Source organism: Ensifer sp. PDNC004 (assembly GCF_016919405.1).
Lineage (GTDB): Bacteria > Pseudomonadota > Alphaproteobacteria > Rhizobiales > Rhizobiaceae > Ensifer.
In genome coordinates this window covers 839,898-896,225 of the sequence record NZ_CP070353.1, presented here as the reverse complement: position 1 = coordinate 896,225, position 56,328 = coordinate 839,898, and the positions used below count along the sequence as shown (strand labels likewise).

At 63.3% G+C, this 56,328-nt stretch carries 54 protein-coding genes and 2 pseudogenes (2 of these 56 running past the window's edge); 32 read left to right on the top strand and 24 right to left on the bottom strand.

From position 1 onward, the window contains the following. Positions 1-690, bottom strand: partial view of a cysteine desulfurase family protein gene (locus JVX98_RS12295; protein WP_205238754.1) — the 5' portion only. 477 nt of this gene lie to the left of the window's left edge; 690 of the gene's 1,167 nt are visible here — the first part of the coding sequence; the start codon lies at positions 688-690; its stop codon lies off the left edge, out of view. 224 nt (positions 691-914) lie between these two features. On the opposite strand from JVX98_RS12295, the gene JVX98_RS12290 reads away from it, so the two are divergent. Both JVX98_RS12290 and JVX98_RS12285 read left to right on the top strand, forming a co-directional pair. Beyond that, positions 915-1,592 carry an alpha/beta hydrolase gene (locus JVX98_RS12290; protein WP_205238753.1) on the top strand — a complete coding sequence of 226 codons (678 nt, stop codon included), beginning with the start codon at positions 915-917 and terminating at the stop codon, positions 1,590-1,592. Positions 1,593-1,799: 207 nt separating this feature from the next. Next, positions 1,800-2,618 carry an alpha/beta fold hydrolase gene (locus tag JVX98_RS12285; protein WP_192446190.1) on the top strand — a complete coding sequence of 273 codons (819 nt, stop codon included), beginning with the start codon at positions 1,800-1,802 and terminating at the stop codon, positions 2,616-2,618. Between the two features lie 11 nt (positions 2,619-2,629). Here the strand turns inward: JVX98_RS12285 and JVX98_RS12280 are convergent, their stop codons facing one another. Then, entirely contained in the window at positions 2,630-3,829 is a 1,200-nt protein-coding gene (locus tag JVX98_RS12280; protein WP_205238752.1) for a diguanylate cyclase, read from the bottom strand. Between the two features lie 140 nt (positions 3,830-3,969). Beyond that, a complete protein-coding gene (locus JVX98_RS12275) occupies positions 3,970-5,091 on the bottom strand; it encodes an anhydro-N-acetylmuramic acid kinase (protein ID WP_205238751.1) in 1,122 nt (373 codons plus the stop codon). Between the two features lie 100 nt (positions 5,092-5,191). Here JVX98_RS12275 and tyrS point away from each other — a divergent pair, with 100 nt between their 5' ends. Then, complete coding sequence (gene tyrS / locus JVX98_RS12270; RefSeq protein ID WP_192446193.1) at positions 5,192-6,445, top strand: tyrosine--tRNA ligase; 1,254 nt, start codon at positions 5,192-5,194, stop codon at positions 6,443-6,445. 151 nt (positions 6,446-6,596) lie between these two features. Here tyrS and JVX98_RS12265 read toward each other — a convergent pair whose 3' ends face one another. After that, a complete protein-coding gene (locus JVX98_RS12265; protein ID WP_205238750.1) occupies positions 6,597-9,989 on the bottom strand; it encodes a DUF3971 domain-containing protein in 3,393 nt (1,130 codons plus the stop codon). A 127-nt stretch (positions 9,990-10,116) separates the two neighbouring features. Between JVX98_RS12265 and JVX98_RS12260 the strand changes: the two genes are divergently transcribed. The 6 genes and pseudogenes from JVX98_RS12260 to JVX98_RS32305 all read left to right on the top strand — a co-directional run. After that, complete coding sequence (locus tag JVX98_RS12260) at positions 10,117-10,344, top strand: hypothetical protein (protein WP_205238749.1); 228 nt, start codon at positions 10,117-10,119, stop codon at positions 10,342-10,344. Between the two features lie 55 nt (positions 10,345-10,399). Beyond that, complete coding sequence (locus JVX98_RS12255) at positions 10,400-10,867, top strand: peroxiredoxin (protein WP_205238748.1); 468 nt, start codon at positions 10,400-10,402, stop codon at positions 10,865-10,867. Positions 10,868-10,875: 8 nt separating this feature from the next. Further along, positions 10,876-11,703 carry a ferritin-like domain-containing protein gene (locus tag JVX98_RS12250; RefSeq protein WP_043614454.1) on the top strand — a complete coding sequence of 276 codons (828 nt, stop codon included), beginning with the start codon at positions 10,876-10,878 and terminating at the stop codon, positions 11,701-11,703. A 190-nt stretch (positions 11,704-11,893) separates the two neighbouring features. Beyond that, entirely contained in the window at positions 11,894-13,141 is a 1,248-nt protein-coding gene (locus JVX98_RS12245; protein WP_371826542.1) for a M23 family metallopeptidase, read from the top strand. Positions 13,142-13,326: 185 nt separating this feature from the next. Further along, positions 13,327-14,835, top strand: a complete 1,509-nt coding sequence (locus JVX98_RS12240) for a DEAD/DEAH box helicase (protein WP_192446198.1) — start codon at positions 13,327-13,329, stop codon at positions 14,833-14,835. A gap of 9 nt (positions 14,836-14,844) precedes the next feature. Further along, a pseudogene (locus JVX98_RS32305) lies at positions 14,845-15,246 on the top strand (NUDIX domain-containing protein); the annotation flags it as partial. Positions 15,247-15,324: 78 nt separating this feature from the next. Here JVX98_RS32305 and JVX98_RS12235 read toward each other — a convergent pair. The 8 genes and pseudogenes from JVX98_RS12235 to JVX98_RS12200 form a co-directional block, all read right to left on the bottom strand. Beyond that, positions 15,325-16,122 carry a S9 family peptidase gene (locus JVX98_RS12235; RefSeq protein ID WP_246765008.1) on the bottom strand — a complete coding sequence of 266 codons (798 nt, stop codon included), beginning with the start codon at positions 16,120-16,122 and terminating at the stop codon, positions 15,325-15,327. Between the two features lie 108 nt (positions 16,123-16,230). Then, the gene (locus JVX98_RS12230; RefSeq protein WP_192446200.1) at positions 16,231-16,548 is read right to left on the bottom strand and encodes a TfoX/Sxy family protein; all 318 of its coding nucleotides are present in this window, start codon (positions 16,546-16,548) and stop codon (positions 16,231-16,233) included. Further along, complete coding sequence (locus tag JVX98_RS12225) at positions 16,541-18,169, bottom strand: NTP transferase domain-containing protein (RefSeq protein ID WP_205238745.1); 1,629 nt, start codon at positions 18,167-18,169, stop codon at positions 16,541-16,543. Before JVX98_RS12225 ends, JVX98_RS12230 begins: the two co-directional genes overlap by 8 nt. Beyond that, positions 18,166-18,867 (bottom strand): XdhC family protein, encoded by a 702-nt coding sequence (locus JVX98_RS12220; RefSeq protein ID WP_205238744.1) that lies wholly within the window; start codon positions 18,865-18,867, stop codon positions 18,166-18,168. The genes JVX98_RS12225 and JVX98_RS12220 overlap by 4 nt, the downstream gene beginning before the upstream one ends. A 2-nt stretch (positions 18,868-18,869) precedes the next feature. Continuing rightward, positions 18,870-19,202: an XdhC family protein gene (locus JVX98_RS12215; protein WP_205238743.1), complete on the bottom strand. Its 333-nt coding sequence runs from the start codon at positions 19,200-19,202 to the stop codon at positions 18,870-18,872. Between the two features lie 25 nt (positions 19,203-19,227). Beyond that, on the bottom strand, positions 19,228-20,481 hold the full coding sequence (locus JVX98_RS12210; RefSeq protein WP_205238742.1) for a VWA domain-containing protein: 1,254 nt from the start codon (positions 20,479-20,481) through the stop codon (positions 19,228-19,230). Continuing rightward, positions 20,481-21,410, bottom strand: coding sequence for a MoxR family ATPase (locus JVX98_RS12205; RefSeq protein ID WP_192446205.1), 930 nt, complete (start codon positions 21,408-21,410; stop codon positions 20,481-20,483). The genes JVX98_RS12210 and JVX98_RS12205 overlap by 1 nt, the downstream gene beginning before the upstream one ends. 124 nt (positions 21,411-21,534) lie before the next feature. Next, positions 21,535-22,061: pseudogene (locus tag JVX98_RS12200) on the bottom strand (flavin reductase family protein). Positions 22,062-22,322: 261 nt separating this feature from the next. Here JVX98_RS12200 and JVX98_RS12195 point away from each other — a divergent pair. From JVX98_RS12195 to JVX98_RS12165, 7 genes are all read left to right on the top strand, one after another. Further along, positions 22,323-23,414 carry a branched-chain amino acid ABC transporter substrate-binding protein gene (locus tag JVX98_RS12195; protein ID WP_192446206.1) on the top strand — a complete coding sequence of 364 codons (1,092 nt, stop codon included), beginning with the start codon at positions 22,323-22,325 and terminating at the stop codon, positions 23,412-23,414. Further along, positions 23,411-24,418: a P1 family peptidase gene (locus tag JVX98_RS12190; RefSeq protein ID WP_205238741.1), complete on the top strand. Its 1,008-nt coding sequence runs from the start codon at positions 23,411-23,413 to the stop codon at positions 24,416-24,418. Before JVX98_RS12195 ends, JVX98_RS12190 begins: the two co-directional genes overlap by 4 nt. 76 nt (positions 24,419-24,494) lie before the next feature. Continuing rightward, the gene (gene rpe / locus JVX98_RS12185) at positions 24,495-25,172 is read left to right on the top strand and encodes a ribulose-phosphate 3-epimerase (RefSeq protein WP_205238740.1); all 678 of its coding nucleotides are present in this window, start codon (positions 24,495-24,497) and stop codon (positions 25,170-25,172) included. Beyond that, complete coding sequence (locus JVX98_RS12180; protein WP_192446208.1) at positions 25,169-25,912, top strand: DUF2259 domain-containing protein; 744 nt, start codon at positions 25,169-25,171, stop codon at positions 25,910-25,912. The genes rpe and JVX98_RS12180 overlap by 4 nt, the downstream gene beginning before the upstream one ends. Further along, complete coding sequence (locus tag JVX98_RS12175; RefSeq protein WP_205238739.1) at positions 25,909-26,469, top strand: hypothetical protein; 561 nt, start codon at positions 25,909-25,911, stop codon at positions 26,467-26,469. Before JVX98_RS12180 ends, JVX98_RS12175 begins: the two co-directional genes overlap by 4 nt. Before the next feature lie 63 nt (positions 26,470-26,532). Beyond that, positions 26,533-27,834 carry an adenylosuccinate lyase gene (purB, locus tag JVX98_RS12170; RefSeq protein WP_060585098.1) on the top strand — a complete coding sequence of 434 codons (1,302 nt, stop codon included), beginning with the start codon at positions 26,533-26,535 and terminating at the stop codon, positions 27,832-27,834. Between the two features lie 153 nt (positions 27,835-27,987). Next, complete coding sequence (locus JVX98_RS12165; protein WP_034794416.1) at positions 27,988-28,293, top strand: PilZ domain-containing protein; 306 nt, start codon at positions 27,988-27,990, stop codon at positions 28,291-28,293. Between the two features lie 97 nt (positions 28,294-28,390). Here the strand turns inward: JVX98_RS12165 and JVX98_RS12160 are convergent, their stop codons facing one another. Continuing rightward, positions 28,391-29,206, bottom strand: coding sequence for a DUF2189 domain-containing protein (locus JVX98_RS12160; RefSeq protein WP_205238738.1), 816 nt, complete (start codon positions 29,204-29,206; stop codon positions 28,391-28,393). 261 nt (positions 29,207-29,467) lie between these two features. Between JVX98_RS12160 and JVX98_RS12155 the strand changes: the two genes are divergently transcribed. After that, positions 29,468-30,022 carry an alpha/beta hydrolase gene (locus JVX98_RS12155; RefSeq protein ID WP_043614501.1) on the top strand — a complete coding sequence of 185 codons (555 nt, stop codon included), beginning with the start codon at positions 29,468-29,470 and terminating at the stop codon, positions 30,020-30,022. A gap of 178 nt (positions 30,023-30,200) precedes the next feature. Then, on the top strand, positions 30,201-32,723 hold the full coding sequence (locus tag JVX98_RS12150; RefSeq protein ID WP_205238737.1) for an EAL domain-containing protein: 2,523 nt from the start codon (positions 30,201-30,203) through the stop codon (positions 32,721-32,723). 59 nt (positions 32,724-32,782) lie between these two features. On the opposite strand, the gene JVX98_RS12145 is transcribed toward JVX98_RS12150, so the two are convergent. After that, the gene (locus JVX98_RS12145) at positions 32,783-33,097 is read right to left on the bottom strand and encodes an ATPase inhibitor subunit zeta (protein WP_043614504.1); all 315 of its coding nucleotides are present in this window, start codon (positions 33,095-33,097) and stop codon (positions 32,783-32,785) included. 332 nt (positions 33,098-33,429) lie between these two features. Between JVX98_RS12145 and purC the strand changes: the two genes are divergently transcribed. The 4 genes from purC to JVX98_RS12125 all read left to right on the top strand — a co-directional run bounded on the left by purC (position 33,430) and on the right by JVX98_RS12125 (position 35,757). Then, the gene (gene purC, locus JVX98_RS12140) at positions 33,430-34,194 is read left to right on the top strand and encodes a phosphoribosylaminoimidazolesuccinocarboxamide synthase (protein ID WP_043614507.1); all 765 of its coding nucleotides are present in this window, start codon (positions 33,430-33,432) and stop codon (positions 34,192-34,194) included. A 17-nt stretch (positions 34,195-34,211) separates the two neighbouring features. Then, positions 34,212-34,454, top strand: a complete 243-nt coding sequence (gene purS / locus JVX98_RS12135) for a phosphoribosylformylglycinamidine synthase subunit PurS (protein ID WP_034794427.1) — start codon at positions 34,212-34,214, stop codon at positions 34,452-34,454. 168 nt (positions 34,455-34,622) lie between these two features. Further along, positions 34,623-35,294, top strand: coding sequence for a phosphoribosylformylglycinamidine synthase subunit PurQ (gene purQ / locus JVX98_RS12130; RefSeq protein WP_043614510.1), 672 nt, complete (start codon positions 34,623-34,625; stop codon positions 35,292-35,294). Between the two features lie 55 nt (positions 35,295-35,349). Continuing rightward, positions 35,350-35,757: a hypothetical protein gene (locus JVX98_RS12125; protein WP_205238736.1), complete on the top strand. Its 408-nt coding sequence runs from the start codon at positions 35,350-35,352 to the stop codon at positions 35,755-35,757. Between the two features lie 93 nt (positions 35,758-35,850). On the opposite strand, the gene JVX98_RS32300 is transcribed toward JVX98_RS12125, so the two are convergent. Further along, complete coding sequence (locus JVX98_RS32300) at positions 35,851-36,105, bottom strand: DUF1127 domain-containing protein (protein WP_246765007.1); 255 nt, start codon at positions 36,103-36,105, stop codon at positions 35,851-35,853. Between the two features lie 82 nt (positions 36,106-36,187). On the opposite strand from JVX98_RS32300, the gene JVX98_RS12115 reads away from it, so the two are divergent. From JVX98_RS12115 to JVX98_RS12080, 8 genes are all read left to right on the top strand, one after another. Further along, entirely contained in the window at positions 36,188-37,606 is a 1,419-nt protein-coding gene (locus JVX98_RS12115) for a PLP-dependent aminotransferase family protein (protein WP_205238735.1), read from the top strand. A 93-nt stretch (positions 37,607-37,699) separates the two neighbouring features. Continuing rightward, on the top strand, positions 37,700-38,281 hold the full coding sequence (locus JVX98_RS12110; RefSeq protein WP_043614521.1) for an acyloxyacyl hydrolase: 582 nt from the start codon (positions 37,700-37,702) through the stop codon (positions 38,279-38,281). A 196-nt stretch (positions 38,282-38,477) separates the two neighbouring features. Next, complete coding sequence (gene purL / locus JVX98_RS12105) at positions 38,478-40,709, top strand: phosphoribosylformylglycinamidine synthase subunit PurL (protein WP_205238734.1); 2,232 nt, start codon at positions 38,478-38,480, stop codon at positions 40,707-40,709. Positions 40,710-40,934: 225 nt separating this feature from the next. Continuing rightward, positions 40,935-41,168, top strand: a complete 234-nt coding sequence (locus JVX98_RS12100; protein ID WP_034794447.1) for a BolA family protein — start codon at positions 40,935-40,937, stop codon at positions 41,166-41,168. A gap of 6 nt (positions 41,169-41,174) precedes the next feature. Further along, positions 41,175-41,423, top strand: coding sequence for a hypothetical protein (locus JVX98_RS12095; protein ID WP_192446216.1), 249 nt, complete (start codon positions 41,175-41,177; stop codon positions 41,421-41,423). 131 nt (positions 41,424-41,554) lie between these two features. Next, positions 41,555-41,893, top strand: coding sequence for a Grx4 family monothiol glutaredoxin (grxD, locus tag JVX98_RS12090; RefSeq protein WP_043614534.1), 339 nt, complete (start codon positions 41,555-41,557; stop codon positions 41,891-41,893). Positions 41,894-42,366: 473 nt separating this feature from the next. Continuing rightward, entirely contained in the window at positions 42,367-43,605 is a 1,239-nt protein-coding gene (locus JVX98_RS12085) for a multidrug effflux MFS transporter (protein ID WP_192446217.1), read from the top strand. A 101-nt stretch (positions 43,606-43,706) separates the two neighbouring features. Further along, complete coding sequence (locus JVX98_RS12080; protein ID WP_205238733.1) at positions 43,707-44,999, top strand: multidrug effflux MFS transporter; 1,293 nt, start codon at positions 43,707-43,709, stop codon at positions 44,997-44,999. 79 nt (positions 45,000-45,078) lie between these two features. On the opposite strand, the gene JVX98_RS12075 is transcribed toward JVX98_RS12080, so the two are convergent. From JVX98_RS12075 to JVX98_RS12055, 5 genes are all read right to left on the bottom strand, one after another. Further along, on the bottom strand, positions 45,079-45,903 hold the full coding sequence (locus tag JVX98_RS12075) for an inositol monophosphatase family protein (RefSeq protein WP_205238732.1): 825 nt from the start codon (positions 45,901-45,903) through the stop codon (positions 45,079-45,081). Next, positions 45,900-46,784 (bottom strand): tRNA 2-thiocytidine(32) synthetase TtcA, encoded by an 885-nt coding sequence (gene ttcA, locus JVX98_RS12070; RefSeq protein WP_043614545.1) that lies wholly within the window; start codon positions 46,782-46,784, stop codon positions 45,900-45,902. Before ttcA ends, JVX98_RS12075 begins: the two co-directional genes overlap by 4 nt. A 128-nt stretch (positions 46,785-46,912) precedes the next feature. Further along, complete coding sequence (locus tag JVX98_RS12065) at positions 46,913-47,860, bottom strand: glutaminase (protein WP_205238731.1); 948 nt, start codon at positions 47,858-47,860, stop codon at positions 46,913-46,915. A gap of 153 nt (positions 47,861-48,013) precedes the next feature. Next, positions 48,014-48,631, bottom strand: a complete 618-nt coding sequence (gene rpsD / locus JVX98_RS12060) for a 30S ribosomal protein S4 (protein WP_034794529.1) — start codon at positions 48,629-48,631, stop codon at positions 48,014-48,016. 227 nt (positions 48,632-48,858) lie between these two features. Next, positions 48,859-49,386, bottom strand: a complete 528-nt coding sequence (locus JVX98_RS12055; RefSeq protein WP_205238730.1) for a MarR family winged helix-turn-helix transcriptional regulator — start codon at positions 49,384-49,386, stop codon at positions 48,859-48,861. A gap of 109 nt (positions 49,387-49,495) precedes the next feature. Between JVX98_RS12055 and JVX98_RS12050 the strand changes: the two genes are divergently transcribed. Further along, positions 49,496-49,831, top strand: a complete 336-nt coding sequence (locus JVX98_RS12050; RefSeq protein ID WP_192447155.1) for a cupin domain-containing protein — start codon at positions 49,496-49,498, stop codon at positions 49,829-49,831. 72 nt (positions 49,832-49,903) lie between these two features. On the opposite strand, the gene JVX98_RS12045 is transcribed toward JVX98_RS12050, so the two are convergent. The 4 genes from JVX98_RS12045 to JVX98_RS12030 all read right to left on the bottom strand — a co-directional run bounded on the left by JVX98_RS12045 (position 49,904) and on the right by JVX98_RS12030 (position 55,640). Continuing rightward, positions 49,904-51,421 (bottom strand): ATP-binding protein, encoded by a 1,518-nt coding sequence (locus tag JVX98_RS12045; protein WP_205238729.1) that lies wholly within the window; start codon positions 51,419-51,421, stop codon positions 49,904-49,906. Positions 51,422-51,934: 513 nt separating this feature from the next. After that, positions 51,935-52,783, bottom strand: a complete 849-nt coding sequence (gene murI, locus JVX98_RS12040) for a glutamate racemase (protein WP_205238728.1) — start codon at positions 52,781-52,783, stop codon at positions 51,935-51,937. Then, complete coding sequence (locus JVX98_RS12035; protein ID WP_043614559.1) at positions 52,770-53,600, bottom strand: RNA methyltransferase; 831 nt, start codon at positions 53,598-53,600, stop codon at positions 52,770-52,772. Before JVX98_RS12035 ends, murI begins: the two co-directional genes overlap by 14 nt. A gap of 63 nt (positions 53,601-53,663) precedes the next feature. Further along, the gene (locus tag JVX98_RS12030) at positions 53,664-55,640 is read right to left on the bottom strand and encodes an FUSC family protein (RefSeq protein WP_205238727.1); all 1,977 of its coding nucleotides are present in this window, start codon (positions 55,638-55,640) and stop codon (positions 53,664-53,666) included. 278 nt (positions 55,641-55,918) lie between these two features. Here JVX98_RS12030 and JVX98_RS12025 point away from each other — a divergent pair, with 278 nt between their 5' ends. Beyond that, positions 55,919-56,328, top strand: the start of a protein-coding gene (locus JVX98_RS12025; RefSeq protein WP_043614565.1) for an NADP-dependent isocitrate dehydrogenase. The gene runs 805 nt beyond the window's last position; 410 of the gene's 1,215 nt are visible here — the first part of the coding sequence; it begins with the start codon at positions 55,919-55,921; its stop codon lies off the right edge, out of view.

Sequence of the window (56,328 nt, the reverse complement as noted above, 5' to 3'; positions counted from 1 at the left end):
GATCAGCGGCGCGGGCATCATGACCTCGCCGCGCGCCACCAGAGCGCCGGCGCCCTTTGGGCCACCGATCTTGTGCGAGGAGATGATCAGGAAATCGGCGCCGAGGTCTTCGATGGAAAGCGGCAGTCTGCCGGCAGCCTGCACCGCATCGACGACGAGAATGCCGCCATGAGGGCGGACGATCTCGGCGATCTCGGCGACCGGCTGGATGATGCCCGTCTCGTTGTTGACCAGCATGACCGCAACCATCGGTAAGCCGAGCTGGCGGTCATGCGCCGTCAACAGGTCCCGCAACGCCTCGAGATCGACGACGCCATTCGATGTCACCGGGATTTCGCCGAGCGCTTCACGCGGGAAGCGCCCGCCTTCGCGCACCGCCGGATGTTCGATCGACGAGGCATAGAGCCGGCCGATCTTCAGCGGCGTGCGGCCCATGCGAAAATCGGGCGTCAGCACCAGGTTGGCCGCTTCCGTGGCGCCGCTGGTAAAGATGACGCTGCCGGGCTTGGCGCCGCAGAGCAACGCCACGTCGCGACGGGCATTTTCGACGAGCGTGCGCAACGCGCGGCCCTCGCCATGAACGGAAGAAGGGTTGCCGAGAAGGTCGAGCGCCGACAGGCAAGCCTCGCGCGCTTCCGGTAGAAGCGGCGCCGTGGCGTTCCAGTCCATATAGATGCGCGAACTCGACATGATTTCCTTCGCTAGATCAACAGGTCACAAGCCCGCAACCTCTGGCGATGCATTTTCCTTGAATTTTCCGCGCCGCTTGCCTTATGAGACGAAGCACAAGGCGGAATGCCCGCACAGAAGTTTTGAACGGTTCTAAACTAGGTTTTAGAAAAGCTGACTGCTTTCGTCAAGACTCATCGCGATCTGAACCCAAGATTCGAACCAGGAACACTCCCGGAGAGCCAATGCCCGAAATCATCTTCAACGGACCCGCCGGCCGCCTCGAAGGCCGTTATCAGCCTTCGAAGCAGAAGAGCGCGCCGATCGCCATCATCCTGCACCCGCACCCGCAGTTCGGTGGCACGATGAACAACCAGATCGTCTACCAGCTCTTCTACATGTTCCAGAAGCGCGGCTTCACCACGCTCCGGTTCAATTTCCGCGGCATCGGCCGGAGCCAGGGCGAATTCGACCATGGCGCCGGCGAGCTTTCCGACGCAGCCTCGGCGCTCGACTGGGTGCAGAGCCTGCATCCCGATTCCAAGAGCTGCTGGGTCGCCGGCTACTCCTTCGGCGCCTGGATCGGCATGCAGCTCCTGATGCGCCGCCCGGAGATCGAAGGCTTCATGGCCGTCGCGCCGCAGCCGAACATCTACGACTTCTCGTTCCTGGCGCCCTGCCCGTCCTCTGGCCTGATCATCAACGGCGATTCCGACAAGGTCGCGCCGGAAAAGGACGTCAACGGTCTCGTCGAGAAGCTGAAGGCCCAGAAGGGCATTCTCATCACCCACAAGACCGTGGCCGGCGCCAATCACTTCTTCAACGGCCAGGTCGAGAGCCTGATGGGTGAATGCGAGGATTATCTCGACCGTCGCCTCAACGGCGAACTGACGCCTGAGCCGGCCGCAAAGCGCATCCGCTAAAGACCCTGACCAAAGTACAGAAACGCCGCGTATCCCTTCGGGTGCGCGGCATTTTTTATGGACAAATGCGCCCAGTGGTCGTGCGCCTGAGGGCCACGATAGCGCTCACCCGACAGGGTGAGTTTCAGCGCCGTGCGATCGGCGTATAGTGCAAGTCTAGGCTGTTTGGGTGGGGCAGAGCCGAGCAGTGTTCGCAGGAGGGGAGCCATGTCGCAGGTGTCGAATGGGTCGGCGTCCTCACCGAGGTGGCTAACCTTGCCCGCCACGCCAAAGCTTCCGGCCGGCGGTCAAGAGGGTGTTGTCGAGGTCGCGGACGCCAGGATCTGGTATGCGGTCTACGGTTCGGGCGCTCCCGTCATTCTGCTCCATGGCGGGCTCGGCAACTCCGACTATTGGGGGCTTCAGGTCGCCGAGCTTGCCAAGAGCTATCAGGTCATCGTGATGGACAGCCGCGGCCACGGACGCAGCTCCCGGGGTAGCGGGAGCATGAGCTATGATCTGATGGCAGGTGATGTCATGGCACTAATGGCGCACCTGACCTTGCCGAAGGCGTGCATTGTCGGCTGGAGTGACGGCGCGATTATCGGGCTCCTGCTGGCGATTCGACACCCGGACCTCATAGCCGGTGTCTTTTCCTTCGGGGCGAACAGCAATCCGTCCGGAACACACGATCTGTCCAAGAGTGCAGTCTTCAACGCCTATATCGCGCGAACGGGCGAAGAGTATGCTCTGCGGTCGTCGACCCCAGCGGGATTTGAGTGCTTCTTCCGCGAGATGAATGCGATGTGGACTTCGCAGCCGAACATCACCGCCATCGATCTTCAGAAAATCCGGATCCCTGTCTGGGTGGTGGACGGGGACCATGAGGAAGCCATCAAACGCGACGACACGCTGTTCATCGCCGACAACATTCCGGGTGCCGGCCTGTTGATCCAGCCTGAGGTCAGCCATTTTTCGATACTACAGAACCCGCACCAGTTCACCGAAGATATCCTCCGGTTTCTCCGAGAAAAATGCATCGCCTAGACGCCAGTGGCCTATGATCGCCCGATCCAGTGCGGAACGCTGGGATTGACGACCGTGGTCGGTGCTTCGGCGCATTCGACGCGGTTGCGACCGTTGGCTTTCGCCGTGTAGAGCGCCTCGTCAGCGCGCTGTATCACGGGCTCCAGCGCCTCACCGGTACCGACGGCCGTGACGCCGAAGCTTGCCGTCACCCGTGCGGCTTCCGGAAGACCGCCGATCTGCTGGGACATGATCGCTGCACGCATGCCATGGGCGACGACGCGCGCTTCCGACAGATCCGTGCAGGGCAGATACACCGCGAACTCTTCACCGCCGAGACGGCCGGCAACGGCGCGATTCGGCATGACGTCCATCAGCACCCGGGCGAACCGGCGAATGACTTCGTCGCCCGTGAGGTGGCCGTAGGTGTCGTTGACCAGCTTGAAGCGGTCGAGATCGGCAAGGATGAGCGTGCCCGGCGTCTGGGTGGCGCGGGCGTGCAGCAGCGGCATGACCCGCTCGATGAAGCCACGGCGGTTGTAGAGGCCGGAGAGCAGGTCGATTTCCGAGCGCGCCTGCGCGTCGTCGACGATCTCCTTGACCATCACGCCGAGCATGGCAAGGCCGGCGCCGACAATGAGGATCGCGCCGAACGCCTGCGAGATGAGCGCGAAGGGGCTGGAAACGTAGTCCTGGGCCGTCGCGCCAGAACCGGCGACGACCGCAGCATAGATCTTCACGAAGTAATAGGCGGCCGAGAGCGCCAGCAGGCCGAACAGCAGCCAGTCAAAGAAGGTGCGGCGGCCGGAACGCAGGACGACCGATGCCGTCCAGGCCTGGATCACGACAAAAGGCGCCTGGTACGGGATGGCATGCTGCCAGGTGCCTCTCGGCAGGTCGTAGATCGCCAGGTCCAGGCAAACGCCGGCAACGAAGAAGGCGCCGAGCAACGGCAGGCGCACCGGCACCTGATAGAAAAGGCCGAGGCCAAACCGCAGGAGACAGAAGCCGCCGAGCACGCAGGCAAAGGCGCTGATGGCAAAGAGCCGCGGGGTCGAGGAAAAAGGAACGATGGCTTCGCAGACGGCTGCAAGCGAGGCGACGGCAAATCCGGCGGCGCACCAGAGCGCTGTACGCCGCTGCCGGCTCTTTGCAGCAATGATGAGAAATGCGGCTGTGAAGATCTGCGCGATGATGAAATTCACGGCCAGCAGAGAAATCGCACCACCCATCGAAGAACCCGAAACCCTCGTGCGGCACCAAGCCGCTCCTCGCCACCTCCTGTGGCAGCGGCTGAGATCCTAATTCGCTGTTGCGAAAATTTGATTAATCCGTCCGGGTGACGAACTCATGGCGAAACGCGAGATCAACTTTAAGTTTTCGCCGCGCGCCGGCCGCCGCTGACTGGCTGCCGCACGCCCGTCGTTCCCGGATAGGTGAGCGGCAAACCGCGCAAGGAGCGAACGGCGAGATACGCCCAGGCCTCGGCCTCCATTGAATCGCCGTTGAAGCCCACGGTTTCCGCCGCAAGCACCGTCGCGGCCTCTTCCTCGGCAAGCAAAGCAAGGTCGCGCATGATCACCGGATTGAGCCGCCCGCCGCCGCAGACGACATAGGTGGCCGGCCGCTGCGGCAGGTGCCCGGCCGACTTGATGATCGCTGCCGCCGTGACATGGGCTAGCGTGCGGGCACCGTCGGCGAGGCCAGCGTCGCTTCCAGCCGGCGGTGCAAAATCGTTCCGGTCCAGCGAGCGGCGCGTGGTCGCGGTGAAGAAGGCATTGGAGAGATAGCGCTCGGCAAGCGCCGGCAGCACCGTTCCCTCGCTGGCGATCATGCCGCCCTGGTCGAAGGGAATGCCCGCATGCGCCTCGACCCACTGGTCGATCAGCGTGTTGCCGGGGCCGCTGTCATAGGCGATGACCGTCTCGCCTTCGCCAATGAAGGTCAGGTTGGAAATGCCCCCGATGTTGACGAAGACAACCGGGGCTGCAAGGCCGGCCGCGCCACGCGCCAGTGCCGCGTGGTAGGCGGGGATCAGCGGCGCGCCTTGCCCGCCATGTTCCATGTCGTTGGCGCGCATGTCGTAGACGACATCGATGCCCGTTTCTCCGGCAAGCAGCACACCGTCGCCGATCTGTACCGTCAGAGCCTCGTCGGGGCGATGCAGCACGGTCTGCCCGTGAAAGCCGAGCACGTCGATATCCGCCGCAGACAGCCTGTTCTGCTTGAGGAAGGTCTTGACCGCTTCTGCGTGTCGCAGCGTCAGGTCGCGCTCAAGCTCGTCAAGGGCGCCCGGCCTTTGGTCACGTTGCGTAATCGCCTTCGCGTCGACAAGTCCCTGTTTCAAGCGATCCCGAAAACGCGCATCGTAGGGAAAGCCGGCGGATGGGCCGCGCTCGACGACGGTCTCCCCATCGGTTCGAAGCAGGGCGACGTCGATGCCGTCCATGCTTGTGCCACTCATCAGGCCCATCGCGGTTCTTGTCTGTGTCATGCGGGTCAATATTTCCAGAATCACTTTTGAAGTGATTATGCGCAAAAACAGTGCTAAACGCCCGTTCGTTCAAAAACTCCCCCCGCAAGAGAGACAGATCATGTCCGGTTTCAAGTCCGATTTCCTTCACACCCTCAGCGAGCGTGGCTTCATCCACCAGATCTCCGACGAGACTGGCCTGGACGAACTGTTCCGCAAGGAAACCGTGACGGCCTATATCGGCTTCGACCCGACGGCGCCGAGCCTGCATGCCGGCGGCCTGATCCAGATCATGATGCTGCACTGGATGCAGGCGACCGGTCACCGGCCGATCTCGCTGATGGGCGGCGGCACCGGCATGGTCGGCGACCCGTCCTTCAAGGACGAGGCGCGCCAGTTGATGACGCCGGCGACGATCGACGCCAACATTGCCAGCATCAAGACGGTGTTCTCCAATTACCTCAACTACGGCGAGGGCCCGAAGGACGCGTTGATGATCAACAACGCCGACTGGCTGCTCGGTATCAACTACCTCGAATTCCTGCGCGACGTCGGCCGTCACTTCTCGGTCAACCGCATGCTGTCCTTCGACAGCGTCAAGACGCGGCTTGATCGCGAGCAGTCGCTGTCGTTCCTCGAATTCAACTACATGATCCTGCAGGCCTACGACTTCGTCGAGCTGCATAAGCGTACCGGCTGCCGTCTGCAGATGGGCGGCTCGGACCAGTGGGGCAACATCATCAACGGCATCGACCTCGGCCACCGTATGGGCACCGAGCAGCTTTACGCGCTGACCTCGCCGCTTCTGACGACTTCGTCGGGCGCCAAGATGGGCAAGTCGGTCAACGGCGCCATCTGGCTGAACCCGGATATGCTGTCGGCCTACGACTTCTGGCAGTACTGGCGTAACACCGAGGATGCCGACGTCACCCGCTTCATGAAGCTCTACACGACCCTGCCGATGGCCGAAATCGACCGCCTCTCCAAGCTTGGCGGATCGGAGATCAACGAGGTCAAGAAGATCCTGGCGACGGAAATCACCGCCATGCTGCACGGCCGCCCGGCCGCCGAGCAGGCGGCGGAGACCGCCCGCAAGACCTTCGAGGAAGGCGCGCTTGCCGCCGACCTGCCGTCGGTCGAAATCCCGACCGCCGAACTCGAAGCCGGCCTCGGCCTGCTGACGCTGATCGTGCGCGCAGGCCTTGCCGCCTCCAACGGCGAAGCCCGTCGTCATGTCCAGGGCGGTGCCGTCAGGATCAACGACGATGCGGTCAGTGACGAGCGCCGGGTCATCGGCACCGGCGACGTGACCGCCGACAATGTCGTCAAGCTGTCGCTCGGCAAGAAGAAGCACATTCTGGTGCGCCCGGCCTGAAGCGGAGCACCACTCAAGGATTAGAAAGGCCGGCCCGACAGCGCCGCGCGTCTGTTAAGACGCGCAAAGGTCGCTGTAGAACTTTGAAGTGCTGCATGTTTTGTCCTTAAATCGGCGACGATTTAAGGAACATGCAGTGCGCCGGCTTTTTTTATTGGAATTCGAAGATGCTGCGGAAGACGCCCGGCGCGATGATCGACAAGGGGTTGATCGTCAGCTTCGGCTGGTTGAACGGGCCGTTGAGCTTGAAGGTGATGCCGAGCAGGCCGCGGTCGCGGCCGTTGCCGAGCAGCACGCCGATCAGCGGCAGTTCGCCGAAGATGCGGTTGAGCCCGTAGGCCGGCATGAAGGTGCCGGTCATGTCCATGATGCCGTTGTTGTCGCGCACCGTTCCCTGGAAGGTCGCGCCGACATCCGTCCCGCGCAGCACGCCGCCATCGACGCGGATCGCGCCGCGGTCGAGCGCCAGTTGCGCGAAGCCGCGTTCGAAGCGGGCCGAGCTCACGTCGATGTCGCGCCGCACGGCCTGGTTGAGGCTTCGGCCGTCGGCACCGGTTGGCGTCGACACCATCGATTGCAGGCGCTGCTCGCCGACAAGCTGGAACTTGCGGATATCGACGCTGCCGCGCCACGAACGGCCGCCGCGATCGCGTAGCTTGAGATTGAGCAGGCCGCCGCGCATGTTCTGGTAGATGTCGGCAAACCGCGCCAGCGCGCCGGCATCGCCCGTGGTCAGTTCCAGCGTGTTGTCGGCGCCGGCCTTGGCGAGCCGGGCAACCAGCGCCTGGCCGCTGCTTGTGACAGCCGACAGGTTGACGTCCTCGATCTGGCGTCCGCGTTCGCCGTAGACGAGATTGACGTTAGACAGCGATTCGCCGTTGAAGCCGGTGACACGGCCAAGCAGAGCCTTGACGGTGATGTCGTCGCCACCGCCCTGGCCCTGGTCGCTTCCCGATTTCAATTGCGCAAGGATCGGCCTTATGTCGGCCGCAGCGCCGCTCAGTGACGCCGTGTAACCGCTCTTGGTGCGATCGATGGCAACCTTGAAGTCGTCACCTTGCGCGAGGCGGACATTGTCCAGGTCGGCAGAGACGAGGCCGCGATCGTCGACCTGAAAAGTGCCACGCGCGCCGAAACCGTCGCCGGCAAGCGCAAAGTCGCTGATTGTCGACAAGTCGTCGTCCGTGCTCGACGTGAATTGTGCTTCAGCCGGTATGCCGACACCCTTGCTCCACCCAATCCAGGGAAGCGACAGCGCCGCCTTGGCAAGTCCGATCTTCACCTTTTGCTTGCGGTTCTCGTCGATGGTGACATCAATCGTAATCGGACCGGAGATTATGCTCGAAGGGCCCGATGCGATCTTCTGCCAGACGCCGTCTTCAAGCGTGCCCGAAATATGGCGCGAACGCTTCACCGTCGAATTCACATCCACCGGCTCAGTGAGCTTGACCTTGACCTTGGCGCCTTCAATCCTTGCATCAGCCTCCAGAACCGCCTGCTGATTGTCGACGCGGAACGTCCCGACGAGGTCCGTCACGGGGCGCTCTTCGAGGGCCTTATTCACGCTGACCTTATCGAGCTGCATTTCCACCTGATAGAGCGGCTTCGGCGGCTTCTGATCCGAGATGAGGCCGAATCGGGCACCGACGACAGCCGTCAGGGGGCCGCTGAAATCTTCCGGTAGCAGGGGGGTCTTTTGCAGCGCCTGGATCGGCTTGTAGCTGACGAGCTCGGCGATCGCATCGGCATTGCCGCCAACCTCGATCTTCATCTCCGCCATCAGCGGTTTCGTATAGACGTCGGGAAGGATGAAGTCGCCGCCGTTGAGCGCGACCGAGCGTCCCGACGGGAAGAAGGCGGTCCCTTTCTCGATCTCCGCCGTCATGCGCTGGCCGCTCAGCTTGAACTTGCCGGATGTGTCGCGCAGCGGCGGTATCTCGCCGGTAATGTTGATGCGGGTGTCGTCGATGTCGAAATTGATATTGAGTTCCTGCTCGTCGAGCTTGAGCTCGCCTTCATTGGTGGCGATCCGGCCCTCTGCGACCGACACCTCGATACGAGCATTGGTAACCGTGCCGCCGAAGAGGTTGGCGATCGCCCAGCGGCGCGCGCCCTTGGCGAGCCACCACGGCCACAATTGTTTGACGGCGGTCGCCTCCATGCGATCGCTGACAGAAGCGAAGCTGATCTGTGGCGAGGTCTTGCCGAAGGCGACGGAAAGCGAGCCAAACATCGAACCGAGCGGGGTCGACACCGCAAGCTGGTCGAAGATCAGTTGGCGCTTGTCCGACACGAAGCGGCCATTTGCCTTGGCATCGAAGATCAGCGGCGCATCAGCGACGTCTTCCGGGGCGGAGCTTGCATTCTTGAGCAGGAGGTCAATGGCAAACCCGGTCTCCGTTGCGCCGGCAATCTTGTCGAGGTCGATGATCGCCCCGGTGAACGGAAAGGTCGAACGGCCGATCTTGACCGACGACGGCAGGATCTCGACGGACGAGCGCTCGAAGTCATAGGCGACGTCCATTTGCGAGGCATTGAGGGTCGAGATGAGGTTGCCTGCGTGGAACTCGCCCTTGGACGTGCGCACCGTCACGCGCAGATCCGGTTTCGCGTTGCTGGCGGCCCGCGTCGCCTTCAGCGACAGCCCGGCCGACGCGACGACTCCGAAGGGCGGCTCCGAACCAACCTTGCCATGGTAGAAGAAGGGCGCGAGCGGCAGATTGGTGATCGACGCTTCGAAGCCGGTCATGTGTCCCTTGTCGCCGAGGGCGTCGGCGCTGAGATCGACCTCCACCCCATCCACGGTGACGCTGCCCTTGACGCTCATAGACCCGCCAGAATTGCGGTTGAACTCGAGCGCCTTGGCGACGACGGGCACGACGCGATCGCGGGAGCCGATGACGGAGAAACTGAAATCCGAGAGCGTGACCTTCTGGCTGCCGCGGCCGGCTGCCATCTGCGACATGCGATCGACGTGCGAGAAGATTGCTTCGAGCGCATCGCCGACGTCGGCAATGCGGATCTTGGTCAGATCGAGCGGCTCGCCGCGCGGCAGCAACCCTGTATCGAAGTCGCCGCCTTCCGCCTCGAGATTGGAGACGGCGATGCGGCCGGTCATCAGCGCCAGCGGGTCGAGCGCGATCGAGATCGCGCGTAGCTTGGCAACCGGCTGGCCGGAGGAGGCTTCGCTGAGCGCCACTTCGCGGGCCCTGAGCGCAATCGCGCCGCCTGCGGTCATGCGCACGACGGTGCTGCCGACCTCGGCGCGATAGGTGTCGCCGAGTGCTGCATTGAGTGCGGTGCGAGCGCGCGCATTGAGCGTGCTGTCCATCATTCCGCTTTCGATGACGACGATGAGGATTGCCGCGATGGAAAGCGCGAGCAGCGATATCAGCAGTGCGATCTTGGCGCAGAAGCGCGCGGCTCTGTTCTTGCGCGGCGCGTGCACGATCATGGGTTCGTGCGCCTGCGCTGAAGGCAACGCATGCAACGCGACGATGTCTTTCTTGCGAAAGCCGACTTTTTCGCCGCGGATCTCACTCATCAGCGCGGACGTCCTCCGTTCGATACGAGCTTCGTCGCCGCCCTTCGTCTCTCACGGTACGGGGCGACTACTTCTCGCTTCTGTAGACCACATGTCATCGTGCCGAGTCACCAAGGGACGCGGGACCATGCTGTGGAAAGCGACCACCTGCGATGGAATTCGCGCGCGCAGGCGATTGCAACGTTTCGTAGCGGCCCATGCCGTCCGAAACCTGTCGAATCTAGCACAAATGCGCTGGACGGCGGTCGACGATTTTCGCTATGCCCAAGAGCATCGCGTGCCCTGTGGCGCGCAAATATCGCTCGACTACCTTGAGCACTGCACGTTTTGCCCTTTGGTCGGCAAAGACCAATGAAAACATGCAGTAGTGCGTGATTGTCTGCAAAACTTGGCGGAAGGAAGGTTTAATCATGGCAAGACCCGCTCCCGGAGATGTCGCTCCCGACTTCACCCTGCCGCGTGACGGCGGCGGTACGGTTTCGCTCTCGGCCCTGCGCGGCCGTCCGGTCGTTCTGTTCTTCTATCCGAAGGACGACACGCAGGCCTGCACGCTCGAGGCGATCTCGTTTTCGGAGCTGGCCGACGAATTCGCCGCAGCCGGTATCGCCCTGATCGGGCTTTCGCCCGATTCGGTGAAGAAGCACGACCGTTTCGCCAAGAAGCACAACCTGACGGTGCCGCTTGCCGCCGACGAGGAGAAGGCAGTGGTCGAGGCCTATGGCGTCTGGGTCGAGAAGATGATGTACGGGCGCAAATATATGGGCGTCGAGCGCAGCACCTTCCTGATCGGCGCAGACGGTGTCGTCGTCAAGGTCTGGGAGAAGGTGAAGGTGGACGGCCACGCCCGCGAGGTCCTCGACGCCGCAAAGGCGATCTGAGGACGCCGATGAGCGAGTTGCCCGTGTTTCACAGCCTGCGGGGCGGCGCCGTCGAAGCGATCCGCGCCGCGGACCTCGAGGTCAAGACGGCGCTTGCGCAGGAAGCGGCGCGTCGCTGGCAGCGCCGCACGCTGTCGCTGCGCTCGCCGCTCGACCGGCCGGTGCCGGTACGCCCGGGCCGGCCCGACAAGCCGGTGCTGACACCACCGACCCAGGTCAAGCGACGGTCTCTCGGCTCGCTGAAGGGCCGAATCGCCCTCCTCCATTCGATCGCCCATATCGAGTTGAACGCCGTCGATCTCGCCCTTGATATCGTTGCCCGCTTTGCGACCGAGCCGGTGCCCAATTCCTTCTTCGACGGCTGGATGCGTGTCGCCTTCGAAGAGGCGAAACACTTCCGCATGGTCCGCCAGAGGCTGAACGACCTCGGCGCAGACTATGGCGACTTGCCCGCCCATGACGGCCTCTGGCAGGCGGCGCATGATACGCGCAACGACCTGACGGCGCGGCTCGCCGTGGTGCCGCTCATTCTCGAAGCGCGCGGTCTCGATGTGACGCCGGCGCTGCAGGCCAAGATGCGCGAAACCGGCGACTTCGAGAGCGCTGCCGTGCTCGACGTCATCTATGAGGACGAGAAGGGCCACGTCGCCGTTGGCGCCAAATGGTTCCGTTTTCTCTGCGCCCGCGAGAAGAAGGACCCGGCGGCGACCTTCCAGGCGCTGGTGCGCGCCAATTTCCGCGGTCCCCTGAAGGCGCCGTTCAACGATATCGCCCGCGCCGAGGCCGGCCTGACGCCGTCCTTCTACCGCTCGATGACCGCATCGACCAATCGTTAGCGGCCATCACCCTCCCGCAATCTTGCTTACCGATTGTTAACCCTAACAAAGTGTAATGACCCCAGGTGATGCGAGGCAACGCGCACATGGCGGGAGAGAACGGGTGTCTGGACATCAGGCAAATCGTACCTTTGGAAAACGCAGACAGAATCACGTCCTGATCCTGGCCAGCGGCGACAAGGTCCGGCACATGACCGTGCGTCCGTGGATGGCGGCGATCGCCGTCTCCTTCGCCGGCGTCTGCAGCATCGGCTATCTCGCGGCCACTTCCTATCTGGTTTTGCGCGACGACCTGATCGGCGGCACGATTGCCCGCCAGGCCCGCATGCAGCACGAATACGAGGATCGGATCACCGCGCTGCGGGCGCAGGTCGATCGGGTCACCAGCCGGCAACTGCTCGACCAGCAAGTGGTCGAGGAAAAGGTCGAGAAGCTGCTGCGCCAGCAGATGGCGCTGACCTCGCGCAACGGAAAGCTCGGCGCCCTTGTCGAAAGGGCCGAAAATTCCGGCGTCACGACCGCAACCGACGCGCCCGCGACCGTCGAGCCGCTTGCCTATGACAAACGCGCCGACGCGAGCGGCAGCGGTAGTGTCAAGGCAATCGAGAAGCTGATGGGACTGAACGTTGCGCCGGTCAGTGCTGCGGCTGTCCCCGCCCTCGCCTATGCAGCACCCGATGCCGGCGAATCAAGTTCCGACCGCGCCGACCGGATTTTCTCAAAAGTGACGCTCTCGCTGAAGGATGTCGAGCGCGAGCAGATGACGCGGGTCCAGCAGCTGACGGACGGCGCGGCGAAAACGTCGGGTGCGATTCGCTCGATCGTCGGGCGCACCGGTGTCGACCTGCCCGTCGACGATGTTGCCGAGTTGATTCCGGCCAACGACATATCCGGCTCCGCCGAGGCAGCGATCGGCGGCCCCTTCGTCGAGCCTGTGAACGATGACGATTTCGGCCGTTCGCTTGCCGCACTCGATACCGCACTCCTGGAGCTCGACCGCACGCGCGCCGAGGTCCGCAAGCTGCCCTTCGGCAACCCCTCGCCGGCCAGCGACATCACCAGCGACTTCGGCAACCGGCTTGATCCGTTTCTCGGGCGTCTGGCGCTGCATGCCGGCATCGACTTTCGCGCAACGGTCGGCACCCGCATCCGCTCGGCGGCCCCTGGAACGGTGACCAATGCAGGGTTGACCGGCGGCTATGGAAACATGGTCGAGATCGACCACGGCAATGGTGTCGCGACGCGCTACGCCCACCTTTCCACCGTGCTGGTGAAAGCCGGCGACCGGGTGAAGGCTGGCGAAGTCATTGCCAAGTCCGGCAACACCGGGCGCTCCACCGGACCGCACCTGCACTATGAAATCCGGCTGAATGGCAATGCCGTGGATCCCATGCGGTTTCTGGATGCGAGCACCAAGCTTGCAAGCTATATGAACTGACGCTACCGCGCGGTTCCGCTTGACAAGAAATGCGACAGATTCGCCACTATTTACCTTTTACTGCTTCAACGTGCTGGATTTCTTGACTTTCGGCGGCGTTCAGCTTAAGAGCGCGGCCACGTGCTCGTGCGTTTTCCATCGATCGATCAGTGTTCTATTGAACCGGAACGGAAACAGATTTCCCTTTGACCAATTTTGCTGACCTTGGCCTGAGCCAAAAAGTTCTCTCCGCTGTCACCGATGCGGGCTACACAATCCCGACCCCGATCCAGACAGGCGCTATCCCGCCGGCGCTGCAGCGTCGTGATATTCTGGGCATCGCCCAGACGGGCACGGGCAAGACCGCTTCGTTCGTGCTGCCGATGCTGACGCTGCTCGAAAAGGGCCGCGCCCGCGCGCGCATGCCGCGTACGCTCATTCTGGAGCCGACGCGCGAACTCGCCGCACAGGTCGCAGAGAACTTCGACAAGTACGGCAAGAACCACAAACTCAACATCGCGCTTCTGATCGGCGGCGTGTCCTTCGACGAGCAGGACCGCAAGCTTGAGCGTGGCGCTGACGTGCTGATCTGCACGCCCGGCCGCCTGCTCGACCACTTCGAGCGCGGCAAGCTCTTGATGAGCGGCGTGGAAATCCTGGTCATCGACGAAGCCGACCGTATGCTCGACATGGGCTTCATTCCCGATATCGAACGCATCGCCAAGCTGATCCCGTTCACGCGCCAGACGTTGTTCTTCTCGGCGACGATGCCGCCGGAAATCCAGAAGCTTGCCGACCGCTTCCTGCAGAACCCGGAGCGCGTCGAAGTCGCCCGCCCGGCTTCCACGGCTCAGACGGTGACGCAGCGCTTCGTTGCGGCGCATGCCAAGGATTACGAGAAGCGCGCGGTACTGCGTGATCTGATTCGCGCCCAGGACGAACTGAAGAACGCGATCATCTTCTGCAATCGCAAGAAGGATGTCGCCGACCTCTTCCGTTCGCTCGACCGCCACGGCTTCTCCGTCGGTGCGCTGCATGGCGACATGGACCAGCGGTCGCGCATGACGATGCTGGCCAACTTCAAGGACGGCAACATCAAGCTGCTCGTCGCCTCCGACGTTGCGGCCCGCGGCCTCGATATCCCTGATGTCAGCCACGTCTTCAACTTCGACGTTCCGATCCATGCGGAAGACTACGTCCACCGCATCGGACGCACCGGCCGTGCCGGCCGCTCGGGCGCCTCCTTCACGCTGGTCACCAAGCGCGACACGAAATTCTCCGACGCCATTGAAAAGCTGATCGGCCAGAACGTCGAATGGCTGAACGGCGACCTTTCCAATCTGCCTGAGCCGATGGAAAGCCACGATACCGGCCGCCGTGAACGCGGTCGTGATGGCCGCAAGGACCGGAAAAAAGATGGGGATCGTGGCTCGAGGGGCCGTTCCGATCATAAATCCGATACCGTGCGTGCCGATAGTGAGGCCGAAATTGAAACAGTCGTGGAAAGGGCGGAATCGGTGAAACCGGCACGCAGCGCAGAGAACAAGCAGGCACAGAACAATCGTGGCGATCGTCCGGTGCGTGCATCGAACCCTGCCAACGACGACAATCGCGACCGCCGCAACCGCCACCGCCGCGACTATGACGACGGCCCGACGCCGGTCGGTTTCGGCGACGAAATCCCCGCATTCATGCTGATCGCCGGCAAGGCCTGATCCAAGCGGATGGGCCAGCCAGGCGTCGATTTTCCGGGCTTCGGCTGCGGACTTGTCATCGTGCGCGATGGCAAGATCCTGCTTTACAGGCGCTTGAAGGCGCCTGAGGCCGGTTACTGGAACATCGTCGGCGGCAAGGTCGACCATATGGAACGCTCGGAAGCTGCGGCCCGACGCGAGGCCGAAGAAGAAAGCGGCCTCAAGATCCGGTCGAGCGAATTCCTCTGCCTGAGCGAACAGGTGATCGAAGCTGATCGCCAGCACTGGATCTCGATGATCTATGTGACCCGGGATTTCTCCGGCGAGCCGCGACTCGTCGAGCCGGACAAGCTTTCCGAATTCGGCTGGTTCAGCCTCGACGCCCTGCCCCAACCGCTGTCCCGTTTTACCGCCGACGCTGCTGAAGCCTTGCGCAAGCCAGGAACACGGTGTCGCCGCATAGCTTGGCGGCGATTGGTCAAATCGATGCCGGCGTTCATCGGGCGCGTTTCATTCCGCAATTTTTCGGGTACCGCTGTTGGAGGAACAACCGTCTTCCGAGCGCAATGCCTGGTGGCGTGTGACGCCGGAAGCGAAAATCCTCTCCAGAAACTCGCCGAGCACCCGTTGTGATTCGTCACGCGGGATACGGTGCCCGCAGTCGAATACCTTTAGGTCGACGGGCACGCCGGCGTCGGACAAGGCTTCGTAAAACGCCTCTGCCTGGGAAGCGGGCGCGCGGTCATCATGCCGTCCGTGCAAAAGCAGGATCTCCGACCTGATATTACCAACATGATGCAAGGCGGAGCGAGCCTTGAAGGCTTCACTGAAAAGCCCGGCCTCAAGTTCTATCGCCTTCCGGATGCCCATAGGAGCGTTGTCGAAAACGCTATCGAGATCATAGACGCCACTTGCCAGAACGACGGCACGAAGGTCGGATAGCTGAGCTGCGACCATAGCCGCAGCGACCGCGCCGCGGCTGTTTCCATAGAGAACAATCCGGTCCGGATCGATTGCGGGGTGCTCTCTCAGAAAGGCGACGGCAGCAATTACGGCTTGCTGCGTTCGGGGGCCACAGAAATCCGCGGGCCCGTCCGAGGCGCCGAAGCCTGGCTGGGAAACCGCCGCCGTCACAATGTTCAGTCGGGACGAAAGCCGCGTGAGAGCGCCGCTGTCGACAAATTCGCTTGCGCCGAGACGACGTCCGCCCTGGTTGCCGTGGATAAGCAGAATTGCACCCGTTGGCGCGGTTCCGATGGCAGACGCCTGGAACAGCTCAACGGCCGTTCCGTCACCTTGCGGGATCATGTGTCGTGTGACTGGCATCCCTGAACCCACTCGACGTCACCTGGACGCGCGGATAGGCGGCGCGGTGATCTATATTTCATCTGAGGCGCCGCGCATATGTTGGGCGGCCTACTTCCGGGAGCGCCGCGCTGCCTCATAGGCAAGCCGCACCCAGCGCGCCATCTCGTCCGGATCGTCGAATGCGTCGTCCGGAATGCTCCAATAGGGCATCTTCACCGGCTTGCCCTTGCCGTCGTAGGCCCATTGCCGCGAACCGGCCGCCTCAAGCGCCGGCGCTGTTTGCTCGTCGCCCTTGAGCAGGATTTCGCCGTCGACCTCAAGCGCGAAGATCACGCCCTGGCAATAGATGCCCTTTCCGCCGAACATCCGCTTGATGGTCACCGGCCCGAGGACTTCGAACATCTCTTCGATTGCGGCATTATCCACGCGTCTGTTCCTCCAAGATACCGCCAGCGGCGACGATCTGTTCCGGCGTATCGAGATCGAGGCGCGCCGCGGCGCCGAGTTCGACATCGATGACCGGCAGGCCGCTCTTTTCGATGATGTGCCTTGCGCCAACGTCTCCGAGCAACTGCCGGATCGCCGAAAATGTCTGGCGCGGCAGGATCACCGGATTGCCGCGCTGCCCGCCGGCGGTCGCCCGGATGATCGAGCGGCCGCCCTCGGCGACGAAACGCTCGATGAGCCGCCGCAGGTCGTCGCCGGTAATCCCGGGCATGTCCGCCAACATGACCAGCATGCCGGCCGCCCGCGTCCCAATTGCTGAAAGCCCCGCTGTTAGCGAGGAGGCCATGCCCGAGATGTAGTCGGGGTTGGAGACGAATGTCACCGGCAGCCCTTGCAGCGCGTGGCGGATGTCGGCCTCGCGGTGGCCGGTCACAACGCTGACCCTGCCCGGCGCGGCCCTGAGCGCGGCTTCGACGCTGCGGCGCACGAGCGGCACGCCGTCGAAGGTGGCGAGAAGTTTGTGTCCGCCGTCCGCGCCCATCCGGCTGGCCCGGCCGGCGGCCAGAACGACGACAGAAACCAAGGGCAAAGACAACTCCGTTGCAGTATCGCGCGGCTGCGGCCGGGTCGGGATTTCGCTCAGGAGACCGCCGACCCCAAGGCCGGTAATATCATCGAAGCTCGGCCACTCGCCGGCAAGGATACGGTCGAGGATCCAGTCGAAGCCGTTCTCGCGCGGACTGCGGGCGCAGCCGGGCGCACCGATCACCGGTGTCTCGCCGACCCGGCCGAGAACGAGAAGATTGCCGGGATCAACAGGCATTCCGACGTGATCAACCGCGCCGCCGGCTCGCCGGATTGCCGCGGGAACGACGTCGTCGGGATCGGCAACCGCTGACGCGCCGAAGACGACAATCAGGTCGTGCGTTTCTCGCATTTCGGCGATCGCCGTCGCAACGGCGTCCTCTCTGTGCGCGACGCGCCGTTCTGTGAGGAGTTCGCTTCCGGCCTGTCGCAACCGCGCCGCCAGGATGGCATGTGTCTTGTCCATCACCTGCGGCTTGAGGTTTGGCAACTCCGTTGCTATCAACGCCGTGCGCCGCGCCACGAACGGCTTGACCTCGAAGGGGCGATGGTCGCGCAGCAGCCTTTCCGCCTGCTCGACGAAGGCACCGGCGACCGCAAGCGGGATGATCTTGATCGTCGCGACCATATCGCCGGGCTGCACCGGCACATGGTCGGCGAGACAGGCGAAAGTGATGGACGGATCTATGCGGTTCAACCGATCGACGATTTCGCGGCTCGCAACGAAGAGACCGGCGACCTCGGAATAGACATTGACGCGGCCGGTCGCAGCCCGCGAGAACCGGAGATGATCGGGGGCGATGGCCGTGGCAATGCGCGTGGCCGCCTCGTCTTCCGGGAAATCGCCGGCATCAAGCCGCGCAACCACAACCGCATCGACGCCGGCGGCGATCAAAGCGGCGATGTCGGCGGACGTGAGCCGATGCCCCTTCGGAAGCCTGAGGTCGCCGGCCTTCACCGCATGCGCGAGCATGGCGCCCTCTGCTTCCGCGACCTTGAGCGGCCCGAACCTCATGCTCCACTCCCCGCGGCGCCAACGTCACGCCGTCGCAGCGCCTCGATGATTTCGGCGAGGATCGCAACCGCGATTTCGGCCGGACTTGCCGCGCCGATATCGAGGCCGATCGGTGCACTGATGCGGGCCACGTCGGCATCGGCGACCCCCGCATGCCGCAGCCTTTCGATCCGCGTGGCGTGGGTCTTGCGGCTGCCGAGCGCGCCGACATAGAAGCAACCGGCCGACAATGCCGCCCGGATCGGTCCGTCGTCGATCTTCGGGTCGTGCGTCACGGCGACAAGGGCTGTGAAGCGGTCGAGCGGTCTGAGTTTCAGGGCGTCCTCTGGCCATTCGGCGATGAGGTCGACACCGGCAAAACGTTCCGGCGTGGCGAAAGCCGTGCGCGGATCGATGATGGTCATGTCGAAACCGGCAACGGGCGCAAGCTGCGCGAGGGCCTGTGAAATGTGCACTGCGCCGATGACGAGGATGCGCGGCGGCGGCAGATAGGCATTGAGGAAGAAGGCACCCTGCCCGGTCTCGACGATGCCGGCCCGGCCGGATCGCAAGGCACGGGCAACGGCCTCGCGCCAGGGTTCGGGACAGTCGTCGCCTTCGAGGTGGACGCGGACGTCGCCGGCAAGGTCGCTGACGGTGACGGCGGCGCGGCGGGCCGCGCGCGCAAGGTTGAGTTTTTCCAGGATCGCCCGTTCCATTGTCAGCCGTTTACTCGCTCCACCAGGATCCGGATCCTGCCGCCGCAGGAAAGACCGACGCGCCAGGCGGTCTCATCCGCGACGCCGAATTCGAGTATTTTCGCAGCACCCGAGGCGATTACGTCGGTTGCCTCGGTGATGACGGCGCCCTCGACGCACCCACCCGAAACCGAGCCCTGAAAATTGCCGTCGCCATCGATCACCAGATGGCTGCCGACCGGCCGTGGTGCCGAGCCCCAGGTCTCGATCACCGTTGCGATCGCCACCCGGCGTCCCTCCTTCAGCCAGGCCTCGGCGATGTCGAGCGGATCGAGAACATTGACTGCCTGCCCCATGCTTGCCACCTCCCATCAGTGCCGTTCATCTTGGTTCGATGAACCGCCTCGGATCCGCCTGGCGGGAGCCCTGCCCGGAAAGCGCCTTCACCAGTTCGCCAATCGATTCAAGATTGTGCACGGCCCGGAATTCGTCAACATGCGGCAGCATCGCCCGCACACCGCGCGCGCGCGCTTCGAAGCCGTCGAAGCGCAGCAGCGGGTTGAGCCAGATCAGCCGCCGGCAGGATCGGTGCAGGCGATCGATCTCGATTTCGAGATCGGCCACGTCGTCGCGCTCCAGACCGTCGGTAATCAGAAGCACGATCGCACCCTGCCCGAGCACGCGCCGCGACCAGCGCCGGTTGAACTCGTGCAAGGTCTCGCCGATGCGCGTGCCGCCGGACCAGTCCTTGACCGCAGCGACGCAGTCATCGATCGCCGCGTCCGGATCGCGATTGCGCAATTGGCGCGAGACATTGGTCAGCCGGGTTCCGAAGAGGAAGGTATGCACACGCCGCCGCTCCTCGGTCAGCGCATGCAGAAAGTGCAGAAAGATGCGGGTGTACTGGCTCATCGAGCCGGAGATGTCGGCGAGCACGACGAGCGGCGGATGGACGACGCGCCGCTCCCGAAACCGCGGAAGGATCAGTTGGCCGCCAAAGCGCATGGCATCGCGCATGGTTGCGCGCGGGTCGATGCGGATCTGACGCTTCGAGGCGCGGAAGCGCCGCGTGACGACGCGGTCCATCGGCAGCGTCAGGGCCGAGAGCGCACGCTTGGCTTCGGCAAGCTCGGCAGCGTTCATCTGCGCGAAATCGGCACCGCGCAGAAGCTCGCGACCGGAGACCGTGAAACGGGCATCGACCTCGATCTCCGGCTCGTCGCGTGGCGGTCGATCAGCCTCGTGCCCGGAAAGCAGCGCGTCGCTGACGCGGGTTTCGCCTGCCCGGCGCTGTTGCCGTTCGCTCTCGCGTTCCGGCGCCAGCGGCGACATCATCGCGATCATCTTTTCGACGAGACCGCGCGACCGCCAGAATAGGCGAAACGCCTCGTCGAAGACCGGCTGGTCCTCGTGACGCTTGACGAAGACGCATTGCAGCGCGGCGTAGAACGCGTCCCGTCCGCCGATCCCGATCAACGCCACTGCATCGATGGCGTCGGCGATGGCGCCTGGCCCGATCTTGATGCCGGCGCGCCGGAGCGCGCGCGCGAAGAACACGATATTGTCGGCAAGCCGTCCGTCGCCTACCGCGATTGGCGGGGGAACATCGTTCCTGTGCTCCCGCGCCTCCGTCATCAGTTTGCCGCCAGCAATTCCGCCTTGACCTCGGAGAGCAGCTTTCGCCCCTCTGCTCCCTCTATCCTGGCGATGTCGTCCTGGTATTTCAGCAGCGTTCCGAGCGTGTCGGCAATCGTCTCCGGATCGAGCGCCAGCCGGTCAAGCTCCGTCAGCGCCGTTGCCCAGTCGATGGTTTCGGCAACGCCCGGGTTCTTGAAGAGGTCGATCGTGCGCAGCCGCTGCACATAGGCGATGACTTCGCGTGACAGGGTGGCGTTGCAGCCGGGAACCTTGCGGCGAATGATCTCCAGCTCCTGCGCCGCCTTGGGATAATCGACCCAATGATAGAGGCAGCGCCGCTTCAGCGCGTCATGGATCTCGCGGGTGCGATTGGTGGTGATGATGACGACAGGCGGTTCGTCCGCCCGGATCGTACCAAGTTCCGGAATCGTCACCTGGAAATCGGACAAAACTTCCAGCAGGAACGCCTCGAAGGCTTCATCTGTCCGGTCGAGCTCGTCGATCAGGAAAACGGGCGCACGTCCTCCGTTCGACGAAATCGCCTGCAAGACCGGGCGGCGGATCAGGAAACGTTCGGAGAATATATCGCTTTCGACTCGCTTGCGATCGACCTTGCCGGATGCTTCCGACAGGCGGATTTCGAGCATCTGCGCTGGATAGTTCCATTCGTAGACGGCCGAGGCGACGTCGAGACCTTCATAGCATTGCAGCCGGATCAATGGCCGGTCGAGCGCCTTGGCCAGTACCTTGGCGATCTCGGTCTTGCCGACGCCGGCTTCGCCTTCGAGAAAAAGCGGGCGCTTCATCCTGAGGGCAAGAAACAGCACCGTCGCCAGCGCCGTGCCGGCGAGATAATCATGCGCCTCCAGCAATGCCATCGTCTCTTCGATGGACTGTGGCAGGCCCGTTGCCGCCTTTATCGCCATGTCTCCTCCACCACGGCCCGAATCGATCGCTGGAAGCTGGAAGGGGACAAGATCCACCGGCGAGCTCAACGACTTAGAGCGATCTTCTCATGTTGCGATGAGCAGTAGATCGCTGAATAAAAACTTATAGCGAGTGGTATCCGCGGTCCACATAAATGAGCGGCGGGCGGGACGACCCGATCGAGACGTCGACGACCTCGCCAAAGAGCACCAGATGCGTGGCGATCGTCTTCACCTCGACCAGGCGGCAATCGAAAGCGGCGGTGGCGTTGACGAGGATCGGCGCACCGGTCGTAAGCCGCGTCCACTGTCCGAGCGCGAAGCGCAGATCCATGTCGAGCTGGTCGCGGCCGGAGAAACCATGGGCCAGCGCCCGGTGCTCGTCGCCGAGCAGGTTGAGCGCAAAGCTGTCGCTGCGGGTGAAGATCTCGTTGCGCGGATTGGCACCATTCAGGCAGACGAGAACCGTTGGCGGGCTATCGGAAACCGAGCAGGCCGCAGTCACGGTGACGCCGCGCCGCTCGCTGCCGTCAGCGGCGGTAATGATCTGCACGTGACCGGCCAGGCGGCTCATCGCGTCGCGATAACTGATAGGGTCCAGCCGGGTCTTCTCCAACACATCTTTCTCCGGGCGATGTCAGGCACATACATAGACGCTGTCAGAAAATATGAAACCCGCGGGAAGGAGATTCTTGCACATCTGCGACGTGGCCGTGACGCAGATTGAACCTTCTTCACCAGGAGCGACATCTTTTCCTTTGACGCCGCGGGGCACTTCCTTAAAACATGCAGCAACGACCGTGCCTCGCGTCAGACGCGAGCGGCAACGGAAGAGGAAGCTGTGGTGGCTCGCCGTAGGATTTTGCCCCGGATCGGTTCGGACGGGGAAGCTTGCGGCGGCGGAGTAAGTGAATGCGTCGATCCATTGTCACCAGCCTCATCCTTGCCGGACTGGTGCAGGCAACGCCGGCTTGGGCGGCCGGTATCAAGGTGGCGGTCGTGGCGCCGGTGGAAGGCCCGTTCGCGCCGCTCGGCAAGCAGATTATAGACGGCGCAGGCTTCAAGGCCGGTGATCGCGGCAGCGAGATCGTCGTCATTCCCGAGACCTGCGATACCGCCGGCAACGAGGCGCTGACCAAGGCATTGCTTGCGGCGGGTGCCGAAGCCGCCGTCGGCTTTCTCTGCACCGAAAGCCTGGATGCGACGCTTCCGGCCCTGACAGAAGCGGGCTTGCCGGCAATCACCCTCAGCGTGCGCTCCGATATCCTGATGGAAGACGCGCTCAAGAACAAATGGCCGCTCTTCCGCCTCGCGCCGAGCGGCAATGCCGAGGCCGTGGCCATCGTCGATGCCATCGTCAACCGCTGGAAGGACAAGCCCATCGCGCTCGTCGACGACGGTACGATCCACAGCCGGGAGCTGGTCGAGGCGGTGCGCGCAGCGCTTGCCGAAATCGGCATGACACCGGTCTTCAGCGACACCTACCGACCGGCGCAGGAGCAGCAGATCAACCTGGTGCGACGCCTGGTGAAAAGCGGCGCAACCCACGTCTTCACCGGCGGCGACCGGCAGGATACCGCCGTTATCGCCCGCGATGCCCTTGGCGAAGGCGCGAACCTCACCTTGCTTGGCGGCGATGCCTTGAACGCGGCCGATCTCACGGTTCCGCTTGCCGATGGCGTGCTTGCAGTAACGCTGCCGGATGCGGCGCAATCGCCGGAAGGCAAGCCCTTTGCCGACGAAATGCGCGCCGCCGGCATCGAGCCGGAAGGTTATGTGATGCCGGCCTTCGCGGTGATGGCGTTGCTGGAGGAAGCCAAGGATAGGGCAGCACAGGACGACAAGTCGTTGATCGAAGCGATCGCAGGCAAGGGGCCCTACCCGACTGTCCTCGGCCTCACCGCCTTCAACGCCGCGCACGAGCGTGCCGACAATCCCTACCGTTTGATGCAGTGGCAAGGCGGCCATTTCGTGCCTGCGGCCGCTGAAGGAGCCACGCCATGATGCGTCCCGGACCGCTGAACCTGATCACCGATGTCAAAGGTCTGACGGTCGGCAACGCCGAGGACCATCGCCTGAAATCGGGCGTCACGGCGATCGTCTGCGACCCGCCGGCAACGGCCGCCGTCCAGGTTCTGGGTGGTGCGCCGGGTACCCGGGAAACCGACCTTCTCGACCCGCACAACACGGTGCAAACGGTCGATGCACTCGTTCTTTCCGGCGGTTCGGCCTTCGGGCTTGACGCTGCGTCCGGTGCGCAGGCCGCCCTCAGGGAAATGGGCCGCGGCTTCGCCGTCGGCCCGCACCGCATCCCGATTGTCCCGACGGCGATCCTCTTCGACCTCATCAATGGTGGCGACAAGGATTGGGGCCGCTTTCCGCCCTACCGCGAACTCGGCTTCGAGGCCGTCGGGCGGGCTGGCGCGACATTTTCGACCGGTTCGGCAGGCGCCGGCACCGGTGCGCTGACCGCGGGCCTGAAGGGTGGGCTCGGTTCAGCGTCCACGGTTCTGCCGAACGGCGTCACCATCGGTGCGCTTGTCGCCGTCAATGCGCTCGGATCCGCTACAGTCGGCGACACCGGGCATTTCTGGTCCGCGCCCTTCGAACTGGATGACGAGTTCGGCGGGCTTGGCCTGCCCCACCCGATGCCGGCCGACGCGGCCGACATCCGCATCAAGTTCCGCGACCGCCAGGCGGCCGTCGCCAACACGACGATCGCGGTGATCGCGACGGATGCGGTGCTGACGAAGGCTGAAGCCAAGCGCCTGGCGATTGCCGCCCATGACGGCTTTGCCCGCGGGCTCTGGCCGGCGCACACGCCGCTCGACGGCGACCTGATCTTCGCGCTTGCGACCGGCGCCTGTGGCAAGACGCCGACAACAGAGGATTTCATCGATCTCGGCGCGGTTGCCGCCTCGACCATGGCGCGCGCGATCGCCCGCGGGGTCCACGACGCGACGCCGGCGGAAAATGATCTCATGCCCTGCTGGTCGCAGCGTCGCTGACGCAGCTTTGATCGCAGGCATGTTGTTTGCGGGGCTCGGCGGTGCTATTCCCGCGGAAAACACGCTGGAGTGCGCCATGACCTACCCTATCCGCATTGCCCCGTCGATCCTGGCGGCCGATTTCTCCAAGCTCGGCCAGGAGGTTCGCGATGTCGTCGATGCCGGCGCAGACTGGATCCATCTCGATGTCATGGACGGTCATTTCGTGCCGAACATCACCTTCGGCCCCGATGTCATCAAGTCGCTGCGCCGCTATACCGATGCGACGTTCGACTGCCACCTGATGATTTCGCCCGCCGACCCGTTTCTCGAAGCCTTCGCCAAGGCCGGCTGCGATATCCTGACGGTGCACGCCGAAGCCGGTCCGCACCTGCATCGCTCGCTGCAGACGGTCCGTTCGCTCGGCAAGAAGGCTGGCGTGTCGCTCAATCCGGCAACGCCCGAAAGCGCCATCGAATACGTGCTCGATGAGCTTGACCTGATCCTCGTCATGACCGTCAATCCGGGCTTCGGCGGGCAGAAGTTCATCGACGCCACCGCGGAAAAGATCCGTCGTATCAAGGCGATGATCGGCGATCGTCCGATCGAGATCGAAGTCGATGGCGGCATTGCGCCTGAAACGGCAGCCATTGCCACCGGCGCCGGCGCCAATGTTCTCGTTGCCGGCTCGGCGATCTTCAAGGGCGGCTCGGTCGAGGCCTATCGCTCGGCGATCGAAGCGATCCGTGCGCCTGCCGAGAAGGCCTATCGATGACAGCACGCGCGGCAATTTCCGGTCTTTGTTGCCTGGCTGCGGCCGCCGCTGCATCGCCGGCCCTTGCTGGCGACTATGCCGCACTGCAGCCGATCGGCTTCTCGGCCGACGGCAATGTCTTTGCCTTCGAGGAGTATGGCGTCCAGGACGGCTCCGGCTTTCCCTATTCGACCATCTATGTGATCGACACGCGCAATGACAGCTTCCTACCGGGCGCGCCGGTGCGCGCCGTCAGCCGCGAAGACGGCAGCCCGCTGTCTAAGGCGCGCCATGAAGCCCGGCGTCGGGCGGCTCCCTTGATCGATGCCTATCGCCTTGCCGATGCGCCCGGGCTGCTCGCGGCCTTCAACCCGATCACGGAAGCCAACGCCAAGCCGCTCTCGCTGACCTACGATGCTTTTGCAGCCGATCAAGCGTTCCGCGAGACCTATACGGTTACGCTCGAGGAAAAGACCTTCGAGCCGGACGGCATCTGCAAGGACTTCCTGAAGGAAACCAAAGGTTTCCGTCTGTCGATGACGATGAAGGCGGGCGCGCCGGCAAGCGACGTGCTTCAGGATGACAGCCGCATACCGGAAAGCCGCCGTTGCCCCACCGGCTATCAGGTCGGCGGCGCCATCACCCACCGCAACGACGACGGTTCGGAAACCCATGTGATCATGGTGCTCGTCAAGTCGCTCGGCTTTGAAGGCACGACGGACGGGCGCTGGATCGCGATCCCGACGCGGATCGCCAAATGAACGAGGCGGCCGCCAGCGTCGAAGCGAAAGCGGGGCGTGCGGCGGCCGGTGCCCGGAAACGGGCCCGCCTCGCCCGGTCCGTGCCGAGCCTTCCGCTATTGCTCTTCGGCGCGCCCTTGTGGAGCGCGTCGATGACGCTGTCGGCGTGGTTTGCGCTGTGGCTGCGGGAACGGGACGCGACCTTCCATCTGGCCGAACTGCTCTGGGTTTTCGGGGCCGGCGCTCTGCTCGCCTGGCCGCCGGCGCTGTTTCTCGCCCGCTTCGCGGCGATCGGACGCCGCGTGGAAACGCGTTTCGCGGCCTATCTCTTCTTCCTCTCGCTCGGCACGATCGGGATGACGGCACTGCTTTTCGCGCTCGACTACCGCGAATTCTATGCACAGTGGCACGCCCCGATCGGAACCACGACGTGGCTCTTCCAGTTCGCCTTTACGACGCTGATCGCCTTCTACCAGTTTCTGGTCATGGGCCTTCGCCTCTATTTGCCCGTCGGCGGTGTTACACTGTTCGCCGTCTGCCTGTGGCTGGCAAGCGATCGCCATGAGCAACGGCGTTGAGCTTCGTGGCTATCTTTGCTAGAGGCACGGCCATCCCTCCACTGACGACGAAAGCTTAAGCCCATGATCCCCCGTTACTCCCGACCGGAAATGGTGGCCATCTGGTCGCCGGAAACGAAATTCCGCATCTGGTTCGAGATCGAGGCTCACGCCTGCGATGCGCTTGCCGAAATCGGCGTGATCCCGAAGGATGCCGCGCGCACGATCTGGGAAAAGGGCGGCGCTGCCACTTTCGACGTCGCTCGCATCGACGAGATCGAGGCCGTCACCAAGCATGACGTGATTGCGTTCCTGACGCATCTTGCCGAATTCGTCGGCCCCGACAGCCGCTTCATCCACCAGGGTATGACCTCGTCCGACGTGCTGGACACCTGCTTCAACGTCCAGCTGGTGCGCGCAACCGACCTGCTTCTCGCCGATCTCGACAAGCTGCTCGAAGCCCTGAAGCGCCGCGCCTTCGAGCACAAGGACACGGTGACGATCGGCCGTTCGCACGGCATCCACGCCGAGCCGACCACCTTTGGCGTCAAGCTGGCGCTCGCCTATGCCGAGTTCGACCGTTGCAAGCAGCGCCTGCTGGCCGCACGCGAGGAAGTCGCCACCTGCGCGATCTCGGGCGCCGTCGGCACCTTCGCCAACATCGACCCGCGTGTTGAAGAACACGTCGCCGAGGCGCTTGGCCTGAAGCCGGAACCGGTTTCGACCCAGGTCATTCCGCGCGACCGCCACGCCATGTACTTCGCAACCCTCGGCGTCATCGCTTCGTCGATCGAGCGCCTGGCGACGGAAGTCCGTCACCTGCAGCGCACCGAAGTGCTCGAAGCGGAGGAGTATTTCTCGCCGGGCCAGAAGGGCTCGTCGGCAATGCCGCACAAGCGTAACCCGGTCCTGACCGAAAACCTCACGGGCCTTGCCCGCATGGTTCGCGCCTTCTCGATCCCGGCGATGGAAAACGTTGCGCTCTGGCATGAGCGCGACATCTCGCACTCCTCGGTCGAGCGCATGATCGGCCCGGATGCGACGGTGACGCTCGACTTCGCGCTCGCTCGTCTGACCAGCGTGATCGACAAGCTGCTCGTCTACCCCGAGAACATGATCAACAACATGAACAAGTTCCGCGGGCTCGTGCATTCGCAGCGCGTGCTTTTGGCGCTGACGCAGGCGGGTGTGTCGCGTGAGGATGCCTATCGCCTCGTGCAGCGCAACGCCATGAAGGTCTGGGAACAGGGCAAGGACTTCCTTGAGGAACTGCTGGCCGATGCGGAAGTCCGCGCGGCGCTTTCCGAAGAGGACATCCGCGAGAAGTTTGATCTCGGCTACCACACCAAGCACGTCGACACGATCTTCAAGCGCGTCTTCGGCTAAGGTTCCGCGCTGAGCGGACGGCGGTAGGCCTTTGGTTTTGTTGCCATGCCCGCATTTGGAGCACATCGCTCGAATGCGGGCATTTGCGTTAGCAGGAAATTCACGCATTGCGTGCAAAGCTCAGGGTCTGTCAATCCAGGTTCTGAGGATCGCATGGCCTACAAAGACAGTGTCGAACGGGCGACGCAGCGCACGCAAACGAAAATTACAGGTACGGTGACCGTCAAGTCCGGCTCCAGCAGCGGCATCGTCAAGGACCTCTCAGCCGAGGGCATCTGCTTTCAGCTGCTCTTCGACATCGGCGCCAAGACGGGACAGGAAGTGACGATCAGAAGCGAGGAGCTCGGCTTCCTGACCGGCATGGTCCGCTGGTATCGCGGTGACAAGATCGGCATCAAGCTCAACCTGTCGTCCAACACGGCGGCGCAGATCTCATCCTATTACAAGCACTTTCGCTAGGCCGGGCATCTCGGCAAGCACGCCAAAGGCGCCGCAAGTCGATCGACATGCGGCGCTTTTTCCGTTGAGCGGTTATCCTGCCTTCGGTTGTCAGCGATCAGTGTGACCGCGCGCGCGGACCGGGTTCCACCATCTTGCGATAGAGGTGCCAGGTGGCGTGTCCGAAGATCGGCATGATGACGGCGAGGCCGACGAAGACCGGGATCGAGCCGATGACCAGACCGGCAGCGATGATGAAACCCCAGACGGCGACGGGCACCGGGTTGACGAGCGTTGCGCGGATGGACGTCTCGACCGCCGACACGGCGCCGACGTCACGATCGATCAGCAACGGGAACGACACGACGGATGTCGACAGAACGATGACGGCGAAGACGAAGCCGACGGCGTTGCCGACGAGGATCAGGTTCCAGCCCTGGTCAGTGCCGACGATACCGTTCCAGAAGGCCGCGATCGAATCCGGTGGTTCCGCCCCGAAGATCTGCACATAGAGCGCCTGGGCGACCAGCAGCCAGATGATGAAGACAACGAACAGCATGGCGGCGACGGCCATGATCGACGGCAGCGCCGGAGAGCGGTGCAGGCGAAGCGCGTGTGGCCAGGAGTAGTCCATGCCGAGTTCTCGCCGTCGGCTGATCTCGTAAAGGCCGATAGCAGCGACCGGGCCGATCAGCGCGAAGCCGGAGACAAGAGGATAAAGCAGCGGCAGCATGTTGGCGCCGGCGCTCCAGGTGATCAGAACGACACCGGCTATCGGGTAGATCAGGCAAAGAAAGACGTAGTGCGATGGTTTCTCGCGAAAATCGTCAAAGCCTAAGCGTAACGCGTCGAATACATCCGCGACGCCAATCTTTTTTATTCCGGGATGGGCGACACTCGCGTCCGCTCCCGACAGGACATGGAATGTTGTCATGGCTCACACTCCTCAACGAACCAGAGCGGCCACGGAACAGAGATACGGCGAACCAAGCCGCACCATCCGCGACCGTCCGTTCGATTATACAGAAAATGCGACCGCTGTCGCCTGCCGCCTCTCGCCACGTTAAGCGGCCGCCTGGAACGCGAAACATCGGCCCGGTCAGGCACGCCGCCATGGGCGTTGCCTGGGCCGTGGTGAACGGGTTGGGCCGCAGGCCTTGACTTCCGCGCCTTTCAGCGCCACATCGCGGCCACCATGAAAGTTTCCGACGCCCATATCCTCATCGTTCCAGGTTACACCAACTCCGGACCGGAGCACTGGCAGACGCGCTGGGAGCGCAAGATGTCGACCGCACGCCGCGTCGAGCAGGCGGAGTGGGCAAAGCCCGTCCGCGACGATTGGGTGGCGCGCATGGTCGACGAGGTCAATGCGTCGGAAAAGCCGGTTGTCATCGTCGCCCATTCGCTGGGCGTTGCGACGGCCATCCACGCCCTGCCCCATTTCAAGAAGCCGATTGCCGGTGCATTCCTGGTGGCCCCGCCCGATGTTGCCAATCCGGCGATCCGTCCGAAGCATCTGATGACCTTCGGCCCCTATCCGCGCGATCCGCTTCCCTTCCCGTCCTTGATGGTCGCCAGCCGCAACGATCCCTTCGGTTCCTACGAGCATGCGGACGACATCGCCAACGCCTGGGGTTCGCTGCTCGTCGATGCCGGAGAATCCGGTCACATCAACACCGAGTCCGGCCATGGGCCGTGGCCTGAGGGCACGATGGTGTTTGCCCAGTTCCTGAGCCGGCTTAAACCCTGACGCGCCGCGGCCACCTGTTGCGGCCATATTAATCCGACGTTCATTGTCCGCGGTCATCATCGCCGGCATGACGCGACTCGTCTCATGATGGAGCCGAGCGCTGTCGAACCTTGATCTGTGCCCGCATTGACCGGATCCTTCCTTTTGGTTGCCCGGCCGCAGATACTGGACATGGGAAGTGGCCGTAGACGAACGTCTCACCAAAGGTGCGCAAAACGCACCGGCGCATCCGGATGCTCTGACGCAGGCCACCCTGGAACGGTTGCCGGCAGGCGCCGTCATTGTCGATGCGCACGGACGGATACTGGCTGCCAACGCCCGCGCCTGCGACGTGTTCGGCCGCACGCTTTCACAGTTGCGACACGCCTTTCTGAGCGACTTCGTGGCGGACGAGGATCGGCCGCGTGTGCCGCCGCGCGCAACGTCGGCGGTCGCCGAGACGATCCATTTCCTCGGCTACAGCCGCTCCGCGCCGATGCTCGTTGCCTGTTCGCCGGTGCTGTTTGGCGATGAAGCCGCCTCGCTGCTGCTGATGTTGCCGGCCGACGATTTCGTCAACGAGATCGCCGGGTTGCGCAACGACGAGACCCGCTGGAAATATGCCCTCGACGGCGCGCTTGAGGGCGTATGGGATCACGACTTCGAAACCGGAGACCTGTTTTATTCGGCCACCTGGAGGCGGCTTCGCGGCCTGCCCGAAGATGCCCAGGTCGACGGTACGCTCGAAAACTGGATCCAGAACGTTCACCCCGACGACCATGCGCATGTGCGTGCGGCCATCGAGCGGCAGGATTCCGGCGAAGCGATCTTCAACACCTTCGAGTATCGGGAGCGCCACGCCGACGGTCACTGGATCTGGATCGAAAGCCGCGGCGCCTCCGTTGCCTACTGGCCGGACGGCAGGCCGAGCCGCATCATCGGGACGGATACCGACATCACCGCCCGCAAGGAGGCCGAGGCGCGGCTAGAGGAAGTCTCCCGCCGCCTGAGGCTGGCGCTCGGCGTGTCGAAGATCGGCGTGTTCGATTTCAATCTCGATGTGCTGCGCGACGACTGGGACGAGCGCATGTTCGAGATCTATGGTCTCGACCCCGCTGATGGCGCGCCGACCTCGGAGGCCTGGGAAAACTGCCTGCACCCTGACGACCGCGACGCCGTCATTGCCAGAACCAATGAAGGCATCGCCTCGGGAAAGCCCTACGCCAACGCCTTCCGCATCGTGCGTCCGGATGGGGCGGTCCGCCACATCCGTTCGAATGCGGCGACCTATGTCGATCATCTCGGCACACGCAAGCTTATCGGCGCCAACTGGGACGTCACGGAAGACATTGCGCTGCAGGAAGAGTTGCGCCAGGCGAAGGCATCGGCCGAAGCGCGCAACCGTGAACTCGAGCAGGCCCGGATCCGGATCGAGTACAACGCGCTGCACGACTACCTGACCGACCTGCCCAACCGTCGTTACCTGGATCAGATGCTGACGGAGAATGTCGCCGTCAACGCGATCCTGCATATCGATCTCGACCGCTTCAAGCAGATCAACGACACGCTCGGCCACCAGGCCGGCGACGCCATGCTGACGCATGCGGCCGCGATCCTGCGCGCGCACGCCCGCCACGACGATTTCATCGCCCGCATCGGCGGTGACGAGTTCGTCATCCTCTGCCGCCGCGACCGCGACCTGCCGCAACTGACCGAGCTTGCCGAGCGCATCGTCCATGCCTTCCGCCGCCCCATCCCCTATGACGGTCAACTCTGCCGCCTGGGTGCAAGCATCGGCATCGCTTTTAGAGGCGGCGAAGACTTCGAAGCCAAACAGCTGCTGATGAATGCCGACATCGCCCTCTATCGGGCAAAGAGCGTCGGACGTGATCGCGTCGAGGTGTTTTCCGAACTCATTCAAACCCAGATCCTCAATGCCAAGCGCATCGGTGACGACATTCGCCAGGCGATCGAGGAAGGGCAGTTTACGGTTTACTACCAACCCCAGTTCCATGCGCGCTCGCTGGAGATATCCGGCGTCGAGGCACTGGTGCGGTGGAACCACCCGGAGCGAGGCATTCTCGCCCCCTTCCATTTCCTGAAGGTGGCCGAGGAGATCAACGTCCTGCCGGCGATCGACAGGAAGGTGGTCGAGCTCGCCTATCGCGACTTTCAGTCCTGGCAGAAGGAAGGGCTCGGGGTTCCCAAGATCTCGGTCAACATGTCGTCGCCGCGGCTGCGCGATCCGGGGTTGATCGCTGATCTGCGCGACATGCGGATCCCGCCGGGCATCCTTTCTTTCGAGCTGCTCGAGTCGATCTTCCTCGATGATCCGGAAGACGAAATCGCCGAGACCATTTCGGCGCTCGGCGACCTCGGCATCGAAATCGAAATCGACGATTTCGGCACCGGCCATGCTTCGATCATCGGCCTGCTCAACCTCAATCCGGCCCGGCTCAAGATCGACAGGGCGCTCGTCGGCCCGATGACCGAAAGCGCCAAGCAGGCAAAGCTGGTGCGGGCGATCATCGACATCGGCCACTCGCTCAACATCGCGGTCGTCGGTGAAGGCGTGGAGACCTGGGAGCATGCGGCGATGCTGCGGGATCTCGGCTGCGACGTGCTGCAGGGCTACGCGCTTGCGCGGCCGATGGACCGGCTGGAGCTGGAGCAGCGCTTGCGCCGCGGGTGGAAGCCGGTGTTCGGCGGTCCGGACAAATAAAAACCGCCCGGCCAGAAGGACGGGCGGCGCTTCAATCGATCTGGCAACAGCCTTTCGCCTTACTTGCTCTGCAGCTGCTGGACGGCTTCGCCGAGCAGTTCGAGCATCCGCACGCGGATCTGCTCCTCGCTCTGGGCAACGCCTGCCGCATCGAAATCCGCCTTGATCTTGCGAACGACATCTTCATGGCCGGCTTCTTCGAAATCTGCAGCCACCACTTCGCTGGCATAGGCGTCGGCGTCGGCCTTGCCGAGCAGGCCGGCGGCCCACAGGCCGAGCAGCTTGTTGCGACGCGCTTCAGCCTTGAACCTCAGCTCTTCGTCCATCGCAAACTTTGCTTCGAAGGCCTTTTCGCGATCCTGCATCGACGTCATCACTCAATCTCCCTGAGAATTCCATGTCTGAAATCAGTTTATCGCCATAAATCAAAACGCGGGTCAAACTGCAATGTGAACTTTTCCGGTTTGATGACTTTCATGTTACCCTTTGTGCGGTTCCTCAGATCGCATTTGATCAAGGATCAGGACATCGCCGCTTCGTGAGGCGGCAGCAACCTTGGCGCACTTTGAGAAGGCGCGCGGCGCCCCATGCAAATCAGGGGAACGGGCAGATACGCCGATTGTGAAATCGGTTCTTTTCGGCTATGGACCCCGAGAGATGTTCCACGCGCGTCCCGAGAGCGCCAACAACTACAGAGACAAAATCCATGAATCGTCGCCGCCGTATCTACGAGGGCAAGGCCAAGATCCTCTATGAGGGTCCAGAGCCGGGCACGCTCATCCAGTTCTTCAAGGACGACGCGACCGCCTTCAACAAGAAAAAGCACGACGTCATTGACGGCAAGGGTGTGCTGAACAACCGGATTTCCGAGTACATCTTCACGCACCTCAACAAGATCGGCATCCCCACGCACTTCATCCGCCGCCTCAACATGCGCGAGCAGTTGATCAAGGAAGTCGAGATCATCCCGCTTGAGATCGTCGTGCGCAACGTCGCCGCCGGCTCGCTGGCCAAGCGTCTGGGCATCGAGGAAGGCACGGTCCTCCCCCGCTCGATCATCGAGTTCTACTACAAGGCCGATGCGCTCGAAGACCCGATGGTCTCCGAAGAGCACATCACCGCGTTCGGCTGGGCAAGCCCGCAGGAACTCGACGACGTCATGGCGCTCGCCATCCGCATCAACGACTTCCTCACGGGCCTGTTCCTCGGCGTCGGCATCCAGCTCGTCGATTTCAAGATCGAGTGCGGCCGCCTGTTCGAAGGCGACATGATGCGCATCGTGCTTGCTGACGAGATCTCGCCGGACAGCTGCCGTCTCTGGGACATCGAGACCCGCGAGAAGCTCGACAAGGACCGTTTCCGCCGCGACCTCGGCGGCCTCGTCGAGGCCTATCAGGAAGTCGCCCGCCGTCTCGGCATCATGAATGAGAACGAACCCGTGCGCGGCACCGGTCCGGTTCTCGTGAAGTAACTTCGGGGAAAATCAAAGTGATCAAGGCACGTGTAACCGTGACGCTGAAGAACGGCGTTCTCGATCCGCAGGGCAAGGCAATCGAAGGCGCGCTCGGTGCGCTCGGCTTCGACGGCATCGGCCAGGTTCGCCAGGGCAAGGTCTTCGACCTGCAGATCGAATCCGCAGACAAGGCCAAGGCCGAGGAAGACCTCAAGGCCATGTGCGAAAAGCTGCTCGCCAACACTGTGATCGAGAACTACAGCATCTCCTTCGCCTGATCCTACAGGAAAAGGGGCGTTCCGCGCCTTTGGGCGCGGAACCAGACGTTACGAAATGCCGGAGCAGCCGCTGGTCCCATGGGAAACGCCGCTGCCATCGTCGCAGCAGATGCCTGGCTCGCCGGAGTGCGGCATCAAGATTGATCTTGCCGTATCGGAGACAGAGATATGAAGTCAGCCGTCGTCCAGCTTCCGGGCCTCAACCGCGACCGCGACATGATCGCGGCCCTCACCAAGATCTCCGGCAAGGCGCCTGTCACCGTCTGGCAGACCGAAACCGATATTCCGGATGTCGATCTGATCGTCATTCCCGGCGGCTTCTCCTATGGCGATTACCTACGCTGCGGCGCGATCGCTGCGCGCATGCCGGTCATGCAGGCGATCAAGGCCAAGGCGGAAAAGGGCGTCAAGGTTCTCGGCGTCTGCAACGGCTTCCAGATCCTCGTCGAGGCGGGGCTCCTGCCCGGCGCGCTGATGCGCAATGCCTCGCTGAAATTCGTCTGCCGCGAGATCAAGCTCGAAGTTGTCAACGCCGATACCGACTTCACCCGTGCCTACTCCAAGGGCCAGATCATCCGTTCGCCGGTCGCCCACCACGACGGCAACTACTTCGCCGATGCCGAGACGTTGAAGACGATCGAAGGCAATGGCCAGGTGGTGTTTCGTTATGCTGAAGGCACCAACCCGAACGGTTCGATGAACGATATCGCCGGCGTCATGAACGCTGAAGGTAACGTGCTCGGCATGATGCCGCATCCGGAAAACCTGATCGAAGCAGCCCACGGCGGTTCCGACGGTCGCGGACTGTTTGCGTCTGCGCTCGAAGTAATCGCCGCTTAACCATCCGGCTGGTAGAAGGCATTCGACCCATCCCCATTTGCGAGCGAGACCGTCGATGCCTTCATTTGCCCCTGCACGCCTGACCGGCCTTGCCTGCACGGCCTTCGGTCTTGTGCTTCTGTCTTCGTGCCAGTCGCCGAAGCCGCCGGCACCAAGCCCGAACACGGCGGCGCTGCCGACCATGGAACGCGTGGCGCTCGGTGCCAACAGCTGCTGGTTCAAGTCGGGTGACGCCGAATTCAAGTCCTATCGCCTGGCGCCCGAGCTCAACTCCTTCTCCGGCCGTCCGCGCATCCTGATTGTCCCGCGCAAGTCGCCCGAGGCACGCCCCCTCGCCGTCGTTCAGGCCGAGGGCAATCCGGCCCGCCTGCAGGCCTTCGGGCCGCTGATGAGCGAACCGACGGGAACGCGCATGGCCGCCGACATCAAGCGCTGGGCTGCTGGCGGACAGGGCTGCAAATAGCCCAAGCTGAACGTGTCGAATTGATCCAAGGGCCGGTTGACTTCAAGGTTGCCGGTCCTTTTGCATTTCGGACGGTCGTTCCGACCCGATCGGCTAGCGCCAGAACGGGACAGACGATTCCTGGCGCGCGTCTTTCTCGCAAACGCCGATATCCTTGAGCTGCCACTCACTCAATTCCCCGAGCGCCAGCCGGCCGCGCCGCTTTGCAGCCAGCGTGCAATAGAGTCTCCAAAGACGCTTCAGCAGGCTTTCGCGCTCTTCCGAATAGTCGCCACCCAGCAATGCGCCGGTGCAGCCTGCGGACTTCGCCTCCGAGCGGGACAAACAAATTGTATCGATTGTACTCATTGATAACCCCAATGCAGCGATTGCTATCGTTGTATCGGTGATAATTGACATATTTCGCGCTGTAATCTAAAGAATTGTCACTATGACAAATTGGCTCCCGGACATTCAGCAAGGTCATGGCCCGCTCTACGCGCGGATCGCCGACCAGATCGAACAGGCAATTGGCAATGGCGCCCTGCCCGTCGGCGCCAAATTGCCACCGCAACGCAACCTCGCCTACGACATCGGGGTGACAATCGGCACGATCGGGCGCGCTTACAATATCGTGCGCGAGCGCGGGCTGGTGAGTGGCGAGGTCGGACGCGGCACCTATGTGCTCGACCATCCCGAAAGCCGGCCGCCGGAGCAATCGGATCCGCTGACGACGTCGCTTGCCGGCACCCGCCCCCTGGTCGCGCCCGTCGGCAAGCTCAGGTTCGACAGCACAGCGGCGCCGGACATCGGCCAGGGAACGGTGCTGAGCGAAGTGTTGGGTGAGATCAGCCACGAGCATCACGCCGACATCGCCAGCTACGCGCGGAACTTCCCGGATCATTGGTTCGAAGCCGGGTGCCAATGGCTGGCGCGCGGCGGTTTTCGTCCCAAGCCTGAAAACATCGTGCCGACGCTCGGCGCCCATGCGGCCGTCGTGGCGGTGATCGCGGCGGTGACCGCCCCCGGCGATCGCATCGCCTTCGAGACCCTCACCTATTCGCAGGTCAGCCGCAGCGCCGGCCTGATCGGTCGCCGCACGACGCTGGTCGAATCCGACGCCTTCGGCATGATCCCCGACGACTTCGAGCGCGTCTGTGCGCAGCAGCATCCCAAGCTCGCCTTCCTGATGCCGAGCGCGCAGAACCCGACGGTGGCCGTCATGCCGCTCGCCCGCCGCCAGGCGATCGCCGATATCGCCCGCAAATACGGTGTCTGGCTGGTCGAGGATGATCTCTATGGCGCCATGACCGGCGACCAGACGCCGCTGCTCGCCGAGCTTGCGCCCGAACGCACCTTCCTCGTCGGCGGTCTTTCGAAGTCCGTTGCCGCGGGTGTTCGCGGTGGTTGGGTCGCCTGCCCTCCGCATTTCGGCCAGCGCATCCGCATCGCCCACAAGATGGTCAGCGGCGGCCTGCCGTTCATCCTTGCGGAACTGTGCGCGCGCCTGGTGCTCTCCGGCTCGGCTGCCGCCTTGCGCAGCCAGGGCATCGAGGAGGTTCGTGCCCGTGAGGCCATGGCGCGCGAAGTCTTCGAGGGCATCGAGTTCGCCTCGCATCCCTGCATTCCGTTCCTCTGGATGAAGCTGCCGGACCCCTGGCTGTCCGGCACCTTCAAGCAGGCGGCGCTGCAGGAAGGCGTGCTCGTCGACGACGAGGACGAGTTCAAGGCCGGCCGCACCGATCGCGTCTTCCATCGGATCCGCATCGGCTTCTCCTCGCCACCCCAGCGCGCCGAAGTTAGGGCTGGCTTCCAGACACTGAAGCGGCTGCTCGACAGCGGCCGAGCCGGCTACGACAGTTTCGAGTGACGATCGAAATCCACGGGGTGACTTTCGCGCAAGCTTACGCAAGATACTATTTTAGCAGTATCGCGTAGATGATTCGCCCCCTAAGGATTTCGCATGCCGCTACCGTTTCGCCCGGTCTCGTCCCGGCTGATCGCACCCCTCCTTTTCGTCACGACCACCTCCGTCATCGCCGCGCCGGCGCTGGCTCAGGACGGCGTCTTCGACGAAATGCGTTTCGGCGTGACGACATCGATCGCCAGCGGCGGCAAGCAGGAAGACGGCGTGTTTCCGTCGTTCACGCTCTACTTCGATCCGTTCAATGCGGATGGCGCGGCAGATTTCGGCGAGAAGCTGTTGCGGCCGCGTGTCTATACCGGTGCAGCCGTGGCCACCGCGTCGAACGGCGTCAACCAGGCCTATGCCGGCTTGAGCTGGACCTTCGACATGACGCAGCGGCTCTTCGTGGAGTTCGGCGCGGGCGGCACGGTTCACGACGGCGATCTCGACGATCCCAACGGTTCCGGTCCGCAACTCGGCTGCCGCTTCCTCTTCCGCGAATACGCCGCCGCCGGCGTGCGCCTCGACGAACACTGGAACGTCTCGGCGACCGTGGAGCATGCGTCGCATGCCAATCTCTGCGACGGTCCCAACAACGGCCTGACACGCGCCGGCCTTGCGCTCGGCTACAAGTTCTGACGCTGACCGCCGTATTGGCCTCTGCAATGCCTTGTACGGCCGTCAACCGCTGTTGATCGCCCGTATTTTTCTGTCGCGCCGCGTCGCAGCATAGGTTAAAGAAGCCGCAAAGCGCCCCCTGTTTCTGTTGCGGTTCGCACGCGCCATATTCCTCGCTAGTGGATTGCGCGCCGCCCGAAGGATTTGACGGTCGACGATGACGATTTCCAACACCCGCCCCATCACCCCGGACCTCATCGCATCGCACGGGCTGAAGCCTGACGAATACGAGCGCATCCTTGGCCTGATCGGGCGCGAGCCCACCTTTACCGAGCTCGGCATCTTCTCGGCCATGTGGAACGAGCACTGCTCCTACAAGTCCTCCAAGAAGTGGCTGCGCACGCTGCCGACCAAGGGGCCGCGCGTCATCCAGGGCCCGGGTGAAAACGCCGGCGTCGTTGACATCGACGATGGCGACTGCGTCGTCTTCAAGATGGAGAGCCACAACCACCCGTCCTATATCGAGCCCTACCAGGGGGCGGCGACCGGCGTCGGCGGCATCCTGCGCGACGTCTTCACCATGGGCGCCCGTCCCGTCGCGGCGATGAACGCGCTGCGCTTCGGTTCGCCTGATCATCCGAAGACCCGCCACCTCGTTTCCGGCGTCGTTGCCGGCGTCGGCGGCTATGGCAACTCCTTCGGTGTTCCGACCGTCGGCGGCGAAGTCGAGTTCGACGCCCGCTACAACGGCAACATTCTGGTCAACGCCTTTGCTGCCGGCCTCGCCAAGAGCGACGCCATCTTCTACTCCAAGGCAGAAGGTGTGGGCCTCCCGGTCGTCTATCTCGGTGCCAAGACCGGCCGTGACGGCGTCGGCGGCGCGACCATGGCGTCTGCCGAGTTCGACGAGTCGATCGAAGAGAAGCGCCCGACCGTTCAGGTTGGCGACCCCTTCACCGAAAAGTGCCTGCTCGAAGCCTGCCTCGAACTGATGACGACCGGCGCCGTCATCGCCATCCAGGACATGGGTGCAGCCGGCCTCACCTGCTCGGCCGTCGAAATGGGCGCCAAGGGCGACCTCGGCATCGAGCTCGACCTCGACACCGTTCCGGTGCGCGAAGAGCGCATGACCGCTTACGAAATGATGCTGTCGGAGAGCCAGGAGCGCATGCTCATGGTTCTTGAACCGGCAAAGGAAGAAGTCGCCAAGGCGATCTTCGTCAAGTGGGGCCTCGATTTTGCGATCGTCGGCAAGACCACTGACGACCTGCGCTTCCGCATCCTGCACCAGGGCGAAGAAGTCGCGAACCTGCCGATCAAGGAACTGGGCGACGAAGCCCCTGAATATGATCGTCCCTGGACCCCCGCAAAGTCCGCTGCGCCGCTCGCATCCAACGATATCCCGCAGGCCGATGTCGCAGACGCGCTCGTCAAGCTCGTCGGCTCGGCCAACAACTCGTCGCGCCGTTGGGTCTACGAACAGTATGACACGCTGATCCAGGGCAACTCGCTGCAGCTGCCGGGCGGCGACGCCGGCGTCGTGCGCGTCGAAGGCCACGCCTCCAAGGCGCTCGCTTTCTCGTCCGACGTGACGCCGCGCTATGTCGAAGCCGACCCTTACGAAGGCGGCAAGCAGGCGGTCGCCGAGTGCTGGCGCAACCTGACGGCAACCGGATCGCTGCCGCTGGCAGCCACCGACAACCTCAACTTCGGCAACCCGGAACGTCCTGAAATCATGAGCCAGCTGGTTCATGCCATCAAGGGTATCGGCGAGGCCTGCACCGCGCTCGACTTCCCGATCGTGTCGGGCAACGTCTCGCTCTACAACGAGACCAACGGCCAGGCGATCCTGCCGACCCCGACGATCGGCGGCGTTGGCCTGATCAAGGACTGGTCGAAGATGGCGCGCATCCGCTTTGCCGCTGAAGGCGAAACGATCCTCGTCGCCGGCGCCCCTGCCGCTCTCGGCTCGCACATCGCCCAGTCTGTCTACATGCGCGACGTCCACGGCCGCACCGACGGCCCGGCACCGCATGTCGACCTCGCGCACGAGCGCAAGGTTGGCGACTTCGTCCGCGGCCTGATCGTCGACGGTCTTGTCACCGCCGTGCACGATTGCTCGTCGGGCGGCCTGGCGCTTGCCGTTGCCGAAATGGCGATGGCTTCGGGCATCGGCGCCTCGGTCGACGCCGTGGCCGGCCATGATCCGATTGCCACCTTCTACGGCGAAGACCAGGGTCGCTACGTCGTGACGGTTGCTGCCGGTGCGCTCGATGCGGTTGCCGCCCGTGCGAAGGCTGCCGGCGTCTCGCTCCCCGTCATCGGCAAGACCGGCGGTGACGCCGTCAAGCTTGGCGATGCCAAGGCCGTGTCGGTCGCGGATCTCCGCGCCGCCCATGAAGGCTGGTTCCCGGACTTCATGCAGGGCGACGTCGCGCCTGAAAACTAAGAGATCGAGGACGGGAGCTGCGGTTTCTGCGGCTCCCATATCTCTTTTGCGGTGCCGGCTTGCAGGCGCTGCCGGGAGCGATCATTTGATCGTGTTCACGCTGGCAACAGCCCTGCCTCACCCAATTCAGCAATTGCGTTCCGCCCCTGAATCGTGGTTCCCTTGTTTCATGGACAACGTCGGCAGGTTGCTGACGTTGCAGAATAAAAAGGGAGTTGGCGTATCATGCCCATGACACCAGGCGACATCGAAGACATGATCAAGGCAGGGATTCCCGGAGCCAAGGTCACGATCCGCGATCTGGCCGGTGACGGCGACCACTATGCCGCCGAAGTCGTGGCCGAGGCGTTTCGTGGCAAGAGCCGCGTGCAGCAGCACCAGATGGTCTACAACGCACTGAAGGGCAATATGGGCGGCGTGCTGCATGCCCTTGCACTTCAGACGAGCGCGCCGGAGTAAGCTGGCGTGGCTGACCTGATCAAGGAACTCGTCAGCGGCGTCGTTGACAGTGCGCTGAAGGAAATCCTCAAGAAGACCGGCGTCAAGCGAACCACCACCAAGCGGACCAAGCGCCGGACACGGCCGACCTCTTCCGGTGGCGGCGGTCTTCTTGGCGACATTCTAGAGGCGGCCCTCCGCAAGCCGGCAAAGAAGCAGGTCAGTCGGCGGAAAACGTCGGCGGCGCGCAGCAAGACGCGGCGCCGCACGGCCTGAGTGGTATTAAAACCACATCTTGAGGACCATCAATATTTGTTGCGATTGGGTGGTGAAAATCACCAATATGCATGCTATCTAAGACCCAATCGATATCCGGCCCTTGAAGCCGGCGCAGGAAGGATGACAGGATGAGCGGAATTCACGAATTCATCGACAACGAAGTCAAGACGAACGATGTGGTGCTCTTCATGAAGGGTACGCCGCAGTTCCCGCAGTGTGGCTTCTCCGGTCAGGTGGTCCAGATTCTCGATTACATCGGCGTCGACTACAAGGGCATCAACGTGCTCGCCGACGCGGACCTGCGCCAGGGCATCAAGGACTATTCCAGCTGGCCGACGATCCCGCAGCTCTACGTCAAGGGCGAATTCGTCGGCGGTTGCGACATCGTGCGCGAGATGTTCCAGGCCGGCGAACTTCAGTCCCACCTTTCCGAGCAGGGTATCGCCGTCAAGGGCGCTGCCGCCTGATCTAAGGACGCCTTGTCCCGATCCATCGGAGAAGGCGGGTAACCGCCTTTTTTGATTCGGACCTCGCTGTCCGGATTTCGATTTTCGTTGTTTTCCCAAAGGCTTTGCGCGCTTGGTTCGCGCAATGACCGTTTGAATGTTTGTGAAAGCGGGCTTCCTTCCTGTAACGTTTCCGGCGTTCTGAAGCGAGGCCTGGGCCGAGTTTTCGGCCTGTCATGAAGCAGTCGCGATCGTTCGGCATAAGCAGCAACGGTTCCCGCTCCGGCCTCCCGGCACGGAAAAGACCCCGTCGCTGCCGATCGATGCTCCCGCGGTTTCATGCAGGCCCGGTCCAATTGGTGCGGCTGCCCGGTCGCCCCCGCCTGACATCTCTGTGCCGACCGGCATTAAGCCAGCCGACATCCTTTTTTCCGGCACCTCCCGGACCCAGACCCGTTTCGCTTGGCGCTGACCGCGCCGCTAGGACTTTTGAAATGACAAGCACGACCAACGACGACGCCCTGCCCGGCCTCACGAAATTCCAGTTCATCGCGCTGATGGCCACCCTGATGGCGACGAACGCGATTTCGATCGACATCATGCTGCCGGGTCTTCAGGAAATCGGCGCGAGCCTCGGCGTGGCGTCGGAAAACGAGCGGCAATACATCATCACCGCCTACCTGCTCGGCATGGGCGTGGCGCAGCTGTTCTTCGGTCCGTTGTCCGACCGCTTCGGGCGCAAGCCGCCGCTTCTGGCCGGGCTTGCGCTTTATGCCGTCTGCGCGGTCGCAATCGCCGTCGTGCCGACCTTCGGCCTCATGCTCGCCCTGCGCTTCATACAGGGCGCCGGTGCGGCCGCGACGCGCGTCATCACCATCTCGATCGTCCGTGACGTCTATGGCGGCCGGCAGATGGCCGAGGTGATGTCGCTGGTCATGATGGTGTTCATGATCGTCCCGGTGATCGCCCCGTCGATCGGCCAGCTCATCATCAGCTTTGCCGAATGGCACATGATCTTCGTCATCGTCGCGCTTTATGCGGTGATGAACATCGCGATCGTGCTGACGAAGCTCGGCGAAACACTTGATCCGGCGCACCGCCGCGCCTTCACGCCGTCGGTGATCCTCAGCGGTTTCCGCATCGTGCTGACCAACCGGCTGTCGCTGCTCTACACGCTCGCCACCTCGGTCATCCTTGGCGCGCTGTTCGGCTTCATCAACTCGGCGCAGCAGGTGCTCGTCGGCGTTTACGATCTGGGCGTGTGGTTTCCGCTTGTCTTTGCGGCTTTCGCGAGTATGATGGCGGTGGCTTCCTTTACGAACTCCCGCCTCGTCCGCCGCTTCGGCATGCGGCCGTTGTCCCATGCGGCACTCTGCGGCTTTACGCTCGCTAGCTTCATCTGGATGTCGGCCTCCCTCTATGCGCCGCTGCCCTTCCCGGTCTTCGTGGTCCTCTATTGCGCCACGATGTTCCAGTTCGGGCTGATCGCGCCAAACTTCAACGCCATGGCCATGGAGCCGCTCGGCCACGTCGCCGGCACGGCGTCCTCGGTCCTCGGCTTCATGCAGACGATCGGCGGGAGCGTGATCGGAGCCTTCATCGGCCAGTCCTTCGACGGAACGGCCACTCCGCTTGCCACCGGTTACTTCACTGTCGCTGCGATCGGCCTCGTTTTCGTCCTGATTGCCGAACGCGGCAAGCTGTTCAAACCGCACCATCAGCCGGCCGGCTGATCTCTACCGCGCCACGCGTCTCTGGAGACGCGTAAAGGTCGCTGTAGCGCTCCAAACCGCTGGCCAGCTTTTTCCAAAGATTGAATTTACGGGTTATCCCAATGTCCACCATCACCAATCAATCCGAACATGTCGACGGGGTCTCGGGGGCCGAGCGCCTGAACATGGGCATCGTCGAATTCATCATCACCATCGCCGTCATGACGGCGAGCGTCGCCATCGCCATCGACAGCATGTTGCCGGCGCTACCTGCGATCGGCCAGTCGCTGAGCGTCGCCAACACCAACGACAGCCAGCTGGTCATCGGCGTCTTCTTCCTCGGCTTCGGCATCTCGCAAATCTTCTTCGGCAGCCTGTCCGACGCCTTCGGCCGTCGCCGCGTGCTGCTCGGCGGGCTCGCCTTCTTCACCGTGTCAATGTTTGCCGCCGCCCTCACCCAGAGCTTTGAGACGCTGCTGATCCTGCGCTTCATCCAGGGCATCGGGGCTGCGGCGATCCGCATCACCACCATGGCGATCGTGCGTGACTGCTTCGGCGGCCGCGAAATGGCGCGCGTCATGTCCTATGTGATGATCGTCTTCATGATCGTGCCGATCGTGGCACCTTCGATCGGCCAGCTCGTGATCCTCTATGCCAATTGGCACTGGATCTTCATCCTGATCGGCATCATCGGCGCGATCCTCTTCGTCTGGGCCTTTTCCCGCATGAAGGAGTCCCTGCCGCAAGAGGAGCGCATGCCGCTCTCCGTCGGCGCGGTGGCGTCGGGTTTCAAGACCGTGCTCACCAACCGCATCACCTGCGGCTACATGATCGGCATGACGATGTTCACCGCCGTCATCTGCGCCTATATCGTTACCGTCCAGCAGATCTTCGGCGAGGTCTACGGCCTCGGCGAGTGGCTGCCGATCGCCTTTGCCGGCACGGCCGGCGGCATCGCGGTTGCGAACTTCGCCAACGGCTTCTTCGTCCGCAGCTTCGGCATGCGCCGCATCTCGCACGTCTCGATGATCCTGTTCACGTTGATTTCGGTCGCAGGCTTCGTGATGTCGCTCTCCGGCACGCCGGCCTTCGTCGTCAGCTACCTGATGTTCTCGGTGCTCTTGATGTTCTTCGCGGTGATCGCAACGAACTTCACCGCGATCAGCTTGGAGCCGATGGGGCACCTGGCCGGTACCGCAACGGCGATCACCGGCTTCGTTTCGACGACCGGTGGCGCACTCATCGGCGGCGCTGTCGGGCAGCTCTTCAATGGCACGTTGCAGCCGCTGTTCGGTGGTTTCGCGCTCTTCGGCACGGTGACGATCCTTGCAACGCTCTGGGCTGAAAAGGGCAAGCTCTTCACCCATCCCGGCGACAAGGACGTCTCCATGGATCACGGCGGCGGCCACATGTAACGGTCGCCATAAGGCAAACAAAAAGCCCGCCCGGATCGCTCCGGGCGGGCTTTCGCATTTTCGGGCCGCTTCGAAAGGCTCAGACCGTGAAGACCTCGCGGCGTAACGTCTCCCAGCTTTCCTTGTCGGTCGCCAGCAGCAGGCCGCCATTGAGATGGGACGGCAGGTAGGGCGAGCCGTCGAAGCGGGCGGCATAGGCGCCGGCTTCCTGCGAAATCAACGTGCCGGCCAGGTGATCCCAAGGCATCAGCTTCTGGTACATCAGGAAGTGGATGTGGCCGCCGGCAAGCATGCGATATTCATGCGCGGCGCAGCGGTAGCTGGTGGCGATGCGCACCTTGGCCATGTTGGCCATGACTTCGCGGCGCGCTTCCTGCTGGTAGAAACCGGTCGAAGCGCCGCCGACCATGGCCTCGAGCGGCACGCCTGCGGTCACCGACAGGCGCTCCTGCGATCCGTTGGCGCGGCACATCCAGGCGCCGGAGCCCTTCTCGGCGATCACCCAGTCGTTGCCGAGCGGGTCGTAGATGATGCCGGCAACCGTCTCACCCTTGGCGACGACGCTCGCCATGACGCCGAAGAGCGGCACGCCGGCGGCAAAATTGAAGGTGCCGTCGATCGGGTCGACGACGACGGCGAGGTCGGCATCGGCGAGCTTGTCGAGCAGCGCAGGGTCGGCGGCAACCGATTCTTCACCGACGAACAGTGCGCCTGGCGCGACGTCCTCGATGCGCGCCTTGATCAGCCGCTCGGCCGCTTCGTCGCCTTCGGTCACGAGGTCGATGGCTTCCGATTTCACCCTGACGTCGCCGGCTTCAAGATTGCGGAACCGCGGCAGGATCTCTTTGACCGCCGCTTCCTGCAGGAGGTTGGCAAGGCCGGCAATGTCGACGGGATGGCTCATTCTTTGGGCTCCGGTGTGAGGGACTGGAAATCGAACAGCTTGGGATCGAGCAGGTGCGAGGGGTTCACGTGGCCGAGCGCACGCAGCATCGTGTCCTTGCGGCCCGGCATGCGCCGCTCGATATCGGCAAGCATCGCCTTCATCGCATTGCGCTCCAGGCCGTCCTGCGAGCCGCAGAGGTCACAGGGGATGATCGGAAACTCCATGGCCGCGGCGAACTTGGCGAGATCGTCCTCGGCCGCATAGGCGAGCGGCCGAAGCAGCATCAGGTCGCCTTCGTCGTTCAAGAGCTTTGCCGGCATTGAGGCCAGCCGGCCGCCATGGAAGAAGTTCATGAAAAAGGTTTCGAGGATGTCCTCGCGGTGGTGGCCGAGCACCAGCGCGTCGCAGCCCTCTTCACGCGCGATGCGATAGAGGTTGCCGCGGCGCAGCCGCGAACAGAGCGAACAGTAGGTCGCCCCCGTCGGCACCTTCTCCTTCACGATCGAATAGGTGTCGCGATACTCGATGCGGTGCTTGACGCCGATCGATGCCAGGTATTCCGGCAGGATGTGCTTCGGGAAGTTCGGCTGCCCCTGGTCGAGGTTGCAGGCGATGAGCTCCACCGGCAAGAGCCCGCGCCATTGCAGGTCCATGAGCAGCGCCAGCAGGCTGTAGCTGTCCTTGCCGCCGGAAAGACCGATCAGCCAGCGCTTCGATCCCTTCAGCATGCCGAAATCGTCGAGCGCCTGTCGGGTCTGGCGAAGCAGACGCTTGCGCAGCTTGTTGAACGAGACCGAGGACGGCATGCGCTCGAAAAGCGGATGCGCGCCAGCGTCGATAGCGGCGTCATCGAACGCGGCTTCAACCGGATCTTGGGGCTGGCTCAATGAAAGGTCCATGGCGGGGATCCTGTGCGGCAGGCGGGCGCAACCGGCGCCCGGCTCATCTTGGGCAGCACTTGCCCGCTCCGGCCGTCAAGATCAAGGGAAATCGGCCTGAAGGCGTAGATCGCCCGCGTCGGAGCGGTTCAAGGGCCGAAGACCGACCAGCCGGTGCGCGCCGCCAGCATTTCGAGCGCCAGAGATCCGAGCAGCGAATTGCCGTTTTCGTTGAGGCCCGGCGACCAGACGGCAACCGAGGCCTTGCCGGGCGCCACCGCCAGAATGCCGCCGCCGACGCCGCTCTTTCCCGGCAAGCCGACACGATAGGCGAAGTCGCCCGAACCGTCATAGTGGCCGCAGGTCAGCATCAGCGCGTTGATGCGCCGCGCCCGCTGGCGCGAAACGACGTTGTGACCGCTCAGCGGGTTGCTGCCGCCGGCGGCCAGAAACAGCCCGGCCTTGGCGAGCTGGCTGCAGGTCATCGAAAGCGCGCAATGGTGGAAATAGACGCCGAGCACGTGGTCGACGGGATGGTCGAGCTTGCCGAAGGAGCGCATGAAATTGGCAAGCGCAAAGTTTCGGTAGCCGGTGGCCGTCTCCGAGCGCGCGACCTCATGGTCGATAACGATCTGGTCGTCGTCGGCGAGGTAGCGGACGAACTGTACGATTTCGCCGATCAGCTCCCGCGGCGTGTGGCCGGCAAGGATCAGGTCGCTGATGGTGATCGCGCCGGCATTGATGAAAGGGTTGCGCGGCTTGCCGCCCTCTTGCTCGAGCTGGACGATCGAGTTGAAGGCCGAGCCCGACGGCTCGCGGCCGACACGGTGCCAGATGTTCTCGCCGTGCTTGCCGAGCGCCAGCGTCAGCGTGAAGACCTTGGAAACGCTCTGGATCGAGAACGGTACCTCGGCATCGCCGACGCGGTAGATCTGGCCGCCTGTGGTCACGATCGCCATGCCGAAATGCTTGGCATCGACGCGCGCGAGCTTCGGAATATAGTCGGCGACTTTGCCCTGGCCGAACCGCGGGCTCAGCTCCCGATGAATGTCGTCGATGATCGCCTGCAGATCCTGCGGCTTCTGCTCTTCGGGCATCGGGCTTCCCTCTTGGTCATCGCCTTCGGATCGAGGCGACGATAAGGCGCTTGTTCGCTAGGGTCCGCGGTTGCGCGGATGCTGATCGGCACTGACAAAAAAGCCGCCCGTTTCCGGGCGGCTTTCGAAACGTCACAAGGCGTGAGCCTCGGATTAACGCGAGTAGAATTCGACGACCAGGTGCGGTTCCATGACGACGGCGTAAGGCACGTCGGAGAGAACCGGAACGCGGACGAAGGTCGCGACCATCTTGTTGTGATCGGCTTCGATGTAGTCCGGAACGTCGCGTTCAGCGAGCGAAACCGATTCGAGAACGGTTACGAGCTGCTTCGACTTTTCCTTGACTTCGATGACGTCGCCCGGCTTGCAACGGTAGGAACCGATGTTGACGCGGACGCCGTTGACCTTGACGTGGCCGTGGTTGACGAACTGACGGGCAGCAAAGACCGTCGGAACGAACTTGGCGCGGTAGACGATCGCGTCGAGGCGCGATTCGAGCAGGCCGATCAGGTTTTCCGGGGTGTCACCCTTGCGGCGGTCAGCTTCAGCGAAGATCGCGCGGAACTGCTTCTCGCGGATGTCGCCGTAGTAGCCCTTGAGCTTCTGCTTGGCGCGCAGCTGTACACCGAAGTCCGAAAGCTTGGACTTGCGGCGCTGGCCGTGCTGGCCCGGGCCGTATTCGCGACGGTTTACCGGGGACTTCGGACGGCCCCAGATGTTTTCGCCCATACGGCGGTCAATTTTGTACTTGGACGATTCGCGCTTGCTCATCGCATTTCCTTTCAAACGGTTACACCGGCCTGTTTCCAAACCGGATCAAGGAAACACGCCCTCCTCTGAACCCATTTTCGGAGTTCTGACAGGTTTCTCACGATCAAGCTGACGGAGAAGCCACGGGACATGTCAAATGAAACACCGGACATTTCTGCCCGGCGTTGGGGCGGCTTTAGTGGGTCCGGCCCCTATTGTCAAACGAAATCGTGACAAACAGCCGTTGATCACGCCTGATCACCCGACGGCGCTTGCTCCAACGAAATCAGCAGCTTCCTGAGGAGCGCCGAGAGCGCTACGCGGTCTTCCTTGCTCAGCGCGTCGAGGTAGCGCGCTTCGCTCGCCATGTCGGCACGAAAGGCGTTTTCCGCAAGCGCTATTCCCTTTTCCGTCAGTCCGACGACGCTGCTGCGGCCATCGGACGCCGAGCGTTCCCTCAGGATCAATCCCGCTTTCTGCAGCCGGTCGAGCCGATGCGTCAGTCCGCCCGACGAAATCATCAGCAGCGTATAGAGATCCGTCGGCGTCAGCCGGTAAGGCGGGCCGGATCGCCGAAGCGTCGAGATCACGTCGAACTCGCCGCGGTCGATGCCGAAGGATGCGAAGGTCTCTTCGATCGAGGGGCGCACCAGATTGGAAAGCCGGTAGGCGCGACCGAGGATGGTCATCGGCTCCGTATCGAGGTCCGGCAGCTCGCGGTCCCATTGCGCCCGCAACCGGTCGACGTGATCGCTCTCAGTCTTTTCTTTTTGCATCGCTTGCTCCAGGTCTTCGAAACTATCTTGACGAGAAGATAGTTTCGAATAATATCTTCTCGTGAAGATAGTCCAACGCAACCGACAAGCCAACCCGATGGAGGCCAGCATGTTTCATGTCATTCCGCGCTCAGAGCAAAAACCGAGCCCCAAGCGGACCATCCTGTTTGAAGGTGGGCAATATGGCACGCCGATTTCGCTCTTCCTGATGGATGCTGAGCCAGGCCAAGGGCCGGCGCTGCATGTGCATCCCTATCCCGAGACCTGGCTCATTCATTCCGGCGAGGCAGAGTTCACGGTTGGAGATGAGACGCTGATCGGTAAGACCGGTGACATCATCGTCGTCGAGGCCGGCACGCCCCACCGTTTCGTCAACAATGGTACGGCGCGGCTCGAGATGACCTGCATCCACGCGTCCGACCGCGTCATACAGGAATTTATCTGAGCCATGCCGACACGGTCGGCATCTCTCGCCTTGAGTTCCCGCGAGAAACGAAGGCTTGATCTGTAACCGGACTCACTCCGCCGCAGCGGCGGCCGCGCCGGTAACATCCGGCCCGTTGGCGTCGCCTGGAGCGGTCTCGCTGCCGAGGTCCGGGAAGGCAACGATGCGCTTTCCGGCGAAATCCGCATGGATGACGATCAGCCCATGCTCCTCGAAGTAGCCGAGCAGACGGCGGGCCCGCCTTGCGGAATGGGTGCCGTAGGCACGCGCGATCATCGCGTCGGAGGGACACGGCAGGCCACGGACGGCCGCCTGCGCCATCATCAGGAACACGGCCTGCAGATCTTCGGTGACGCGATCGGCAAGCTGCAGGGCCTGGGCCCAGGTCTCGCTCGCAGCAGTCTCCGGATCGACGCCTGAGCGCGCGACCGCCATCTTGCGGCGGAACGCGCCAAGTGACAGGGCCGTACCGGACGGCATGCGGCGAATGCGGCAGCGCACCAGGAAGTCCTGAAACAGTTCCGCGTCCGGCCGGAAGGCTGCTTCCGGATTGGCGAGGATTTCCGCAAAGACGCTGTCGAGCAAGGTCTCTTTCTCGTCAGCGGTCATCTCCGGCTGCGTCGGCCTTGCCTCGGTCGGCGCGACCGGCTCGGGCCGTGGGCGCGAAAGCTCGGCCAAGATGTCGGTCGTCGGGCGCGGCGGCGCAACGGCGCGGCGCATGATCGGCCGGGTCAACTCGTCCGGATCCGGCGTGAAGATGAGGTCCTCGACGTCCTGCGGCGCCTCCGGCAGCGGCATCAGCTTCGGGCTCGTCGACCGGGCCGAGGTCTCCACCGTGCCGATCGTTACCTTGAGCGGGCGGCGCGACAGGGCCGGACCGAGTGCGACGAACGAACCGCGCTTCAGGTCCCGGAACATTTCCGCCGTGCGCCGGTCCATGCCAAGCAGATCAGCCGCGCGCAGCATGTCGATGTCGAGGAAGGTGCGGCCCATCAGGAAGTTCGAGGCCTCCGCCGCCACGTTCTTTGCGAGCTTCGCCAGGCGCTGCGTCGCGATGACACCGGCAAGCCCGCGCTTACGGCCGCGGCACATGAGGTTGGTCATGGCGCCGAGCGAAATCTTGCGCACCTCTTCGGTGACGTCGCCGGCAACCGACGGCGCAAACATCTGCGCCTCGTCGACGACGACCAGCACCGGATACCAGAACTCGCGATCCGCATCGAACATGGCGTTCAGGAACACGCCGGCATTGCGCATCTGTTGCTCGATATCGAGCCCTTCGAGCGAGAGCACGCAGGAAACCCGGTGCTGGCGAATGCGGTTGGCAATGCCGATCAGTTCGGCATCGGTGCGCTCACCCTCGACGACCACATGGCCGAACTTGTCCGCAAGCGTGACGAAATCGCCCTCGGGGTCGATGATGCACTGCTGCACCCAGGGCGCGGATTGCTCCAGCAGGCGGCGCAGCAGATGCGACTTGCCCGAACCCGAATTGCCCTGCACCAGGAGACGGGTGGCCAGAAGCTCCTCGATATCGAGCGAGGCCGATGTCCCTTCGGACGTCGCTCCCATGTCGATGCCGACCTTCATGTCCACCTCTCGCGCGAGAGCGTTCCGCTTGTCGAACCGCTCAATGTGTTGGTTTCATGCAATTCCGCGCGCAGACGGCGCATATTTCCGGAATGCTTTAGATGATTCGCGATCATGCGGAGACCGCCAATCGGGCGACACCTAACACGGATTTCCCGGAAAGCCTGCCATCGCCGAAGAAAACCCACAGGGAATACGCGCCGCAACAGCGACGAACGCTTAAGCCGCACGCAGCCTGTCGCAAGATAAAGTTGAGATTTTTCGGCCTGCGGACTTTTGCGAGCAATCGCGCGCCCCCATATCGATCGGACACATCCGGCTTTCGCGGGAGCAGCGATGACGCAGAACGAGACGAAACGCCACTTCGAGATGAACCACCTCGATCAGCGGATGCGTGACGCCTATAAAGACGGCCAACCCGTCATATCAAAGGCGCAGGGGCCTCCGCCCGACACAAGACCTTCCTGATTGCCTGCGCGCTGGTCTCCTTGATCGCCATACTGTTGGCGATCCTCACGAGCTGATCGCGTCAGCCTTCTCTGCCCGTTCGTCGGCGGTGGTGTTTGCCGCGACCGTCAAGCCAAACCCCTGCATCAGTCGACGTGTCGCAAAATCCGGCTTTCCCGACGTGAAAATCGCCGGGTCCTGGCCGTTCAGCGGCTCAAAACCGTTCGGCAGCGGCACGAGCGAGCGCGCTCGCCTGGCGATTGCCTCGGCCGGATCCAGCCAGTCGACCGGCCAGGGTGCCAGCCGGCGGAAAACGTTGGCCATGAAGGGGTAGTGCGTGCAGGCAAGCACGACGATATCGGTCTTCCGGCCGTCCATCTCGACAAAGCACGGCGCGATCTCGGCCAGAACCTCCGCATCGTCAAGCTTTTCGCCGCGGATATAGGCCTCGGCCATCTTGGCAAGGTTCTCCGAGCCGACAAGGCGCACGTGACACTGCGTGGCGAAGGACTGGATGAGATCACGGGTATAGGCGCGCTTGACCGTGCCGGGCGTCGCCAACACGGAAACCAGCCCGGAGCGCGTGCGCTCGGCCGCCGGCTTGATGGCCGGCACCGTGCCGACGAAGGTCATCTGAGGGAAGGCCGCGCGAAGATCTGCACCGACAAGCGTGAAGGCGGTGTTGCAGGCGATGACGCAGATTTCCGGATCATGCTCGGAAAGCAGCCGGCCGAAGAGCGCGATCACCCGTTCTTTCAGCGCCGCCTCTTCCCAGCCGCCATAGGGAAAGCCGGCGTCATCGGCGACATAGATGAAGTGCCGCTCGGGCATCAGCACCCTCGCCTCGCGCAGCACGGTCAAGCCGCCGATGCCGCTGTCGAAGACGAGGATGGGTTTCAGTTCACTCGCTGTCACCTTTGTCTCGCGCTTTCCTGCTGTGTTCACCCGGAGCGCCGGAGCCGCGCGGATTTTCCCGCGTGAACCGGTCGAGCGAAGAAATGACGCCGCGCAGCACCTGGATTTCGGATTCGGTAAAGGACGGCCTGGTCAGAACCGCGCGCAGGTTCTCGACCAATTTCGGCTTTTTGTCGGCCGAACGGAAATAGTTCCGCGCCTCAAGCGCTTCCTCCACGTGCTCGAACAGACCCTGCAGGTGTTCCTTGGTCGCCGGCCGCTGCTCGATCGCCTGGAACGAGGTCTGGTCCTCAGACTCCATGCCGGTCTTCAGCCACTCGTAGGACATCAGAAGCACGGCCTGGGCGAGATTGAGCGACGCGAAGGCCGGGTTGACCGGAAAGGTCACGATCTCGTCGGCGAGCGCCACTTCCTCGTTGGTAAGGCCGGTGCGCTCACGCCCGAACAGGATGCCCGTCTTCTCACCGCCCTGGAAGCGCTGGCGCAGCGTGCGCGCCGCGACGATCGGCGAACGCACCGGCTTGTAGCCGTCGCGGTCGCGGGCGGTCGTCGCATAGACGAAGTTGAGATCGGCAATCGCCTCTTCGACCGAACCATAGAGCTTGGCGGCGTCGATCACGTGGTCGGCGCGGCTTGCGGCCGATCGTGCCTTTTCGCTCGGCCAGCCGTCGCGCGGATTGACGAGCCGAAGCTCCGCCAGGCCGAAATTGGCCATCGCGCGGGCGACCATGCCGATGTTTTCGCCGAGCTGCGGATAGGCGAGGATGATCGCCGGCCCTTCCGCCAGAAGTTCGCGCTCGCTGTTCGTGCCTGCCATTTCCCTAGCCTTTGCCTTCGTTCGGCGCTTCCCTTGCACAAATGTCGGCGAAATTAAAGTCCACTACAAATGAAGCCGGTTGAGAGACACCCCGATCATCTCCAGCCCAAGCTCGGCGTCGTCCCTCGAAATCGGCAGATGGCGATCGACCGGCGCGCCGATCCGGCCGACCTGGTAGAAATAGGCGGACGCCTTGTCGCGCACCGTCTGGACGAGCGCGAGATTGGCGTCGATATCCGCCTTGAAATCGCTTCCTTCCAGCCGCGCATCCGTCCCGACACGCCGGGCGAAGACCCGGGCCCAATAGGTGCAAGCCATGAAGATCGCCAGCGCCTGACGCACGTGACCGGGGCGCGTCACCAGCTGCCAGGGAAGCCCGAGCGGCTTTGCTGCCGCCGCCAGGTCACGATAGGCGCGGTCGAGCGCCTGCGACCGGGCGATCAGCACCAGCCCCGAGGCCCCGTCGCGCGCCGCCTGCAGCAGGCCCTTGAGCTCGTCGCACCAGGTTGCGACGGCGGCATCGAGCGTCGTGCGGGTGCGCGTCGGAAAGACGACGAAGGCGACCGCAGCACCGGCGATCGAACCGATCAGGGTTTCCTCCAGGCGCAGTTGCAGCAGATGCGGGCTCAGCACGCCCATCAGGCTGTAGACCAGCGACAGCACGACGGAGACGAAGAAGGTCATCGTCGCATACGAAACGGCGAGGAAATAGAACGCCAGAAAGACGCAAAGTGCGCTGAGCGGCAGCACCAGGTAGATATTGCCGGCGACCAGCGTGCCGACGATGATGCCGACCACGATGCCAAACAGTGTGCCGGCCGAGCGCTGCAGCGCCTTGACCGCCGTGTCGCCGCGCGAGCGCGTGTTGGTGAAGACGAGAAACGCAGCAAGCACCGCCCAGAACCAACGCTCCCGCGACAGCATCAACCCGAACACCATGGCGATGCCCGAAGCGAGCGTGATCTGGATCGCCGCCTTCAAGGCGGGATCGTCCAGCGACGGCTTCCAGCTGGTGGAAACGCCACTCAAGTCCAGCGGCGGTTCTTCCAGATCGGCCGGCGTCAGCTTTGCAAGGCTGCGGGCGAGCCTTTGCCGGACGTTGCGCAGCCACAGCAGCGCCTTCACCGTTTCTTCGCGGCGCGGAGCCGCATCGCCGAGCCGCGCGATCTCCGCGTCGATCCGACCGCCGTCGCGCGCCACCATCGCCTCCACCAGTGCCGGCGGCGGCATCGACTGAAAGCTGACAACCATCACGCTTTCGGCCGCAAGATGCAGGTCGAAGAGGTTGATGACGAGGTCGGAGGTCGTGAGGCCGGGCTGCGGTTCCGGGCGCCGGTTTTCCGTCGGAATGAAGCTCTCGGCCATCAGCACCGCTTCCTTCAGCCGCTCCTCGGCCGCATGCAACTGACGACGATCGGCCGGCGACAGGACGGGCTTGCGGGCGATCTCGGCCAGTTGCAGCAGCATCTGGTCGACGCGGCGCTGCACGCTTGCCGTGGCGCGCAGGAGGTCGCGATAGCGATCTTCCGGCAGCAGCCGCGTGCGGACGAGGTGCGCGACCGTGGCCGAAACGGCCGCCCCGAAGAACAGCGCCGGCAGCTGGTCGAGCGTTGGCCTCAGATAGGCACCGGTGAAATAGGACATGAAGGCGAACATGCCGACGGCAAAACCGCGCGGGCCGAAGGAGCGGCCATAGACCGCGAGGAAGATGATCAACAGGAAGACGACGTCCGAAACGTAGCGGTGATTCTCGAGCACCGACGCAAGCCCGACCATCGAAACGCCGACGAGGACGGCGATGATGCGGGTGAGCCGCTGGCCGGCGATGGTGCGATCGCGCACCGCCAGCCCCCCTTCGATGGACAGCGACGCCGCAAGCCCGAAAGCGGCCGGCGGCAACGGTGCGACCAGGTAATGAAACGCCATCAGCAAAAGGATGGAAACGACGATCGTCGCGGTGATGCGCGAGGCCTGCCGCAGGCGGGAGAAGGCCGGATCATTGGCAAGGAGCCAATCGCGCATACGGGAACGAAGTGCCATCGGTCGCCTTTGCCTGTCCCGCGGCCGCCTGTCGAGGCGCGCCGCTTTCGCCGGTTCTTCCTGCATAGCGGCAGACGCGATCTTTGCAAGGCCGGCACGACGAAAGCGGGCGTCGAAAAGCGGTGGCGAAATGCCGTCCGAGGTCCGTCTCCACCCCCATCCAAAGTTTCAGCCAAGCATGCTTTGCCTTGTCGGTTCTGAGTGCTATAGGGCACAGGATTTTTCAGAGAGGAAGGGACATCGCTCCCGCTGTCCCGCATAAGCTACGAGGCATATTCATGGCAAAGATTAAGGTCGCCAATCCGGTCGTCGAACTCGACGGCGATGAGATGACCCGCATCATCTGGCAGTTCATCAAGGACAAGCTGATCCATCCCTACCTCGACGTCGATCTGGAATATTACGACCTCAGCGTCGAAAACCGCGATGCGACCGAAGACCAGGTAACGATCGACGCCGCCAACGCGATCAAGAAGCACGGCGTCGGCGTCAAGTGCGCCACGATCACGCCGGATGAAGCCCGTGTCGAGGAATTCAAGCTGAAGAAGATGTGGAAGTCGCCGAACGGCACGATCCGCAACATCCTCGGCGGCGTCATCTTCCGCGAGCCGATCATCTGCAAGAACGTTCCGCGCCTAGTTCCAGGCTGGACCAAGCCGATCATTGTCGGCCGTCACGCTTTCGGCGA

Excerpts from the sequence above, each read along its gene's own strand:
- JVX98_RS12290 (WP_205238753.1), top strand. The coding sequence starts at position 915 with ATGCCCGAAATCATCTTCAACGGACCCGCCGGCCGCCTCGAAGGCCGT.
- JVX98_RS12285 (WP_192446190.1), top strand. The coding sequence starts at position 1,800 with ATGTCGCAGGTGTCGAATGGGTCGGCGTCCTCACCGAGGTGGCTAACC.
- JVX98_RS12280 (WP_205238752.1), bottom strand. The coding sequence starts at position 3,829 with ATGGGTGGTGCGATTTCTCTGCTGGCCGTGAATTTCATCATCGCGCAG.
- JVX98_RS12275 (WP_205238751.1), bottom strand. The coding sequence starts at position 5,091 with ATGACACAGACAAGAACCGCGATGGGCCTGATGAGTGGCACAAGCATG.
- tyrS (WP_192446193.1), top strand. The coding sequence starts at position 5,192 with ATGTCCGGTTTCAAGTCCGATTTCCTTCACACCCTCAGCGAGCGTGGC.
- JVX98_RS12265 (WP_205238750.1), bottom strand. The coding sequence starts at position 9,989 with ATGAGTGAGATCCGCGGCGAAAAAGTCGGCTTTCGCAAGAAAGACATC.
- JVX98_RS12260 (WP_205238749.1), top strand. The coding sequence starts at position 10,117 with ATGCTGTGGAAAGCGACCACCTGCGATGGAATTCGCGCGCGCAGGCGA.
- JVX98_RS12255 (WP_205238748.1), top strand. The coding sequence starts at position 10,400 with ATGGCAAGACCCGCTCCCGGAGATGTCGCTCCCGACTTCACCCTGCCG.
- JVX98_RS12250 (WP_043614454.1), top strand. The coding sequence starts at position 10,876 with ATGAGCGAGTTGCCCGTGTTTCACAGCCTGCGGGGCGGCGCCGTCGAA.
- JVX98_RS12245 (WP_371826542.1), top strand. The coding sequence starts at position 11,894 with ATGACCGTGCGTCCGTGGATGGCGGCGATCGCCGTCTCCTTCGCCGGC.
- JVX98_RS12235 (WP_246765008.1), bottom strand. The coding sequence starts at position 16,122 with ATGATCCCGCAAGGTGACGGAACGGCCGTTGAGCTGTTCCAGGCGTCT.
- JVX98_RS12225 (WP_205238745.1), bottom strand. The coding sequence starts at position 18,169 with ATGAGGTTCGGGCCGCTCAAGGTCGCGGAAGCAGAGGGCGCCATGCTC.
- JVX98_RS12220 (WP_205238744.1), bottom strand. The coding sequence starts at position 18,867 with ATGGAACGGGCGATCCTGGAAAAACTCAACCTTGCGCGCGCGGCCCGC.
- JVX98_RS12215 (WP_205238743.1), bottom strand. The coding sequence starts at position 19,202 with ATGGGGCAGGCAGTCAATGTTCTCGATCCGCTCGACATCGCCGAGGCC.
- JVX98_RS12210 (WP_205238742.1), bottom strand. The coding sequence starts at position 20,481 with ATGACGGAGGCGCGGGAGCACAGGAACGATGTTCCCCCGCCAATCGCG.
- JVX98_RS12205 (WP_192446205.1), bottom strand. The coding sequence starts at position 21,410 with ATGGCGATAAAGGCGGCAACGGGCCTGCCACAGTCCATCGAAGAGACG.
- JVX98_RS12195 (WP_192446206.1), top strand. The coding sequence starts at position 22,323 with ATGCGTCGATCCATTGTCACCAGCCTCATCCTTGCCGGACTGGTGCAG.
- JVX98_RS12190 (WP_205238741.1), top strand. The coding sequence starts at position 23,411 with ATGATGCGTCCCGGACCGCTGAACCTGATCACCGATGTCAAAGGTCTG.
- rpe (WP_205238740.1), top strand. The coding sequence starts at position 24,495 with ATGACCTACCCTATCCGCATTGCCCCGTCGATCCTGGCGGCCGATTTC.
- JVX98_RS12180 (WP_192446208.1), top strand. The coding sequence starts at position 25,169 with ATGACAGCACGCGCGGCAATTTCCGGTCTTTGTTGCCTGGCTGCGGCC.
- JVX98_RS12175 (WP_205238739.1), top strand. The coding sequence starts at position 25,909 with ATGAACGAGGCGGCCGCCAGCGTCGAAGCGAAAGCGGGGCGTGCGGCG.
- purB (WP_060585098.1), top strand. The coding sequence starts at position 26,533 with ATGATCCCCCGTTACTCCCGACCGGAAATGGTGGCCATCTGGTCGCCG.
- JVX98_RS12165 (WP_034794416.1), top strand. The coding sequence starts at position 27,988 with ATGGCCTACAAAGACAGTGTCGAACGGGCGACGCAGCGCACGCAAACG.
- JVX98_RS12160 (WP_205238738.1), bottom strand. The coding sequence starts at position 29,206 with ATGACAACATTCCATGTCCTGTCGGGAGCGGACGCGAGTGTCGCCCAT.
- JVX98_RS12155 (WP_043614501.1), top strand. The coding sequence starts at position 29,468 with ATGAAAGTTTCCGACGCCCATATCCTCATCGTTCCAGGTTACACCAAC.
- JVX98_RS12145 (WP_043614504.1), bottom strand. The coding sequence starts at position 33,097 with ATGACGTCGATGCAGGATCGCGAAAAGGCCTTCGAAGCAAAGTTTGCG.
- purC (WP_043614507.1), top strand. The coding sequence starts at position 33,430 with ATGAATCGTCGCCGCCGTATCTACGAGGGCAAGGCCAAGATCCTCTAT.
- purQ (WP_043614510.1), top strand. The coding sequence starts at position 34,623 with ATGAAGTCAGCCGTCGTCCAGCTTCCGGGCCTCAACCGCGACCGCGAC.
- JVX98_RS12125 (WP_205238736.1), top strand. The coding sequence starts at position 35,350 with ATGCCTTCATTTGCCCCTGCACGCCTGACCGGCCTTGCCTGCACGGCC.
- JVX98_RS32300 (WP_246765007.1), bottom strand. The coding sequence starts at position 36,105 with ATGAGTACAATCGATACAATTTGTTTGTCCCGCTCGGAGGCGAAGTCC.
- JVX98_RS12115 (WP_205238735.1), top strand. The coding sequence starts at position 36,188 with ATGACAAATTGGCTCCCGGACATTCAGCAAGGTCATGGCCCGCTCTAC.
- JVX98_RS12110 (WP_043614521.1), top strand. The coding sequence starts at position 37,700 with ATGCCGCTACCGTTTCGCCCGGTCTCGTCCCGGCTGATCGCACCCCTC.
- purL (WP_205238734.1), top strand. The coding sequence starts at position 38,478 with ATGACGATTTCCAACACCCGCCCCATCACCCCGGACCTCATCGCATCG.
- JVX98_RS12100 (WP_034794447.1), top strand. The coding sequence starts at position 40,935 with ATGCCCATGACACCAGGCGACATCGAAGACATGATCAAGGCAGGGATT.
- grxD (WP_043614534.1), top strand. The coding sequence starts at position 41,555 with ATGAGCGGAATTCACGAATTCATCGACAACGAAGTCAAGACGAACGAT.
- JVX98_RS12085 (WP_192446217.1), top strand. The coding sequence starts at position 42,367 with ATGACAAGCACGACCAACGACGACGCCCTGCCCGGCCTCACGAAATTC.
- JVX98_RS12080 (WP_205238733.1), top strand. The coding sequence starts at position 43,707 with ATGTCCACCATCACCAATCAATCCGAACATGTCGACGGGGTCTCGGGG.
- JVX98_RS12075 (WP_205238732.1), bottom strand. The coding sequence starts at position 45,903 with ATGAGCCATCCCGTCGACATTGCCGGCCTTGCCAACCTCCTGCAGGAA.
- ttcA (WP_043614545.1), bottom strand. The coding sequence starts at position 46,784 with ATGGACCTTTCATTGAGCCAGCCCCAAGATCCGGTTGAAGCCGCGTTC.
- JVX98_RS12065 (WP_205238731.1), bottom strand. The coding sequence starts at position 47,860 with ATGCCCGAAGAGCAGAAGCCGCAGGATCTGCAGGCGATCATCGACGAC.
- rpsD (WP_034794529.1), bottom strand. The coding sequence starts at position 48,631 with ATGAGCAAGCGCGAATCGTCCAAGTACAAAATTGACCGCCGTATGGGC.
- JVX98_RS12055 (WP_205238730.1), bottom strand. The coding sequence starts at position 49,386 with ATGCAAAAAGAAAAGACTGAGAGCGATCACGTCGACCGGTTGCGGGCG.
- JVX98_RS12050 (WP_192447155.1), top strand. The coding sequence starts at position 49,496 with ATGTTTCATGTCATTCCGCGCTCAGAGCAAAAACCGAGCCCCAAGCGG.
- JVX98_RS12045 (WP_205238729.1), bottom strand. The coding sequence starts at position 51,421 with ATGAAGGTCGGCATCGACATGGGAGCGACGTCCGAAGGGACATCGGCC.
- JVX98_RS12035 (WP_043614559.1), bottom strand. The coding sequence starts at position 53,600 with ATGGCAGGCACGAACAGCGAGCGCGAACTTCTGGCGGAAGGGCCGGCG.
- JVX98_RS12030 (WP_205238727.1), bottom strand. The coding sequence starts at position 55,640 with ATGGCACTTCGTTCCCGTATGCGCGATTGGCTCCTTGCCAATGATCCG.